This window comes from Winogradskyella undariae (assembly GCF_013285155.1).
Lineage (GTDB): Bacteria > Bacteroidota > Bacteroidia > Flavobacteriales > Flavobacteriaceae > Winogradskyella > Winogradskyella undariae.
In genome coordinates this window covers 1-55,111 of record NZ_JABTEL010000017.1, presented here as the reverse complement: position 1 = coordinate 55,111, position 55,111 = coordinate 1, and the positions used below count along the sequence as shown (strand labels likewise).

50 protein-coding genes, 3 tRNA genes and 1 pseudogene are annotated in these 55,111 nt (G+C 30.4%); 31 read left to right on the top strand and 23 right to left on the bottom strand.

The window, feature by feature from the left end; translation table 11 throughout:
* Positions 1 to 313 precede the first annotated feature (313 nt).
* The gene (locus HSX10_RS16955; protein ID WP_173589442.1) at positions 314 to 688 is read left to right on the top strand and encodes a cupin domain-containing protein; all 375 of its coding nucleotides are present in this window, start codon (positions 314 to 316) and stop codon (positions 686 to 688) included.
* Positions 689 to 1,133: 445 nt separating this feature from the next.
* Here HSX10_RS16955 and HSX10_RS16950 read toward each other — a convergent pair whose 3' ends face one another.
* Positions 1,134 to 2,015, bottom strand: coding sequence for an NAD(P)-dependent oxidoreductase (locus HSX10_RS16950; protein WP_173589441.1), 882 nt, complete (start codon positions 2,013 to 2,015; stop codon positions 1,134 to 1,136).
* A gap of 400 nt (positions 2,016 to 2,415) precedes the next feature.
* On the opposite strand from HSX10_RS16950, the gene HSX10_RS16945 reads away from it, so the two are divergent.
* The 3 genes from HSX10_RS16945 to HSX10_RS16935 all read left to right on the top strand — a co-directional run bounded on the left by HSX10_RS16945 (position 2,416) and on the right by HSX10_RS16935 (position 7,073).
* Positions 2,416 to 4,212: an AMP-dependent synthetase/ligase gene (locus tag HSX10_RS16945; RefSeq protein WP_173589440.1), complete on the top strand. Its 1,797-nt coding sequence runs from the start codon at positions 2,416 to 2,418 to the stop codon at positions 4,210 to 4,212.
* Between the two features lie 537 nt (positions 4,213 to 4,749).
* Positions 4,750 to 6,384: a glycoside hydrolase family 30 protein gene (locus HSX10_RS16940; protein ID WP_173589439.1), complete on the top strand. Its 1,635-nt coding sequence runs from the start codon at positions 4,750 to 4,752 to the stop codon at positions 6,382 to 6,384.
* Positions 6,385 to 6,788: 404 nt separating this feature from the next.
* A complete protein-coding gene (locus HSX10_RS16935; protein WP_173589438.1) occupies positions 6,789 to 7,073 on the top strand; it encodes a hypothetical protein in 285 nt (94 codons plus the stop codon).
* 93 nt (positions 7,074 to 7,166) lie between these two features.
* Here HSX10_RS16935 and HSX10_RS16930 read toward each other — a convergent pair whose 3' ends face one another.
* Positions 7,167 to 7,784: a trimeric intracellular cation channel family protein gene (locus HSX10_RS16930; RefSeq protein WP_173589437.1), complete on the bottom strand. Its 618-nt coding sequence runs from the start codon at positions 7,782 to 7,784 to the stop codon at positions 7,167 to 7,169.
* A 77-nt stretch (positions 7,785 to 7,861) separates the two neighbouring features.
* Positions 7,862 to 8,578, bottom strand: a complete 717-nt coding sequence (locus HSX10_RS16925) for an RDD family protein (protein ID WP_173589436.1) — start codon at positions 8,576 to 8,578, stop codon at positions 7,862 to 7,864.
* 35 nt (positions 8,579 to 8,613) lie between these two features.
* Between HSX10_RS16925 and HSX10_RS16920 the strand changes: the two genes are divergently transcribed.
* From HSX10_RS16920 to HSX10_RS16890, 7 genes are read left to right on the top strand one after another with little or no spacing between them, the layout of a single operon-like run.
* Positions 8,614 to 9,636 (top strand): stage II sporulation protein M, encoded by a 1,023-nt coding sequence (locus HSX10_RS16920; protein ID WP_173589435.1) that lies wholly within the window; start codon positions 8,614 to 8,616, stop codon positions 9,634 to 9,636.
* A 2-nt stretch (positions 9,637 to 9,638) separates the two neighbouring features.
* Positions 9,639 to 10,526 (top strand): hypothetical protein, encoded by an 888-nt coding sequence (locus HSX10_RS16915; RefSeq protein WP_173589434.1) that lies wholly within the window; start codon positions 9,639 to 9,641, stop codon positions 10,524 to 10,526.
* A 51-nt stretch (positions 10,527 to 10,577) separates the two neighbouring features.
* Positions 10,578 to 11,261: a DUF4129 domain-containing protein gene (locus HSX10_RS16910; RefSeq protein ID WP_254453263.1), complete on the top strand. Its 684-nt coding sequence runs from the start codon at positions 10,578 to 10,580 to the stop codon at positions 11,259 to 11,261.
* Entirely contained in the window at positions 11,258 to 12,484 is a 1,227-nt protein-coding gene (locus HSX10_RS16905) for a DUF4350 domain-containing protein (protein ID WP_173589432.1), read from the top strand. The genes HSX10_RS16910 and HSX10_RS16905 overlap by 4 nt, the downstream gene beginning before the upstream one ends.
* The gene (locus tag HSX10_RS16900) at positions 12,463 to 13,467 is read left to right on the top strand and encodes an AAA family ATPase (protein WP_173589431.1); all 1,005 of its coding nucleotides are present in this window, start codon (positions 12,463 to 12,465) and stop codon (positions 13,465 to 13,467) included. The genes HSX10_RS16905 and HSX10_RS16900 overlap by 22 nt, the downstream gene beginning before the upstream one ends.
* A gap of 30 nt (positions 13,468 to 13,497) precedes the next feature.
* Positions 13,498 to 13,851, top strand: a complete 354-nt coding sequence (locus tag HSX10_RS16895) for a four helix bundle protein (protein WP_173589430.1) — start codon at positions 13,498 to 13,500, stop codon at positions 13,849 to 13,851.
* A 53-nt stretch (positions 13,852 to 13,904) separates the two neighbouring features.
* Positions 13,905 to 15,236 (top strand): DUF58 domain-containing protein, encoded by a 1,332-nt coding sequence (locus HSX10_RS16890; protein ID WP_173589429.1) that lies wholly within the window; start codon positions 13,905 to 13,907, stop codon positions 15,234 to 15,236.
* A 97-nt stretch (positions 15,237 to 15,333) separates the two neighbouring features.
* Here the strand turns inward: HSX10_RS16890 and HSX10_RS16885 are convergent, their stop codons facing one another.
* From HSX10_RS16885 to HSX10_RS16850, 8 genes are all read right to left on the bottom strand, one after another.
* Positions 15,334 to 17,028: a hypothetical protein gene (locus HSX10_RS16885; protein ID WP_173589428.1), complete on the bottom strand. Its 1,695-nt coding sequence runs from the start codon at positions 17,026 to 17,028 to the stop codon at positions 15,334 to 15,336.
* Between the two features lie 102 nt (positions 17,029 to 17,130).
* Complete coding sequence (locus tag HSX10_RS16880; RefSeq protein WP_173589427.1) at positions 17,131 to 17,667, bottom strand: YtxH domain-containing protein; 537 nt, start codon at positions 17,665 to 17,667, stop codon at positions 17,131 to 17,133.
* A gap of 73 nt (positions 17,668 to 17,740) precedes the next feature.
* Positions 17,741 to 18,976: a DUF6638 family protein gene (locus HSX10_RS16875; RefSeq protein WP_173589426.1), complete on the bottom strand. Its 1,236-nt coding sequence runs from the start codon at positions 18,974 to 18,976 to the stop codon at positions 17,741 to 17,743.
* A gap of 63 nt (positions 18,977 to 19,039) precedes the next feature.
* On the bottom strand, positions 19,040 to 19,618 hold the full coding sequence (locus HSX10_RS16870; RefSeq protein WP_173589425.1) for an NUDIX domain-containing protein: 579 nt from the start codon (positions 19,616 to 19,618) through the stop codon (positions 19,040 to 19,042).
* Between the two features lie 70 nt (positions 19,619 to 19,688).
* Positions 19,689 to 21,647, bottom strand: coding sequence for an AAA family ATPase (locus HSX10_RS16865; protein ID WP_173589424.1), 1,959 nt, complete (start codon positions 21,645 to 21,647; stop codon positions 19,689 to 19,691).
* Between the two features lie 76 nt (positions 21,648 to 21,723).
* On the bottom strand, positions 21,724 to 22,086 hold the full coding sequence (locus tag HSX10_RS16860; protein WP_173589423.1) for a four helix bundle protein: 363 nt from the start codon (positions 22,084 to 22,086) through the stop codon (positions 21,724 to 21,726).
* Between the two features lie 8 nt (positions 22,087 to 22,094).
* On the bottom strand, positions 22,095 to 23,156 hold the full coding sequence (locus HSX10_RS16855; protein ID WP_173589422.1) for a hypothetical protein: 1,062 nt from the start codon (positions 23,154 to 23,156) through the stop codon (positions 22,095 to 22,097).
* 72 nt (positions 23,157 to 23,228) lie between these two features.
* On the bottom strand, positions 23,229 to 24,575 hold the full coding sequence (locus HSX10_RS16850) for a coiled-coil domain-containing protein (protein WP_173589421.1): 1,347 nt from the start codon (positions 24,573 to 24,575) through the stop codon (positions 23,229 to 23,231).
* A 164-nt stretch (positions 24,576 to 24,739) separates the two neighbouring features.
* Between HSX10_RS16850 and HSX10_RS16845 the strand changes: the two genes are divergently transcribed.
* On the top strand, positions 24,740 to 25,525 hold the full coding sequence (locus HSX10_RS16845; RefSeq protein ID WP_173589420.1) for an MBL fold metallo-hydrolase: 786 nt from the start codon (positions 24,740 to 24,742) through the stop codon (positions 25,523 to 25,525).
* A gap of 202 nt (positions 25,526 to 25,727) precedes the next feature.
* Positions 25,728 to 25,952, top strand: a complete 225-nt coding sequence (locus tag HSX10_RS16840) for a hypothetical protein (RefSeq protein ID WP_173589419.1) — start codon at positions 25,728 to 25,730, stop codon at positions 25,950 to 25,952.
* A 254-nt stretch (positions 25,953 to 26,206) separates the two neighbouring features.
* Here the strand turns inward: HSX10_RS16840 and ettA are convergent, their stop codons facing one another.
* The 3 genes from ettA to HSX10_RS16825 form a co-directional block, all read right to left on the bottom strand.
* Positions 26,207 to 27,898 carry an energy-dependent translational throttle protein EttA gene (gene ettA, locus HSX10_RS16835; protein WP_173589418.1) on the bottom strand — a complete coding sequence of 564 codons (1,692 nt, stop codon included), beginning with the start codon at positions 27,896 to 27,898 and terminating at the stop codon, positions 26,207 to 26,209.
* Between the two features lie 53 nt (positions 27,899 to 27,951).
* Positions 27,952 to 28,134, bottom strand: coding sequence for a CAL67264 family membrane protein (locus tag HSX10_RS16830; RefSeq protein WP_173589417.1), 183 nt, complete (start codon positions 28,132 to 28,134; stop codon positions 27,952 to 27,954).
* Positions 28,135 to 28,333: 199 nt separating this feature from the next.
* Positions 28,334 to 28,864 (bottom strand): NADPH-dependent FMN reductase, encoded by a 531-nt coding sequence (locus HSX10_RS16825; RefSeq protein ID WP_173589416.1) that lies wholly within the window; start codon positions 28,862 to 28,864, stop codon positions 28,334 to 28,336.
* Between the two features lie 133 nt (positions 28,865 to 28,997).
* On the opposite strand from HSX10_RS16825, the gene HSX10_RS16820 reads away from it, so the two are divergent.
* The 3 genes from HSX10_RS16820 to HSX10_RS16810 are packed head-to-tail and all read left to right on the top strand — an operon-like array spanning position 28,998 to position 32,398.
* Positions 28,998 to 30,626 carry an acyl-CoA carboxylase subunit beta gene (locus HSX10_RS16820; protein WP_173589415.1) on the top strand — a complete coding sequence of 543 codons (1,629 nt, stop codon included), beginning with the start codon at positions 28,998 to 29,000 and terminating at the stop codon, positions 30,624 to 30,626.
* Positions 30,627 to 30,629: 3 nt separating this feature from the next.
* A complete protein-coding gene (locus tag HSX10_RS16815) occupies positions 30,630 to 31,505 on the top strand; it encodes a DUF2927 domain-containing protein (protein ID WP_173589414.1) in 876 nt (291 codons plus the stop codon).
* Complete coding sequence (locus tag HSX10_RS16810; RefSeq protein WP_173589413.1) at positions 31,502 to 32,398, top strand: hypothetical protein; 897 nt, start codon at positions 31,502 to 31,504, stop codon at positions 32,396 to 32,398. The genes HSX10_RS16815 and HSX10_RS16810 overlap by 4 nt, the downstream gene beginning before the upstream one ends.
* Before the next feature lie 65 nt (positions 32,399 to 32,463).
* Here the strand turns inward: HSX10_RS16810 and HSX10_RS16805 are convergent, their stop codons facing one another.
* The 6 genes from HSX10_RS16805 to HSX10_RS16780 all read right to left on the bottom strand — a co-directional run bounded on the left by HSX10_RS16805 (position 32,464) and on the right by HSX10_RS16780 (position 40,638).
* The gene (locus tag HSX10_RS16805; RefSeq protein WP_173589412.1) at positions 32,464 to 32,649 is read right to left on the bottom strand and encodes a hypothetical protein; all 186 of its coding nucleotides are present in this window, start codon (positions 32,647 to 32,649) and stop codon (positions 32,464 to 32,466) included.
* A gap of 97 nt (positions 32,650 to 32,746) precedes the next feature.
* Entirely contained in the window at positions 32,747 to 33,109 is a 363-nt protein-coding gene (locus HSX10_RS16800) for a methylglyoxal synthase (RefSeq protein WP_173589411.1), read from the bottom strand.
* A 1-nt stretch (position 33,110) separates the two neighbouring features.
* Complete coding sequence (locus HSX10_RS16795; protein WP_173589410.1) at positions 33,111 to 33,974, bottom strand: N-acetylglucosamine kinase; 864 nt, start codon at positions 33,972 to 33,974, stop codon at positions 33,111 to 33,113.
* A gap of 78 nt (positions 33,975 to 34,052) precedes the next feature.
* Positions 34,053 to 35,054 (bottom strand): type I glyceraldehyde-3-phosphate dehydrogenase, encoded by a 1,002-nt coding sequence (gap, locus tag HSX10_RS16790; protein ID WP_173589409.1) that lies wholly within the window; start codon positions 35,052 to 35,054, stop codon positions 34,053 to 34,055.
* 32 nt (positions 35,055 to 35,086) lie between these two features.
* Positions 35,087 to 36,073, bottom strand: a complete 987-nt coding sequence (gene pfkA, locus HSX10_RS16785) for a 6-phosphofructokinase (protein ID WP_173589408.1) — start codon at positions 36,071 to 36,073, stop codon at positions 35,087 to 35,089.
* A gap of 137 nt (positions 36,074 to 36,210) precedes the next feature.
* Positions 36,211 to 40,638: a translocation/assembly module TamB domain-containing protein gene (locus HSX10_RS16780; protein WP_254453262.1), complete on the bottom strand. Its 4,428-nt coding sequence runs from the start codon at positions 40,636 to 40,638 to the stop codon at positions 36,211 to 36,213.
* Positions 40,639 to 40,785: 147 nt separating this feature from the next.
* Between HSX10_RS16780 and tsaD the strand changes: the two genes are divergently transcribed.
* The 10 genes from tsaD to HSX10_RS16730 all read left to right on the top strand — a co-directional run bounded on the left by tsaD (position 40,786) and on the right by HSX10_RS16730 (position 47,485).
* On the top strand, positions 40,786 to 41,808 hold the full coding sequence (tsaD, locus tag HSX10_RS16775) for a tRNA (adenosine(37)-N6)-threonylcarbamoyltransferase complex transferase subunit TsaD (RefSeq protein ID WP_173589407.1): 1,023 nt from the start codon (positions 40,786 to 40,788) through the stop codon (positions 41,806 to 41,808).
* A 162-nt stretch (positions 41,809 to 41,970) separates the two neighbouring features.
* The gene (locus HSX10_RS16770) at positions 41,971 to 42,603 is read left to right on the top strand and encodes a peptidylprolyl isomerase (RefSeq protein WP_173589406.1); all 633 of its coding nucleotides are present in this window, start codon (positions 41,971 to 41,973) and stop codon (positions 42,601 to 42,603) included.
* On the top strand, positions 42,603 to 43,307 hold the full coding sequence (locus HSX10_RS16765; protein WP_173589405.1) for a 16S rRNA (uracil(1498)-N(3))-methyltransferase: 705 nt from the start codon (positions 42,603 to 42,605) through the stop codon (positions 43,305 to 43,307). Before HSX10_RS16770 ends, HSX10_RS16765 begins: the two co-directional genes overlap by 1 nt.
* A gap of 4 nt (positions 43,308 to 43,311) precedes the next feature.
* The gene (locus HSX10_RS16760; protein WP_173589404.1) at positions 43,312 to 43,953 is read left to right on the top strand and encodes a DUF4159 domain-containing protein; all 642 of its coding nucleotides are present in this window, start codon (positions 43,312 to 43,314) and stop codon (positions 43,951 to 43,953) included.
* Positions 43,954 to 44,006: 53 nt separating this feature from the next.
* The gene (locus HSX10_RS16755; RefSeq protein WP_173589403.1) at positions 44,007 to 44,510 is read left to right on the top strand and encodes a TrmH family RNA methyltransferase; all 504 of its coding nucleotides are present in this window, start codon (positions 44,007 to 44,009) and stop codon (positions 44,508 to 44,510) included.
* 48 nt (positions 44,511 to 44,558) lie between these two features.
* The gene (locus HSX10_RS16750) at positions 44,559 to 45,647 is read left to right on the top strand and encodes an AI-2E family transporter (protein WP_173589402.1); all 1,089 of its coding nucleotides are present in this window, start codon (positions 44,559 to 44,561) and stop codon (positions 45,645 to 45,647) included.
* Positions 45,648 to 45,654: 7 nt separating this feature from the next.
* On the top strand, positions 45,655 to 46,833 hold the full coding sequence (locus tag HSX10_RS16745; protein WP_173589401.1) for a class I SAM-dependent methyltransferase: 1,179 nt from the start codon (positions 45,655 to 45,657) through the stop codon (positions 46,831 to 46,833).
* A gap of 330 nt (positions 46,834 to 47,163) precedes the next feature.
* A tRNA-Ser gene (locus HSX10_RS16740) sits at positions 47,164 to 47,252 on the top strand.
* Positions 47,253 to 47,303: 51 nt separating this feature from the next.
* Positions 47,304 to 47,378, top strand: a tRNA-Pro gene (locus HSX10_RS16735).
* 33 nt (positions 47,379 to 47,411) lie between these two features.
* A tRNA-Arg gene (locus tag HSX10_RS16730) sits at positions 47,412 to 47,485 on the top strand.
* Between the two features lie 1,162 nt (positions 47,486 to 48,647).
* Here HSX10_RS16730 and HSX10_RS16725 read toward each other — a convergent pair.
* Positions 48,648 to 49,178 carry an NAD(P)H-dependent oxidoreductase gene (locus tag HSX10_RS16725; RefSeq protein ID WP_173589400.1) on the bottom strand — a complete coding sequence of 177 codons (531 nt, stop codon included), beginning with the start codon at positions 49,176 to 49,178 and terminating at the stop codon, positions 48,648 to 48,650.
* Positions 49,179 to 49,274: 96 nt separating this feature from the next.
* Here HSX10_RS16725 and HSX10_RS16720 point away from each other — a divergent pair, with 96 nt between their 5' ends.
* The gene (locus HSX10_RS16720; protein ID WP_173589399.1) at positions 49,275 to 49,631 is read left to right on the top strand and encodes a winged helix-turn-helix transcriptional regulator; all 357 of its coding nucleotides are present in this window, start codon (positions 49,275 to 49,277) and stop codon (positions 49,629 to 49,631) included.
* A 50-nt stretch (positions 49,632 to 49,681) separates the two neighbouring features.
* Here the strand turns inward: HSX10_RS16720 and HSX10_RS16715 are convergent.
* Together HSX10_RS16715 and HSX10_RS16710 are read right to left on the bottom strand one after the other, a co-directional pair.
* Positions 49,682 to 50,626: pseudogene (locus tag HSX10_RS16715) on the bottom strand (IS110 family transposase).
* 449 nt (positions 50,627 to 51,075) lie between these two features.
* Positions 51,076 to 51,441: a MerR family transcriptional regulator gene (locus HSX10_RS16710; RefSeq protein ID WP_173589398.1), complete on the bottom strand. Its 366-nt coding sequence runs from the start codon at positions 51,439 to 51,441 to the stop codon at positions 51,076 to 51,078.
* Positions 51,442 to 51,648: 207 nt separating this feature from the next.
* Here HSX10_RS16710 and HSX10_RS16705 point away from each other — a divergent pair, with 207 nt between their 5' ends.
* From HSX10_RS16705 to HSX10_RS16690, 4 genes are all read left to right on the top strand, one after another.
* On the top strand, positions 51,649 to 52,536 hold the full coding sequence (locus HSX10_RS16705; protein WP_173589397.1) for an alpha/beta fold hydrolase: 888 nt from the start codon (positions 51,649 to 51,651) through the stop codon (positions 52,534 to 52,536).
* 306 nt (positions 52,537 to 52,842) lie between these two features.
* Positions 52,843 to 53,607, top strand: a complete 765-nt coding sequence (gene map / locus HSX10_RS16700) for a type I methionyl aminopeptidase (RefSeq protein WP_173589396.1) — start codon at positions 52,843 to 52,845, stop codon at positions 53,605 to 53,607.
* Positions 53,608 to 54,181: 574 nt separating this feature from the next.
* A complete protein-coding gene (locus tag HSX10_RS16695) occupies positions 54,182 to 54,436 on the top strand; it encodes a hypothetical protein (protein WP_173589395.1) in 255 nt (84 codons plus the stop codon).
* Positions 54,437 to 55,021: a super-infection exclusion protein B gene (locus HSX10_RS16690; RefSeq protein ID WP_173589394.1), complete on the top strand. Its 585-nt coding sequence runs from the start codon at positions 54,437 to 54,439 to the stop codon at positions 55,019 to 55,021. It begins immediately after the preceding gene.
* Positions 55,022 to 55,111 lie beyond the last annotated feature (90 nt).

Genomic DNA, 55,111 nt, shown 5'->3' with positions numbered 1-55,111 from the left:
CTGAAATAGGTTGACTAAAAATTAAACCATTAATTAGAGTCACTTATGAAAACAAAAAATGAACACTGGCGAAAAAACATAGTAAATCCACCTAAACTTACGATTTAAAAACAGACCCATTTCAAACTATTTTTTCGCCTGCTAAACGGCTAAAAAAATCTTTTGAATCTAAAAATATTAACTAAAAAAGAGTCAACCTATTTCAGTATAATACAGTCATAAAATTTCCAATTCTTACTTTCCTAATCATTAGAAATTAATTATCTTGCTTATAATATTTTTTATACAAATAATTAAACTAAATAATAAACAAATGAAAAGACTTAGCGACAAATACATCATCACAAAAGACATGGAATGGGAAGTTCTTGGAGGAGGAGTATCAAGAAAATTCTTAGGTTACGATAACCAAATTATGATGGTAAGCGTAAAATTTGATAAAGGCGCATTAGGTGCACCACATCAACATTTTCATACTCAGGCTACTTATTGTGTTTCAGGTAAATTTGAATTCGAAATTGACGGCGTAAAACAAATTGTAGAAGCTGGAGATGGTGTATATATTGAGCCTAATTTATTGCATAGTGCAGTTTGTTTAGAAGAAGGACAACTAATTGATACATTTAGTCCTGTAAGAGAAGATTTCTTAACTGGTGATGGACCTTCTTACTTTAGTGATAAAGACTAAGAATAATATCTAATAGCTTATTACAATGAGCTAAAACAGTTTTCTTTGATCTCTTAATCAAAGAAAACAAATAATAAACATCTATAATTTGATTTTCATTCTCTTTACAAGAAAATTAAATCATAGATGTTTTTTAATAGAATTAAAAGTTAATTAGCATTTTAACTTATCCCTAAAGATGTCTGACTTTAATAGTTCCCTTCTTCTACAAAGTATGTGTATTCACATTAAAAAAGAAACTCCCACTACTCTATTATATCTTTAATCTCTATATAATTACCATTATTTTATATCTGTACTTAACGACCGTAAAATTGAGAGAGTATATCCTTTTTTATATGAAAAATATGGCTACAAAATAAAATAGTATAAATCTATTTTAATCTGTAACCATATTGACTAGATATATTTTATAAGGTTAAAAATAAAATTTAACCAAAAAATATTATTTTTCTAATTTCAAGAAATAATCAAATATTTCAGGAACATTTCCATTACCCATATCTGCAGCTACAGCAGCATTAAGGTTAGAAGATGTTGCCTCTGCAATCGCAGATGTTGTTCCTAGATCATTCATCATTTGAACAAAATATCCAAGATCTTTATTCGCGTTATTAATAGAGAACCCTAAATCACTTACGTTATCTACAGCGTAATGCTTACAGAATTTCATAAATGGAGAGTTAGATGGACCAGCAGACATAATATCAAATAATTGTTGCGTATCTACACCTGCTAATTTAGCTGCAGCAAAAGCCTGAGACATGGCAACTACAGTTGTCATTCCCATAAAGTTATTAATAAGCTTAGTTGTATGACCCGCACCAAGAGCTCCTAAATAAAATACGTTTTCACCTTGTTCGTCTAAAACAGGTTTAACTTTTGCAAAAGTATCTTTATCACCGGCAGCCATAATGTTAAGCAATCCGTCTTTTGCATGGGCAGGAGTACGTCCTAATGGAGCATCAATCATACCAGCACCTTTTTCAGCAAGATCTTTACCAATTTTTTTAGTCGATGCAGGAATAGATGTTCCAAAATCAATCAAAACAGCATCTTTTTTAATACCCGCTAAGATACCTTCTTCTCCGTAAACAATCTTCTCTACAACAGCAGAAGTGGTAAGACAGAACATTATGATATCGCTTTTTTCAGCTAATTCTTTTGGTGTAGCGGCTTCAGTAGCATTACCACGAGCGATAACTTTTGCTACTTCATCTTTATTAAGATCCATTACTGTTAGCTTAAAACCTCTTTTTTGAAGGTTTTCAACCATGTTACCTCCCATAAGGCCAAGTCCTATAAATCCGATAGTGGGTTTGTTCATTTTTAATTTAATTTTAAATTATAATTCTTAATGCAAAGATATGCATCTCTAAGCAGATACAAAACCATTTAAAAGTACTCCTTTTAATTTCACAATTTAAAATAGAATAAAGCACTAAGAAACAGACTTTAACAAAACAAAATTACAAATAAATTACTACATTTTTTTAAACATAAAATAATTATCTCATTAGTTTATCCATCTAGTTAATTTCTTCACTAAAATTTAGTGTTCATAAAATATTCATAAGATTTACAGTTTTTCATATAAAAAAATCATAAATTAATAATCTAGTCACATCAAAAACTTTAATTCAATAAATAAGAATACAATTATTCGTAACTTTGTAAGCATTGATTTAGGCAAAGCCCTTTATTAATTAAGAACTAATAACTGCGTAATGGAGTATAAACACTTAATAGAAGAAATAAAAGAAAATAGTCAGCATTACAAAAATAAAAATGCAGTCTATTATAAAAATAATAAGCTTAATACATGGGAAGGAATTTCATGGTTAGATTTTGAATCTAAAATAGAAATACTCTCTAAAGCCCTCATAAATTATGGTATATCTGTACAGCAAAACATTGCTATATTTTCTGAAAACATGCCAAATTGGATTATTGCAGATATTGCTATTATGCGTGTTAGAGCTGTAACTATTCCTATTTACGCTACTAACTCTAAAAAAGAAGCAGAATATGTAATAAATGATGCTAATGTAAGTCTGCTTTTTGTTGGTGATCAAAATGAATATGATAAAGCTTACGAACTTCTAGAAACTACTAGTTGTTTAAAATTAATTGTAGCTTTAACAAAAACGATAAAGCTACAACCAAAAAATAATTCTATTTATTTAGAAGATTTTGTAGCATTTGAGCCGACAGAACAAATTGAAACAGAACTTCAAAAGCGATATTACGAATGTGATTTAGAAGATATAGCAAGTATTATTTACACTTCAGGAACGACAGGCGAACCCAAAGGTGTAATGCTAGATTACAATAATTTTGGGGGCTCTTTGGCTGCACATGATTATGAACTAACTCTTACTGAAAAAGATGCGTCACTAAGTTTCTTACCATTAAGTCATATATACGAACGCAGCTGGGTATTCTTTTGTCTGAAAAAAGGTATTGAAGTGTACTTTAATCAAGACCCTAAAAAAATTGTTGATGTTATAAAAGAAGTTAAGCCAACTGTAATGTGTACAGTTCCTCGAATATTTGAAAAAATATTTTCAGCAATACAAGATAAAAGAAAAGAAGCATCACCTACTAAAATGAAACTAGCTAGTTGGGCTTTAGGTGTTGGTAATAATTACTACAACAAGCATAAACGACTAGAGAAAAAAGTACCAGCAGTTTTAAAATTAAAATATAAAATTGCTGATAAATTAGTATTAAGCAAATTACGTGATGTATTTGGTGGTCGTATAAAATTTATGCCTTGTGGTGGCGCTCCTTTAGCTGCAGATATGGTGTCTTTTTTCCACTCTTTCGGATTAAATATTAAATGTGGATATGGATTAACAGAAACCACAGCAACGGCTACACTTTTTGGAGATACACATTTTGAATTTAATTCTGCAGGAAAACCTATTGAAGGAACTGAAATTAAAATTGGAAACAACAATGAGATTTTAATAAAAGGACCTGGCGTAATGAAAGGCTATTATAAAAAACCAGAAGCTACTGCTGAAGTTTTTGAAAATGGTTGGTTTAAAACCGGAGATGCAGGTAAAATTGACTCTAAAGGAAACCTAATAATTACAGATAGAATAAAGGATTTAATGAAAACTTCTGGTGGAAAATATATTGCACCTCAAAAATTAGAAAATGCTTTAATTACGGATTCATTTATTGAGCAAATTGCTGTTATTGGAGATCAACAAAAATATGTTACAGCATTGGCTGTGCCTAGTTTTGAAAATTTAAAAAAATACGCTTTAGAGCACAAAATTAGTTTTAAAGATATTGAAGATTTAATTGCAAATAGCCAGATTATAAACCTTTTTGAAAAACGATTTGAAGAGCTTCAAAAAGAATTTTCTAAATTTGAAAAAATCAAAAAATTCACTTTACTTCCTAAAGAATTTAGTATAGAAGCAGGGGAAATTACAGCCACCTTAAAATTAAAAAGGAAAGTAATTCAGAAAAAACACAAAGAACTTATTGATAAAATGTATAAAGAGTAAGTCTTTATTAGGCTTCGTTTGTATCTAATCTAATTCTATATTAAAAATTTATTACAGGCAGGGCAGATAATTACCTAAATACACTTCTTATATTGAGATAAAAAGATGCTATAAAACCTATAGCATCTTTTTATCTTTTATTCATTATTTAATCAAGCTTATTTTTAATTGATTAAAATCACTTAATTACGTATAAATATTAAAAAAATATTATTAATCTTCGTTTATTTTATTAAATCTCATACATAGCATTCTAAAATCAGCACCTATACAAGTTACGTATTTCCCAAAACTTAAAGCAATAATTTAATTTCACTAAACTGAATAAAAATCGATAATAAATAGAGACATAAAAACTATTAACACTTTAAGTTTAACAATGCCATTTTTACTTAAAAATATAGGGTTTCAAGCTTCAATAACATTTGAAAAATGATTAAATTAGCTATCAAATAATGACAGCTGTATTTTAACTAAAAAACTACATCTTTCTTTATATAAACAACAAACAAAACATAAGAAAAAAACACAACAAGAATGAGTTTATTTGGTATCGAAAAGAAACGGAAAAATTCTATTATTAAATCTAATTTTTCAAAAACAAAGGGATTGCAGTTACTAATATTATCAATTGTATTTGCTAGCTGCTCGCCTAAAAGTAAAAGTGCTTATCAAAATTATGAATCTGATGTTTATCAAACATCTTATGCTGGTGATAATTTAAAATTACTAACCAATGATGAAGTTAAAACAACATTTTCAGATGTGAAAAAAGTAAGTTTAGAACTTCTTCCTGATGAAGAATTTCAAAAATATTATGGTTTTGGAGCTTCATTCACAGAATCTTCAGCATGGAACCTAGCAACTATTCCCGTAGAATCTCGTAAAGAGGTTTTAACAAAACTCTTTAGCCCAACAGAAGGCGCTGGTTTTACACTTACTAGAACTCATATTAACAGTAGTGACTACTCTAACACTCACTATACTTATGTTGAAGAAGGTGACGAAGATCTTTCAACTTTTAGTATTAATGAAGATCTAAAAGGATTTAGTGGTGATGAAAACGAACAGGTAAACGGTATTGAACTAGTAGACCCTAAATATGACCTTATTCCAATGATTTTAGAAGCTTCTAGTATTCCTGGTGCTGACTTTAAAATTATTGCTTCGCCTTGGAGTCCTCCATCTTGGATGAAAACAGGAGAAACTGCTGAAATGACTAATGGAACTTTACTTCCTAAATATTATGGTCTTTGGGCAGAGTATATGTCAAAATATGTAACAGCATATAAAGAACAAGGAATTACGCTTTGGGGATTAACGCCACAAAATGAGCCTTTACACGCTAAAGATGCACAATGGGATAGCAATGGCTTTACTCCAGAACAAGGGAGAGACTTTTTAAGGGATCATCTTGGTCCTCAACTTGTAAAAGATGGTCATCTTAATCTTGATGATTTAGAGTCTGGATTACGTGTCCTTATTTACGATCATAACAAATCAACCATGAATGAATATGTAGCAGCAACTTACAATGATCCTGAAGCTTCTAAATACGCATGGGGAACTGCTTTTCATTGGTACACTAATTCTGAATTAAAAGAGAATAATTGGTATGCTTATGAATTATCTGAATTACAAAAAACATGGCCAAATAAAGGAATGATTCATTCGGAGTCTAGTATTGATATTGATGCTAAAGATCCTATAGGACAATATTGGAGAGCAAGCACAGATTACGCAGGTACTTTTGTTCCTTTTGAAACTTATGCTTACGATATAATCACAGATTTAAATCATGGAACTCAAGGCTATGTTGAATGGTGTAGTATTCTTAGCCATAAAGGACAACCGAATCCATATAATAACTTTAATAGTGCTCCTGTACTTATTAATCCTACTACTGACGAAGTAATTTACACACCATTATATTATTTATTAAGCCACTTTAGTAAATTTATTAGACCTGATGCTCATAGAATTGGTATAAATGGAGATAAAGTAAATGGAATTATTTATACTGCTGCAAAAAATACGGATGGCTCAATCGCTGTTGTTGTTTACAATAATAATGATGTTGCACATGAAATATCTTTAAAATTAGAAACAAAAAATTATACAGTACAAATTGCAGCTAAGGCTGTACAAACGATTTTATTAAGCAATAAATAAAATAGCTTTTACAAGTGCTAAAACAAATACAATTTAGCATGTATATAAAGTACATTAGGAATCATTGCTAATAACAAGATTCTAAATTTTAGGGAAGTTGTCAAGTTTTAAAACGGATAGCTTCCCTAAAATAATTAATAAGATTAAAACGAAACACCAATATTCTACATAACGTTTCGGGTTGCTAAGACAGATAGAAAAAAGCTACATAATACATTATTCTTAGCATATTAATTAAATTCAAACTTAATAAATAGCTACCATATTACTATTTTTAGTTAATACATAAAATCTATAGGAATTTTCTATTTAATTATTATTTATTACTTTAGGGTTTTAAAGCACAAAATAAATTACACAAATTTGTTCTACATTATTGATATAGAACATAAAAATCGATCCCTATGAAAACTAATTTATCAAGTGTCAAATCGGAAGTAGAAAACTATGCCAAAGAATCTAATTTGACAGAATTACAAGTTGTAGAAAAACTTAAAGACTTTTATTTTAATAAAAAAGTAAACGAAAATATAAAACTCTACAAAAGAGGAAAGAAAAAAGTTAGCGAAATAAACAAAGACTTAAAAATATCTTCTAGAAGGTTTTATGCTATATTAGAAAAGAAAAAAATACCACATAAAAAGTACAATAAGTCAACTCCTGAAACAACAGAAGAGAACGACAACTAAGTCTAAAAAAACGATTGGCTTGCATTCTAATAAGGATACAAGCCAATCGTTTTTAATAACACTTCTTTACCAATAACTGGTCGACTTAAAAAATCAAGAATCTTTTTCTTTTTTATACAAACTAGGTAAACTAATCTTAAATCTTGCTGCAACCAACCGGACAGTAATAACTACTAAACCTGCTATAATGAATAGGTAATTTCTATCTTCAAAAAATTGTAATAGCACAAAATAAGTAACACCACCCAGTATACAAGCTGTAGCATAAATTTCTTCTCTAAAAATTACAGGAATTTCATTACACAAAGTATCCCTTAATACACCACCAAAACACGCTGTCATTGTTCCCATAGCAATGCAAATTGTGGGATGTAAACCAGCTACAAGCCCTGTTTCAATCCCAACCACAGTATAAAGTCCAATGCCAATGGTATCGAATAAAAATAGAGACTTCATTAAAAAACTAATTCGGTTTCTAATAATCACAGCAAAAGTTGCAGAACCAATAATAACATATACAAAAGTTATATTTCGCATCCAAGAGACAGGTTCAACACCAATCATAAGATCTCGCAAGGTTCCTCCTCCAACGGCAGTTACAAACGAAATTATTAAGACCCCAAATGGATCCATTCGCTTGTTCATTGCTATTAACGCACCTGATATCGCAAAAGCTATTGTTCCTAATAAATCTACAATCTGAATAAACATTGAGTCTTAAATTAAGTATTAATATAACTAAGTAAATTAAGGGGATATCCCTTTTTATTAAAATTTTAATTTACCACTTACATATTCTGGGTATAATAATTATAATCCTTAATTACTTTAGCCACGAAATCTACAGGTTTATCTGCTGTTTCAATAGATAACACCTTTAATAAGCGGACGTGTAAATTCAGAATAATATTATGATTACCTTTTCTCAAAGCATCATCATACAAATTTTTAATTGTTTGCATATCCTGATCATTTAGCATGGTTACTTGACTGTAGGTTGGCACATAATCAAGAGGAATGTCCTTTATCAATGTATCTTCAATTGTTAAAAGCTGTTTTTCGCTAATAACAGTTGTACCCGCAGCAATATCACCTAAACGTTGTCCATTTCCTTTTATCAAAATAGTAAAAGCGGCAATACCTCCAGAAGTTAAAGCAACATCTATAATACGAAGAATCCAACGTACAAAATAATTAGAAAATCCAGGTTTAGAACCATCAATTTTCACAACCCTAGTATTCATTATTATTTTCCCAACGGTCTTTCCATTCAAAAAAGTCTCTAGTAGCACATAATATAAAAACGCAGGTAGGGTTACTAATAAATAAATAGGCCACATATCTCCCATATCTAAATTTAGAGTCGTCAAAAGAAGCATAACTCCAATTGTATACAGTAAAATAATTGCGCTATCTATAAGATAACCAAGCATTCTATCACTAATACTAGCAACATTTTGATTTATCCCCACATTTTGGGCAGTTTCTATTTGAAATTCATCCATATTTTCTTTACTTTGAAAGTCTAAAAGGGAATATAATGCGCGAAGCGGCTTTTGTAAAGCAAAATAAAGATAAATGGTTAGAATTTGAAAACATTCTTGCAAATAAAACGCAATTAGATCCCGATTTACTTTCGGATCTTTACATTGAAATCACCGACCATTTAAGTTATGCTAAAACATTTTATGCTAATAGCAATACAGAGCGCTATCTTAATCAACTAGCTTCCAAGACACACCAAATTATTTATAAAACAAAAAAAGAACCTAAAAACAGATTAATTTCTTTTTTTAAAACAGAATTCCCAACACTATTTTATCAACATCAACGCGAACTTCTCATCACCTTTTTAACTTTTGCATTTTTTGTTTTTATAGGCGCCTACTCTACTGCTACAGATGCAGATTTTGTAAGATCATTTGGTTTAAATGATGCTTATGTGAATGCAACTTTAGAGAATATAGAAAAAGGAGATCCTATGGCGGTATATAAAGAACAAGGAGAATTTAATATGTTTCTTGGTATTACGCTCAACAACATAAAAGTAGCGCTTATGGCCTTTGGTTACGGCATTTTACTAGGTGTCGGAACATTATATGTTATGATGCAAAACGGAATTATGTTAGGTGGTTTTCAATACTTTTTTTACGACCAAGGCTTATTATGGGAATCTGCACGTACCATTTGGATACATGGTACAATTGAAATATCTGTTATTATTATTGCAGGTTGTGCAGGTCTTGTTATGGGAAATGGTATGCTGTTTACAGGAACTCTTCCTCGACTTGAATCCTTTAAACGTGGCGTTATAAATGGACTAAAAATATTAATGAGTACAATTCCTTTCTTTATCATTGCAGGATTTTTAGAAGGCTTTGTGACTAGACATACTGAAATGCCAGATTGGCTAGCCATATTAATTATTACAAGTTCTCTAGCTTTAATCCTATTTTACTACGTAATTTACCCCATTCAATTACATAGAAAAACTAAACAACTTTTAACTGTAAAAAACACTATAAAACTAACCAATAAACTAACCAATAAACTAACCAATTAAGCATGAATAAACCCTATATCGAATTTAGAAAACAACGTGATTTTAGTGCTATCTTTAGCGATACGTTTGGCTTTATTAGAAATGAATTTAAGCTTTTTATAAAAACTATTTTTAATATTGCAGGTCCTGCTATTCTTGTTTTTATGCTTTCACTTGCCGCATATAATTATGTTGCTGGAGATCTTTTTAATTTCACAAATATCGAAGCAGCAAGTTTTAACTCTAGCAATATTGCTGTTACAATCTCTGTTCTTATAATATACCTTATTTCTGCTATTGTAGCTTATATCCTTACTGCAGCAACTACACTTTTCTATATTAAATCGTACATAGACAACAAAGGAACTATCGATCCTGTAGAAATTAAAAAGAATACACTTCAATCATTTTGGTCTTTTTTTGGACTTAGTTTTTTAAAGGGTATGACGATACTTATTGCTACTATGCTCTGTGTTCTTCCGGTGCTTTATGCTATGATTCCCATGGCAATTGTTTTTAGTATTTATGTTTTTGAACCTAAACGCTCTACAACAGATGCATTTAGTCAGAGTTTTAAATTGGCAAATTCAGATTTCTGGACCGCGTTTGGTGTTTTTATTGTATTAGGTATTATTTACTATATTCTTAGTATGGTATTTTCAATTCCATCAATTATTTATGCTTTAGTAAGTACAGGTATTTTTTCAGGTGAAATTGATCCTTCTAACATGAGTACTTTTACTGCAGATCCTGTAATGATTGTTCTTAATGTTCTTAATACATTTTTTCAATTTTTATTAAACATTATATTAATGGTTGCCGGAGCTGTTATTTATTTCCATCTACACGAAAAAGTAAACTTTACGGGAACTTACGATCGTATTAATGAAATTGGTAAAATAGACGAATAAATGCTGACATTTAGGTGGTTTCTTTTTTGTTTTTGTATTGGGCTATTTTCAATGGCGCAACAAAATCAGCAATCTGTAAAGTTCGATGATACTTCTGTTGAAAAACAAATTATCACCGAAGACCATTTAAAAACCTATAAAGCAGATAAAGAGTTTAATTATACAGAAGCTGTTGCTGAAGAAAATTTTATAGACAAAGCTTACCGATGGTTTCAAAATATACTGAGAAAATTTTGGGAAGCTATTTTCGGAGTTGGCACAGCTACAGGATTTCTGTACTTTGTTTTTAGAATTCTCCCCTATTTATTATTAGCTTTTTTAATCTTTTTATTAGTTCGGTTTTTCTTAAAAGTAAATTCTAATAATCTTACAGCTAAAGCAAGAAAACAGGGTTCTATACTATTTACTGAAGAAGAACAAATCATTAAAAATGAAGATATTCCTTCTTTAATACAAGAAGCTGTTAATCAAAATAATTACAGATTAGCAATTCGTTATTATTATTTATTGTCATTAAAACACCTTACGGAAAGTGACTGTATTTTGTGGAAACCTCAGAAAACGAATGAAGATTACATCAATGAAATTAGTATAGATCACTTAAAAACTGAGTTTAAAAATATCACTCGAATTTATGATTATGTGTGGTATGGCGAATTTAATATCGATGCCATCAAGTTTGAAACCTTAAGACTTCCTTTTGAACATCTTAATAATACCATTACAAAACGTTGAACAAAAAAGGTAAAATATATATCATTCTTGTCGCATTTACACTTTTAGCCATTGTTGTTCTGGAAATGAACAAACCGAAGGCTATAAATTGGTTTCCGTCTTATGCTACACATCACAAAATACCGTTTGGATCTTATGTATATAATGAGCAACTAAAACGCATTTCTAAAGATGTAAAAACTATAGATCGCCCACCTTTTGAGTATCTAAAAACTAATAATATTAATGGAACTTATGTTTTTTTTAACGGTGGAATTGCTTTTGGAGAAGATGAACTTAATAGTTTATTAAATTGGGTAAGTAAAGGGAATACACTTGTTGTATCTGCTGTGAATTTTGAAGAACAATTACTCGACACCTTAAATCTAGATACAAAAACGATTAATACCATAGAGAATTTTAATAACGAATATCAAGTCAATCTTGTAAATCCGGAGTTAGAAAACACTAAATCTTATAAGTACGACAGACCATATACGTTTCATTATTTTAATAAAATTGATACTTTAAAAACCTCTGTAATTGGATTAATCGACACCTATAGAGGCGAAAACAAACCTATAGAAGATTCCTTAATTAATAGTATTAAACAACCTTTTGGTAAAGGCGAAATTTTCCTCAGTACATTCCCACAAGCTTACAGCAATTATTTCATGCTGCAATCTAAAAATCAAAATTACACAGCAGGACTTTTATCGTATATAGATACAACAAAACCTATTTTTATAGATACCTATTACAAATCAGGTAAAACATTTTACACCTCTCCAATGTATTTGTTTTTAAATACACCTTCTTTAAAATGGGCATACTATATCATTTTAATAGGTGTTTTAATTTATATTATTTTTGAAGGTAAACGTAAGCAACGCGCAATACCAATTGTAAAACCTTTACAAAATCAGACAGTAGATTTTACAAGAACTATTGCTAATATGTATTATGAAAACGGAAAACACAAAGATATTTCCGAACATAAAATCCATCATTTTTTAGAATATATAAGAAATACCTTGCATCTTTTAACAGCTGAAATAAATGCAGATTTTATACAAAATCTGTCAGCAAGAAGTAATAATACAATTGAAGATACTAAAACCTTATTTGGGTTGATTCAAAGTATAAATCAAAAAACAGAAATCAATTCTACAGAATTAGAAAGGTTAAATACCTTGATAGAACAATTTAAATCCAATAATCAATGGAAGAAGAAAACAACATAGAACAAGATAACAACTTAAGTTTTAATAATAGAATTCAATTAGAAGACTTAAAAAATGCAGTAGAAAGCATTAAAGCTGAGTTGAGAAAAGTTATTATTGGTCAAGATAATTTTGTTGAATTGCTTATTGTAGCATTATTAGCAGATGGACATGTTTTAATAGAAGGGGTTCCCGGAATTGCAAAAACAGTAACCGCAAAACTCTTTGCAAAGGTTCTAAAAACAGATTTTAGTCGAATTCAATTTACACCAGATTTAATGCCTAGTGATGTTTTAGGAACTTCTATTTTAAATATGAAGTCTTCAGAATTCGAATTTAAAAAAGGGCCTATCTTTTCTAACATTGTATTAATAGATGAAATTAACAGAGCACCTGCAAAAACACAAGCTGCTTTGTTTGAAACTATGGAAGAACGCCAAGCGACTATTGATGGTACAACTTATAAGTTTGATAATCCGTTTATGGTTTTAGCAACCCAAAACCCTATTGAACAAGAAGGAACTTATGCCTTACCAGAAGCGCAATTAGACCGTTTTATCTTTAAAATAAAAGTCGATTATCCGACTTTAGAAGAAGAAATAAAAATCATAGCATCTCATCACGAACGTAAAGGTGAAAAGCCTCAAGCATTAATTAATGCAATACTCGATACGGCTTCACTTGAAGATTACAAAAACAAAACACAAGAAATTCTCGTTGAAGAAAAAATCATTAAATATATCGCTGAGATTGTTTCAAAAACGAGAAATCATCCTCATCTATACTTAGGAGGATCGCCAAGAGCATCAATTTCTATTTTAAATACAGCAAAAGCTTTTGCTGCAATTAATGGTCGTGATTTTGTAATTCCTGAGGATATAAAAAAATCATTAAATCCGGTATTAAATCACCGTATTATTTTAACCCCAGAACGCGAAATGGAAGGTATGACTACTGAAAATGTTATTGAAATGATTGTGCAATCCGTTGAAGTTCCTAGATAATTAAAAGTTAAAAACTAATAGTTAAGAGTTATGAGAGAATCAATTTTACGCAATAAAAGTTATGACTTTGCTTTAAAGATTGTTGAGCTCTATAAATCTTTAACTTCTGAAAAAAGAGAATTTATACTTTCAAAACAATTAATGAGAAGTGGAACATCTATTGGTGCAAATATAAGAGAAGCTGAATTTGCTCAGTCTAATAAAGATTTCATTCACAAAATGAGTATTGCCTTAAAAGAAGCAAACGAAACTGATTACTGGTTATCTATTCTTAAAGATTCAAATTATATACCAAATGATTCATTTGATACACTTTACAACAAAAATCAAGAATTAATAAGAATGCTAGTATCAACTATTAAAACCATGAAAAACAAAGCTTAAAGATGTTAAAGGTTTCTCACTATTAACTTATAACTATTAGCTCTTAACTAATTATGAAATTTTTAAAATCATTATACGTACACAAACAGCTCTATATTTATATAGCAATGGCTTCTGTATGTTTTCTTTTGTCTTATTGGTTTTCTATTTTTTATCCCGTTGCATGGATTATTACAATCTTAATTTCAGTTTTATTATTGATAGATTTAATGTTACTCTACAAACCTACAAGTGCTATAAATGCGAGACGAATATTACCGGATAAGTTTTCTAATAGTGATAATAACCCTGTACCAATAACCATCACAAACAAATACAGTTTTAAAACTTACATTGATGTTATAGATGAATTGCCTGTACAGTTTCAAAAGCGAGATTTTTTATATCAAACGACTCTAAACCCGAATGAAAATCATGATTTTGATTACCTAGTAAGACCCGTAGATCGTGGTGAATATTATTTTGGACATCTAAATATCTTTGTGTCTTCTGTTCTTAAAATTGTAAAACGAAAATATCAGTTTCAAAATCAGCAAATGGTCATGGTTTACCCATCGATTATTCAGATGCAGAAATATGATTTTTTAGCTATAAGCAATGCTTTAACTGAATTTGGCCTAAAAAAGATTAGAAAAATCGGGAATACTTCAGAATTCGAACAAATAAAAGAATACGTTAACGGCGATGATTTTAGAACTGTAAACTGGAAAGCCACAGCTAAACGAGGCCAATTGATGGTGAATCAGTTTCAAGATGAAAAATCCCAACCCATCTACTCTATCATTGATACAGGAAGAATAATGAAAATGCCATTTAACGGATTAAAACTGTTAGATTATGCCATTAATTCTACATTAGCATTTAGTAATGTTGCCTTAAAAAAACATGATAAAGTAGGAATGCTTTCGTTTTCAAAAAAGATAGAAGCTTTTTTACCTGCCATTCAGAAATTAACGTATCTCAATCGTATTTTAGAAACTTTATATAATATTGATACACAGTTTACAGATAGCGATTTCAGCCTACTCTACGCACAGTTAAAACGAAAAGTAACCCACAGAAGTCTTCTCTTATTATATACCAATTTTGAACATATTAGCGCTTTAAAACGACAATTACCGTACTTACAAGCCATTTCTAAAAAGCACATGTTAGTCGTTGTTTTATTTGAAAACACAGAATTAGATATTATAATTAATGAAAATGCTGAAGATTTACAATCCATCTATCACAAAACGATAGCAGAAAAATTTGCTTTCGAAAAACGTTTGATGGTTAAAGAACTTCAAAAACACGGCATTCAATCTATTTTAACTGCTCCAGAGAATTTAACAATAAACACCATTAATAAATATTTAGAGATTAAAGCACGTGGACTTTTATAGAACAAAAGATTCTTTACGAATAAGATACCTAAAAATTTTAAAAACAAAAAAGACTGCCGTTAAAGCAGTCTTTTTTAGTTCTTTATATAAAATTTTACTAACCTACAGCCTTCAACGAATCTAACTGACGTTGTAGCGCATTAATCTTATCCGAATTATCTTCTACCTTTGGAATGCTAATAATAGAATCTATCTGCTGTTCTATAATATCTTCATCTACTTTTGGTACTTCTTTATAAAAATACCCAATGCCTTCACTTGCTCTCCAAGCTTCATTTAACTGATTATAAACTTCCTCATCCCAAGAACTGGGATGCTTTACATCAATCCAAATAACATCTCTATATTCACTATCAATTAAAACTAAATCTGGCGTCGCAGAGCCATCAAATTGTTGTGCATCTGTTGAGCTGATAGAAGAAATTGTTCCTAAGAAAAACATACGTTTTCTTCCTGCAATATTCTTAATATAAGGTCTAAACTCTACAGGTGTACTTGCAGACCAATCGTATTCTTTTCGAGATTCCTTCACTTTTAAAGGCATTGCAGAGACACCTGCATAACCTTGTTTTTTTGAAGCGTGATCGTAATAATATAACTTACCTGATCCATCTGCTGGCACAAATACACTATAACTTAAACTAGTACGCTGATTTCCTACAGGCTCTAAACCAAACCAATGATATAATCCGCTGTAAGCATCAGAATTTGAATCTGAAAAATCAAAATCCGTAACATAAGGTTGTTGGTTTTGATCTTTTGGCATTAAAGGAATTTTTACTGCTGTTTCCATATTCCATGGTAATGGATCACTAAAACCACCTAAAAATTTTAAAGACTCTGCTTCTAACTGCGATACTTTTTCAGATAATGTATTCTGTTTCATCAAAAACGGATAATTTTTAATTTCTTCAGGACTCACATAAGTTCCTTTTCCTATAGTAATACGTTCTAAATAATCATTAAAATCATGTTCTCCATTTTCAATAATCATTACACCTCCAAAACTTGGATAAGGAAAAAAGAAGCCTTTCCATTTTATTAAACTCACGACTTGAACCCATTGCCCTGAATCATTTTTCATGTAAAATGTATCACTTGGCTCGTGATTAAATAACATCCAAGGATTAAAACGTTGCACTACTGCATTGTATGTATTTCTACTAAACTTTAAAGATTCACCTATAGAAAACGTAACATCAATACGGTTTTCGTTTGAAAATCTAGGAAATGGCGTGGTACTACTCACGGCAAATAATTCTTCCGTATTATCATTAATACGTTGCATCACGTACTTTTCGCTTGGTTGAATAGCCATTGTCCACTTATTCTGACCATCAACTCTTACTAAATGCGGTAACGAAACATCTTTGGTTTCTCCTACACTTTCATTAGCCATAGAAAATACATTTCTTAAGGGTTGAATACGTTCGTTTTGTGTTAATGGAAGTTCATTAATTTCAACTTTATCCATACTATTAAACACATTGTACGTTTTCATGTAATCGTACATTTTATAATGCCAACCCACAACATATAGAATTCCGAAGAAGACAATTAATAACGCCAATATTCCTAAACGAGAACCAACATTTGCAGACTTCCTAAATTTACGTAAGCCTAAAAAAAGCACTAAAGCACTCATTAAAATGATGAATATATACTTTCGTACAAATAATAAAACGGGCTGATAATCGTCCCTAAAAAAGAATAATAACACTATTAGTAGCAATACTACAAGAATGGTAATTCCTTTTTGCTTCCCTCCTTTTTTCCAATATGATTTTATCATGATATAATTTCCTGTAAGAACAAGAATCTCCTATTTTTATTAATAATTGTAATCCTTTTTGTTATTAAGCATCTTAGATATTCTTGATTTCTCAAGAATCTATTACATAAGACCCTTATCTTTTAAACGGTCACGTGCACTTTGCTTTTCGACCTTTGGTTCTGCATTAATATCTTCTTTCAATTCTTCAATTTCTTTTGAATCTCTAGTTGTTAAATCTTCTATAAAGTCTTTTCCTTTTTCCACAACATCGTCAAATTTATCTTCTAAAGAATCACTTTGTTCCTCTATAACTTCGGTTGTTTTAATCACAAAACTTGCTAAATAAGTTCCTATTAATGCTCCTACAGCAAAAGATGCAAAAGCAGATACGCCGTTATAACTGCTAAATACAGAAATTGGCGTTAAAAATTCAACAACCAAAGCAGCAACTAAAACTAAACTTACCACAAAAAGGATACGTGGCAAAAGGGTTTGCTTATAAATAAATCCTTTGGGATTATCGGGACTCATTTGCAACTCTTTACTATTGACAATTTTGTTTAAAAAACGGTATGCTCCATTACCGTTAGATTCTCTCCAATACAGAAAGATTCCGAATAAAATGGCTGCGATGAAGATAACAAGTTCTATTCCCATGATTGTTTGTTTTATATTTTAGATTCCGCGTTAATTACAGAATACTGGTACCTATTATATTAGTCTAAAAAACTTAGATATTGTTACTGATCCTTTCAATTACCCAATCTTTAAATGAATCTTCCCAAGTTTCGTAACTCTTATAAAATTGCTCTTTATCATACCAATACAAGAATAACATATCCTTTGGTGCAATATTAATCAGTAATTTATGAATTAAATCGCGATGTTCTGCTGATAATGATGAATGTGGTTGATGTAACGCAAAGTAAAAAGATTGTTCTACAATATCTTCAATCTTATACGCATTACTGCGTTCTAATTTTTCGAGATAAATTTCGACACTCATAACTTGCTTACGAGCATTAATATCTATTTTATTTAAATAACTTTTAAATAATCCTTTATCATCTAAAATAGCTTTAATTGGATGTTCTGTTTCTTTAAGAAACTGTGCCAATTCAAACTTTTTAACTCGATCGTAATTTGATGTGGTTACAACAGATTCTAAATCGCATTCAATAATAATGTGGTCTTTAAGCTTAGCGACTAACTCAGGTTGTGAAATGTGATAAATCAATACATCATGAATGGTATCTTTGATGGCTTCTTTATAATTTTTTTCATCTTTAAAAATAACGATTGGTTTTATAAAATCGCGAAGCAAATACACACCTCCAAAAGCTCTAGTAAAAAATGAACTGGTTGTAAAATGTAAAGGTTCTAGGTGTAAATCTCTAGCTCTTAAATCGCCATAAGTTTTAGCTGAATCTAATAACTGTTGCTGAATATCTTCATCAATAAAATTATTTCCATTTCTAAATTTATCAACGAGTTGTAACTGCTCTTTTTGCTTTTCTTCTAAATTATCAATAAGTCGAAATGTTATTGTAATGTCTTTATATTTTAAAACATCTAAAGGCTCATAAAACACATCTATATTTTGATCAAATTCTATACAAATTGCAGAGTCCCGGGTAATATCATTAATCTTTTCTCCATGTGTTTTAAACACTAATTTCATCATTTCTCTATCAAAAGAATGAAATGGTAAATAGACTGGTTTCCCTTTTTGTAATGGTGAAATTATAATTCCGTTTGGGTTAGCTTCACCTTGATTAAGGTATTGCATATTCTTCTTTTCTTCTGCAACTTCAGGACTCCAACCTACGCCGTCAATAGAAAATGACTTGAGATTGGTTTCTGTAAACCCTAAAGTTTTTAGGCATTTATTATAACGATCTACTAATTTTCCGCTAACAGGAATTAGTTCACTTCTAAATAAATTAGCTTGTTTTAATTTGTCCATCTTCATTTTCCACTAAAGTGGAATACTATTTTTGTTATTCCTGAGAAAGCAGGAATCTAATTATTATAACAACTTATTGATTTGCGCATACTGTACTAACATAATTGTTTTTGCATCAATAATTTCTTCGGTTTCAATCATACTGATAACTTTAGAAAACGGAAGTTCTAATACTTCAATCTCTTCATTTTCACTTTCCAATCCGCCTCCATCACTTATTTTTAAAGCATCGGTATATTCTGCTACATAAAGAAATAATTTTTCGGTTAATGCACCTGGTGAAGTGTAAGTTTTAAACACTTCTTTAGCCTCACTAATTTTATAACCAACTTCTTCTTCTGTTTCTCTAAGAATGGTTGCTAAGGGCTTATCACTATGTTCTATAGAACCAGCACAAACCTCAATAGACATGCCTTCACTTTTAGTGTTTTCATAAATTGGCATTCGGAATTGCTTGGTCAAAATAACAGTTCCCTTTTCTACATTATATAAAAATATTGCTGCTCCATCTCCACGATTGTAGCATTCTCTTGAAATCGATTTCCATTCTCCATTTTTAAATTGGTATTCATAATCAATTTTATCTAAAGTAGCCCAATCCTTAGAAAGGTTTGTTCTTTTTATATTTTTTAAATTTTTCATGAGATTCCTCTTCACTCATGCCTAGTTATGTTGGATTAACAATAACTGAGCACTTTTACTTTTTAATTTATTACTTATTCCCAAACAGCTCGCGAGCCTTACTATCAATATTCATTTGGTTTATTCTAGAATCTACTTGACGTTTAAAATCGGTATCTGCAATAGTAGCAACATTATCTAAATAACGAATCACTTCTTGTCGTCTTATATCTGAAAAGTTTAAACCTTTCATATTAGATTTCATCAACTCTTGAAGCATATTAAACTTAGTTTCGTAATTCTTTTTGAAATAGGTTTCAGGATGCTCAAACCAATCTTGTTCTAAATCAAAATCTGTAAGTCGTAATGAAATTGCCGATTGAATATTACGTACATCTCTTGAAGAGAAAAACGGAAATATTTTCTGAATTTCTTTATATAATGCGGCATAAAACATATGATCAGTCGTTTCATGAAGCTTTTCTACCTTATCAAAAGTTTCATGAACACGAGTTTCAGAAGGTACATCTATAGTATTTAAAATCTCACCCATACTATTAGCTAAGCCTTGTTCTGATAGATATTTATAGACTTCAGGATCCTTCATATTTACAAAATCTGGCATCGTATCTTGTAATTTTTTCCACCAAATATAATCTTGATCTACAAAATCGTGTTCAGAACGTGCTCCATCAATTTTAAAACGTCCTTGCACACGAGAAATCACCGCTTTATCTAACATTTCGGGCAAATTGGTAAATAAACCAATAGAACTGTTACCGTAATTTACAGCATAAGCCCCCTCTGTATATCTTAAAAATACACCAATAACTTCTTTTACCCCCGCAGAAACCCCTTGAGTGGTTCGTTCTTGTAAATTATTTTCGGCATCATCGATAGGTGCAAAAATTAATTTGGTTGGGTCTTGCAAAGGTTTCATCCACTCTACCATTTTTTCGGCAGACCCCCCTTGAAACGTACTAATTAAAGTATCTGGCATAGGGTGAAACAAAAACGGAATGTCTAAATTATCGGCATGTTCTTTTAATCGTGTTGCAATGGCAGCAATAAGCATACTTTTCCCTGTTCCTGGAATTCCGTACCCCATAAATACAGGCATAAATCCTCCTAATTCTTGAAACGGATTTTTCTTAGCTTCAATATCATAACTCAACAAACGCTCTGTTAAACGACGACCAAAATGCTTAGCATCTTTGTTCCCGACAATTTGTTCGAACTGAATTTTATTGAATTCAATACTCTTTGCGGTTCCTGAAAATGCATTGTCCCAACCCGAAATAGAAAATTCTGATTTTTCGAGCTTATAGGTTCTATCTACAATAGTTTCCGTGTATTCTAAACTACTTTTACGTAACTGAATCTCTTCAATTAAAGCTTCAAAATAAACCACTGTAAAATCTAAAACATCTTTATCTGATTTAATAATCTCTGGATGACCTAAATATTTATCATAATAAAACAACTGGCAAGAAATTCCTTTTAAAGGTGTTAAAAAGGACACTTCAGGAATTCCTGCAAATTTCTGCTTCATTACTGATAAATCTTCAGAAGCATGAGGTTTTAAATCGTGTAAAATTTTATAAGCCAAAGCAAATAACATAAATGCTGTTGACGTATGCATTTTACTTTCGTACTCACGTCTTCCTGAACTATCTAATGCTGATTTATTTTCACTTAAACTTGATAATCCTGAAGCATCGTAATAAGAATCCTTGATCCAAGTTCCTAGCACAATCCCTTCTTGAACGGCATATAAAGTTTGGTTTAAGAAAATAGGAAGTGCAACAGATTCTGGCAATAAACGTTTCTTTAGTGCCAAAATAGTTTTAGAAACGGAAGTTACATTAACATTACTTCCATTATTGGCTCGCGATAAATACAAAAGAATAGATTCGTCTTTAGCATCATTATCTTTGCTTTTTGCACGTTGACTCTGCTCCCACTGAATAGATTTTAAATAAGTGGTAGCTTCATCACGAAGCATATCGAGTTCATTTTGTTTTATAGGAAAAGTTGAGTTGTGTTCCATTTTTTTATAGTCTTCAGTCCTTAGTATGCAGTCTTCAGCGCTTACTGTTGAGGCTTATCTCGGACTTATTTATATTTTATAATCCGAATTTATTAGGGTTCTTGATCATATAATTGATAAGTTTTCCTATTTCTTCGCTTTTATATTGTAATTCTTGTTTCTTAATTTCTGTTATATATCCACATGCTAAAGCAAAATCTAACCATAATTGTGTTTCAGAATTTTCACTATCTGCATCCGATAATTTACTTTTAAAATGCTTTTCATATTGCCGTTTTCGATAACCTTCAGCAATATTTGAACATACAGATCTACTTGACCTAATCATTTGTGATGTTAAACCAAACATTTCAGACTTAGGAAAATCTTTAGTCAATTGGAATATTTCCATTGCTAATTCGAATCCTTTTTGATAAGCCAATAATGTTTTAAATGACATATTCTTTTTTACTTTTCATTACTAACAACTGAAGACTGGATACTGCTTACTTGAACTGGTGACATCGCCAACTTATTCATAATTTCAGGTGTTTTATTATATAGCATTTGAATGATACGATGTGGTGCAAAAATATAACGCTGCCTATACATAGCATCCCAGCGTTGAAAGGTTTGTTTACTAAAAAAGCTACCTTCTTTAAATTCGCTACTCGATTTTAATTCATCTATTTTAAGAGATATAGCATAAGATTCTAACGGAATCTCTTTATTTGCTATACTCTGTAAAATGGCATGCGTTAATTTATTTTCGTCCTTTGCAAATACATTGTGAATTGGGCCTAAATCGACACGTTTTATAAGTTTCGGAAATACTTTTGGTAAACGTTTATCAATTCCGTAAGCCATGGTATCGAAAGCCATTTCTCTATCCGCAACATTTTTTAGCGTTTCATAGATTTCATCTTTATAACTTTCTACATTTTTACCATCATAATTAAAATACATATAGCAAACAAATGGTCGGTTGTGGGATACATCATAAAAACTCCAACTTACTAAATGTTCTGCTACAGAACCTTCTGGTGCTGGTATAATTTTACCTTGTACAAAACGGTTAAAAATATATTCCTTTTTAGCTGAAGAATAATAGACTATAGATGCTGCTTGAAAGAGTTTTCGTTTTGGAATTGGCTCTTTTTTTCGCATTAACGTATCTAAGAATTCATCTTTTAGTGTTTCAATTCCTGTGAGTTTTTCTAAGTAATCTTCTCGTAAAGCTAAATCGTTAAAGAGATAACGGAATTCTAAATAATTTGGAAAACTAGAATCTGTTAAATCAACCTTCATATTTTCCTCATCATCATACATGTATTTTACACGCATGGCTTCTATTGAATACAATAATAAATCACTGTATTGCTTAAATAAGAGTAATTCTTGCTGATTTAATATTTGTTTTTCTTGTACTGCGACAATGAGTTCCTTGAGTGAGAAATCTATCATTTTATGATAGAACACGTATTGCTCTTTGGAATCTAATATGGCGGAATCTAAAGGTGTAGCGATCATTTTATATCAATTGGTTGGTTGTTGTTGGTTTGTAGAACATGAAGTACCATCAACCAACAACTAACAACTATTTTACCCTAACAAATCATCTTCAGTAGATGCTGGTTTTGGTGCACTCGCTGGTTTTCCTGCTGTATCTCCTGAAGGAGCATTTGCATCTGCTGCGTAGTAATCTTCAAAAATTTCTTTCATATCGATTCCGTAACGCTCTGCAAAATTCTTCTGAATAGATTTATCCTTCTCTCTAATTTCTTGTAACGCTTCAGCATAACTTCCGTAAACACCTTGCATAACTTTTTCGTGAACAGGAATATTGTCCATCATTTCTTGACGTGCACGAGCACTTGCGGTATGCATTGCTGCTAACGTTTCTCCAATATGCTCATCTGTTTTTACACCTAAATGTTCTAGTATTGCTGCAAATTCTTGATCTGTACGAGCTTTTAAAGCCACAACATAACCATCATAATACTTAAGACGCTCGTCTGTATCACTCTTTAATTTTGCGCGATGTGTTTGTAAATTACTACGTAACGACGTTAATACTTTAATCGTTAAATTATGCTTGTGTACAAAACTATCTTTTGAAGCTGCAAGCGTAGTGTAAGCATTTTTAAGCCCTTCTAACTCCTCTACTTTTTGCTCTAAAGTAGTCACTTTACTAAGTGCTGCTGAGTATTCTGTAGATTGCTTATCCGATACTTCTTCTAAAGCCTGACGTGCTTGTTTTAATAAAGCATATTCCGTTTCCAGCTTATCCTCTACTTCTTTTTTCTTTTGAAGTGCTTTTGTGTGATTATTAGAAGCGTCTACAATAGCTGTTTTAAGACTTTCTTCAACTTCTTTAATTTCTACTTCTCTATCTTTTAAACGTTTGATAGCAGCCTGACTTTTAAATGATAATTCATTTAATAAAGTCTGAATATCTGCAGTTTCAATACGCTGTTGAAACATTGCTTTTGCTTCATTATCTGCTGCATCACGTGTTTTTTGTGCATTTTTAAGTTCTGCTTCTGCATCACTAATTTTACTTTTTCTTCCCCAAAGATTATTCCACCAGGTATCTGGTTTATTATTAGCATCTTCAAGTTCTACTTTAGCACGCTCTAAACGTTTAATAGCATCGTCTATCACCTTTTGCTCTGAAGCATTTAATGCCGAAAAACCTTCGAACATAATTCCCACTTCATCTTGATAATCTGTTAAGTCTTTAATAGCATCTAATAAGGTAGAACGGTCTTTTTCTGCCATATCTACAACATTATCTAACGTTGCATTAAGTATTTTCTGACGACTTTCGGGATCATCTTCCTGAGCAAGCTTAGACTTCATTTGGTCTATGGCTTTTCCCCAGTTAACATCGACTTTCTCAGTTTTTTCTTGTGAGTTGGTTTCTAATAAATCAAAATCATCAGACATATTTTGGTAGTTTTAAGGTTGAATAGTTTTAGGTTAACAATTTCGGTAAATTTTATGATTATAAAAACTTTACTTACTAATTATATGTAGTTAATGTTATAAAAATGTTACACTCTGATCGTTTTTAATGCAGAATCAATATCTTTATAAAAACCAAAAATAACATGAAAACACTGACACACATCTTATTACTCGTTATTATCACAACTACTTTTAATTGTAAAAATGATACTAAAAAAGAAATTACAACTACCACTATAACAGAAACAAATGTAAAACCAACACCAACCAAATCTTCGTTAAAAATCATCCCTATCTCTCATGCAACAATGGTTTTAGAGACAGAAAATGAAACGATCTATGTTGACCCAACTGGTGGATCGGAAGCTTTTGAAGGACAAAAAACACCTACTTTAGTATTGGTAACAGATATTCATGGTGATCATTTAAACCTTGAAACTTTAGAAGGAATAGACATGTCTAAAGCAACACTTATTGCACCAGCTGCAGTTGTAGAAAAATTATCAAATAGTATTGCTTCTAAAATTATAACCTTAAAAAATGATGACTCTTTCAATATAGAAGGGATAAATATTAAAGCTATCCCCATGTATAACCTGAGAGAAGAAGCTTTAAAATTTCACACTAAAGGTAGAGGAAATGGCTATTTATTAACTGTAAATGATGAACGTATCTATATTTCTGGTGATACAGAAGACATCCCAGAAATGCGAAATCTAAAAAATATTGATATTGCTTTTGTTTGTATGAATTTACCATATACAATGCCTGTAGAAAGTGCAGCAAGTGCTGTGTTAGACTTTAAACCAAAAAAAGTATATCCTTATCATTATAGAGGAACCGAAGGCTTAAGTGATATTAATAAATTTAAAGCTTTGGTAAATGAAGGTGATAAATCTATAGAAGTTATCTTTTTAGATTGGTATTAACAAAAAAAAATAAATTTGTTAATAAGTTTACAAAAACGTTGAATTTAGCTTAAAAACAGTGTGTTTTATCGGATTAAACAGTTGGTTAATCGGTGTAATTTCACCTATTTTCCTCCAAATAATTTAATATTAAGCACTTAACATTCAGTTTTTATTTATATTAGCAGTATAATATAGACCCCAATATCTAAATACGAATTCGATGCTTAATATTTCACTCATCAAGCCTTTAGTTGTGACGACATCAGAACTGACTATGATCTTAATCATCGTTGCCTCTATATTTTTAGTTTTTATACTTGTAGCAATTATAAAAATGCATAAACTTAAGATTGAGAATAAAAAATTAATGGAATCGAATGCCTTTAAAGATATTGATGAAACTTATAAGGATTTTACAGGAGGCCACCTTTACGGAGATAACTAAACTCATCAATTAATTATGGTATTAAATTTTATACTTAGAACGAGAACTATATCTAATTCCTCTTATTCAGATAAGATGATTAGCGTATTATCAATAGGTTTAATAACAATACTTATTTTATGGTTATTGCTTTATCTTAAATCTCGAAAATTAAAAGCTAAAATAAAACGTTTAGAAAACAAGAAAGAAAATTTATAGAAACAAAAAAGTCAGCAAATTGCTGACTTTTTTGTTTCTATAATAAGTTGAAAATATTATCTCACTAATTTTTTATACTTAATTCGTTTTGGCATTAAATCTCCACCTAAACGTTTCTTCTTATTTTCTTCATATTCACTAAATCCACCTTCAAAGAAATAGACTTGAGAATCTCCTTCAAACGCTAAAATATGTGTACATATTCTATCTAAAAACCATCTATCATGACTAATTACTACAGCACAACCAGCAAAGTTTTCAAGCCCTTCTTCCAACGCTCTTAATGTGTTTACATCCAGGTCGTTAGTTGGCTCATCTAAAAGTAACACATTACCTTCTTCTTTAAGCGTCATAGCAAGATGTAAACGGTTACGTTCTCCACCAGAAAGCAATTTAACTTTCTTATTTTGCTCACCTCCTGAGAAATTAAATCGACTTAAATAAGCACGAGAATTTACTTCTTTTCCGCCCATCATTACCAACTCTTGCTCATCACTAAAGTTTTGCCAAATTGTTTTTTCAGGATCTATATTAGAATGCTTCTGATCAACGTAAGCAATCTTAGCGGTTTCACCTACTTTGAATTCACCTTTATCAGGAGTTTCCTCACCCATTATCATTCTGAAGATTGTAGTTTTACCAGCACCATTGGGACCAATAACACCTACAATACCTGCTTGAGGAAGATTAAATTTTAAATCATCGTACAACAATTTATCTTCATAACCCTTAGCAACACCAACAGCTTCAATAACATTTGTTCCTAAACGTGGACCATTTGGAATATAGATTTCAAGTTTTTCATCAAGTTGTTTTTGATCTTGACTCATTAACTTATCATAATTCTTTAAACGTGCTTTTTGTTTTGTTTGACGTCCTTTTGCTCCTTGACGTACCCAGTCTAGCTCGCGTTCTAATGTTTTTTGACGCTTAGAAGCGGTTTTACTTTCTTGAGCCATACGTGTAGATTTTTGATCTAACCAAGAAGAATAGTTTCCTTTCCAAGGAATCCCTTCACCTCTATCTAACTCTAAAATCCAACCAGCAACATTATCTAAGAAATATCTATCGTGTGTTACAGCGATTACGGTTCCTTTATATTGTGCTAAATGATGCTCTAACCAATGTACAGATTCTGCATCCAAGTGGTTAGTAGGTTCATCTAATAATAAAACATCTGGTTCTTGTAGTAATAAGCGACATAAAGCAACACGACGACGCTCACCACCTGAAAGCACACCAATTTTCTTATCACCATCTGGAGTTCTTAAAGCATCCATAGCGATTTCTAATTTGGTATCTAATTCCCAAGCATTAGATGCGTCAATTTGATCTTGAAGTTCCGCTTGACGATTCATAAGCTTTTCCATTTTATCTGGATTGCTATAAACCTCCTCTAAACCAAACTGATCATTAATACTATTATATTCATCAAGAATTGCAACGGTTTCAGCTGCACCTTCTCTAACAATTTCCATTACAGTTTTATCATCATCTAATTTAGGTTCTTGTTCTAAGTACCCAACAGAGTAACCAGGTTGAAAAACCACATCACCTTGATAATTTTTATCTACTCCAGCAATAATTTTTAATAATGTAGATTTACCAGATCCATTAAGTCCTAGAATACCAATTTTGGCACCATAAAAGAAGCTTAAGTATATATTTTTTAAAACAGGTGTATTCGCTCCAGGAAAAGTCTTAGTTAGACCAGACATAGCGAAAATCACTTTTTTATCATCACTCATAATTCTTTGTAATTTTTTGTAAAGTTAAACATTACTATAATATTCAATACGGCTTACATACGACCTTTTAGAGCATTAAAAACCCATGCTATACAATAGAATCCTCCTCCAACAGCTGCAAATCCCCAACCTGCAACATCATCGTATCTAAATGCACCTAAGGCAATCAATCCGCATCCTACAAATACCATTATCCATGTAGCCCAAGCCAATACTGTGTTTTTATTCATTGCCATAGTCAATCCTTATTTAATATTTAGTTAGTTTACAAATATCGTGAAATAAACCAAAATTAACCTAAAAAGAATGATGCTTTTACTAAGTTTTTAAATTCATCCACTCTCTAAAAATAAGTGATATAGCCTATATAACAATCTTATGAGTATAATAAACTTGATTTTTGTTTTTATAATTTAGGCATTAAATTCATATCATTTAAAGACTATTACTAAACGTTTTAATTTGTTCTAATAGTTCATTATTTAGCTTTTCATTTGTAATCTTTCCTTCAGAAAAATTATCATAAAATAGAGGAAAAGAAAATTTAGAAACAATATTAGCACTATGTCTAGGAAAACGCTCTAAAGCCATTTCTAATACAGTAGCTCCTCCCCTTGCTCCAGGAGATGAAGCCATTAACAACATTGGTTTATCTAAAAAGGTTTTTTGTTCAACTCTAGAAGCCCAATCAAACACATTTTTAAATGCTGTAGAATATGCACCATTATGTTCTGCTAAAGACGCAATAATACCGTCTGCATTTTTAATGTAATTAACAAAGTTTATAGCCTGTTCTGGAAAACCAGATTTTTCTTCTCTATCAGTACTAAATATGGGCATTTCAAAATCATTTAAATCGAGCACAGAAACCTTTACTTCATCAACGAGCTGAGAAGCGTAAATTGCTAATTGTTTATTAATCGAAGTCGTACTATTGCTTCCTGCAAAGACTATAATATGTTTCATTTTACTTATTTTATTTAATGTTAAAAATACAAAACCACTATTTGTGTTCCAAATCATAAATTTTCAGGTATTAAAAATCACTTTCGAAACATCAAAACGTTTTTTGTAAATTCGTGCAAAACAATTTTGCTCAATGGACATTAAATTCAACATAAACGAAGATCATAATAAACTTTTACTTTCCGATTTAAAAAAACGATTGGTAAAAGTAAAATTAGGTGGTGGCGAAAAAAGTATTGAAAAGCATAAGGCTAAAGGTAAGATGACTGCACGCGAACGTGTGAACTACCTTTTAGATACTAATGCAAAATCTATAGAAATAGGTGCTTTTGCAGGAGAAGGAATGTATGAACAATACGGTGGTTGTCCATCTGGTGGTGTTGTGGTAAAAATGGGTTACATAAAAGGAAAGCAATGTATAGTAGTTGCTAATGATGCTACAGTAAAAGCAGGTGCTTGGTTTCCTATTACAGGAAAAAAGAATTTACGCGCACAAGAAATTGCTATTGAAAACCGCCTACCAATTATATATTTGGTAGATAGCGCTGGTGTTTTTCTGCCTATGCAAGATGAAATTTTCCCTGATAAAGAGCATTTTGGACGCATATTTAGAAACAACGCTGTCATGAGCAGTATGGGAATTACACAAATTGCTGCTATTATGGGAAGTTGTGTTGCAGGAGGCGCTTATTTACCAATAATGAGTGACGAAGCCATAATTGTTGATAAAACTGCTAGTATTTTCTTAGCCGGAAGTTACCTCGTTAAAGCGGCTATTGGAGAGTCTATTGATAATGAAACTTTAGGTGGAGCGACCACACATTGCGAAATTTCTGGTGTTACGGATTATAAAGCTAAAGATGATAAAGATGCGTTAGATAAAATAAAGTCTATCGTTGATAAAATTGGAGATTTTGACAAAGCGGGTTACAATAGAGCTGAATCTAAAAAACCAAAAGAAAATCCTGATGACATATTTGGTATTCTTCCCAAAAGTAGAGCTGACCAATATGACATGAAAGAGATCATAAAACGTTTGGTTGATGATTCTGAATTTGATGAATATAAACAAGATTACGGAAAAACTATTATTACAGCTTACGCTAGAATTGAAGGTTGGGCTGTTGGTATTATAGCTAATCAAAGAAAGTTAGTTAAAAATAAGCAAGGTGAAATGCAATTTGGAGGTGTTATTTATAACGATTCAGCTGATAAAGCCACGCGATTTATAGCGAATTGTAATCAGAAAAAAATTCCATTAGTTTTTCTTCAAGATGTTACAGGGTTTATGGTAGGGAGTAAATCTGAACATTCTGGAATTATAAAAGATGGTGCTAAAATGGTAAATGCAGTAAGTAATTCTGTAGTTCCAAAATTTACTGTTATATTAGGAAACAGTTATGGTGCAGGTAATTACGCCATGTGCGGAAAAGCTTATGACCCAAGATTGATTGCTGCTTGGCCTAGTGCAGAACTCGCTGTAATGAGTGGTAATTCTGCTGCTAAAGTTTTATTACAAATTGAAACCGCTTCCCTTAAGAAAAAAGGAGAAAAGATTACTAAAGAGAAAGAAGATGAATTATTTAATAAAATAAAATCGAGATACGATGACCAAGTATCACCTTATTATGCCGCTTCTAGAATTTGGACTGATGGTGTTATTGATCCATTAGATACTAGAACATGGATTTCTATGGGAATTGAAGCCGCTAACCACGCTCCTATTGAAAAACCTTTTAATATGGGAGTTTTACAAGTGTAAATTATGAAGAAAATTATTTTATGTTGCATTCTTAGTACTATTTCAATATCTAGTTTTTCTCAAGAGACAGACTTAGAAATTTTAAGAAACTATCAGAGCGTCAACTTATATAAAGGCAATATTCAAAAAGATTCTTTAAAAACGAAAAATACAATCATTTTAAAGAATGATACTTTAGTTGTAGTTAGTAGTAAAAATAAAGATGTTTTTAACTTAAGCTATGGAGAAATTAATGACAATCTATTAAAAGAATACAAAAATATTGTTTTTGGTAACGAAGAAAAAAGGAATAATTATTCTTATAAAAAGTATGAAATTAAACTATGGAATTCGCCCATAAATTTATTTTTTCATAAAAAAGTACCGAAATACTTAAAGCAAGAATTAACAAGTCTTATAAATGAGATAAATACAAATATAGATTCTGTTCAAATTAATATTGTAAATAAAAAAGAAGCATCTAATTATTTTATTTATATCACTAATTCTAAAAATAAGGAAGAACTTCACCCTAATATCAACACCAAAAGATCTATTAGTTATAATTTACAGTCAAATGGACTAAATCATATATATAGTGGTGTTTTAAGAATAAACCTTGAAAGTATCTACAATAAAGAAGAGCAGATTATTAAATTAAAAAGACTTTTCATTGGCTCTTTAGGTATATTTCATTTAAGTGATTCTTTAAAGTGTAATAATTTTTTATCCAGTTGTTATACTGTAAATAAAAATCTGACTAAAATGGATATAGATTTAATAAACTTTCATTACAAAAACAAGTTTGACCAAAAAGTAAATCTGAATAAATTCGAAAAAATAATTTCTGCTTACATTGAAAAGAATGAATTTACAGATAACGTAATCATTAAATTATGATACATAAAACTGACATCAAAATATCAATTATAATATTATTTTGCTTAATCTGTAAGTTATCTTTTTCTCAAGATTCTACAAATATATCAGTTAGAATGATGCATTATATGAAGCTAAATGAATATAAAAAATTGCATGGTAATTTAACAAAAGAAGATTCTTTATCTTTAAAATTCCAAGACTCAGACACCTTAGTATTATTAACTAAAGATAAACTACCAAACTCTATTAAAGTTCCATACGAGCAAAGAGATTCCATTTTTTTAGATCTCTATACAGATGTTGTATTTAACAAAAATAAGAGTACAGAAAATATCAAAATGAAATATTGGAAAGAAGATATTAAACTTTTTTTTGATAAATCAGTTGATAAGGATTTAAAAAAAGAATTATTAGAATTTGCAAAAAGCATAAGCTCTAAAATAGATTCTTTAACAATTTATGAAGTAAAAGAAAGAACTGCTTCTAACTTTTTTATTTATGAAATAAATGAAAACTCAGACTATAAATTTGAGCCCAGAATAAAAAAATGGAATGGAAGCGGATATTATATCAATTGGGATGGAAGACAGCGCTTATATCAATGTAATTTAGAAATAAACCGAATGCAATTATTTAATAAAAAACTATTACATAATAAGGTAAAACAAACATTTTTTAAAGCATTAGGGCAATTTTATGTTATTGAAAAATTAGATTGCACAAGTCTATTTTCTAATTGCTATAAGGGTTCTGACCAAATATCTTCAATAGATATAGAGTTATTAAAATACCATTACTCCTATGGTATCTGTAAAGGTACAGATTTAGAAACCTTTGAAGAACAGCATAAAATTGCTAAAGAGTTATTAGAAAAAGCTAATCATCATCTTGAATATTATTATAATGATTAGAAAAAAGGTATAAAAAAAAGAGCGCAAAATGCGCTCTTTTTTTATGCTTAATATATAATGAAAGCTTATTCTAGTGTAATACCTTGACGTTTCGCTTTCTTTTCTTCTTTAATTTCTTTTAAACGTTCCATTGATGCACCTACAAGCCAGTAAGGTACTACAAATGTTAAAAGGAAAATCAATAACCAAAATCCAATAGTTAATATGGTTAAAAATGCTAAAAATCCTAAGTATTGATCAAATTCGAACATAATTCTTGTTTCGTTTACGTTTTACAGCTACAAAGATATAACCAATATCTAAGTTTTACAACAGCTTTCACTAGTTTTATTAACAGGTTATTAAAAATTAAAGTGCTTTCACTAATAAATCTGCTGATGCAGGATTTGTAGCAAGTGGTACATTATGTACATCACACAATCTCATTAGCATAAGTATATCTGGTTCGTGAGGATGACGATCTAATGGATCTCTAAAAAATAAAACCATATTACATTTACCCTCAGCTACTCTAGCTGCAATCTGAGCATCACCACCTAAAGGACCTGACATTAATGCATGAACACTAAAACCAGCTTTAATTACTTTTTCTCCAGTTGTACCTGTTGAAATTAAATTAATTCCTTTTTTATGTAAAATCTCATTGTGTTGGTTTAAAAACTGAACCATTTCAGCTTTTTTACCATCGTGTGCTATAATTGCTATTTCCATATTAAAGATTATTTATATGATAATTGACTAATCCTTCAATTGGTCGTCTTACAAAATTACCGATTTTAAATCCTAATTCTTCTGCAACTGCCTTAATTTCTTCTTGAGCAAAATAAGCAATAGAACCAGCAAAATGTACAGGAATTCCTGTTTCTAATTCTTCTTTATATTGAAGAATCATATTTTCAGCAAATAGACGAATACCCTTAGCTATAAGATTACTTATATACTCTGAATCTTTATTTATAAACATAAATTCAGCATGATCTGCCAAGTATGCACTAGGATTCGTTTGCTTATATAAATTATATTTAATGTAATCTGCGTCTAAACTATGTTTGTGAGCAAAGGCAACACTTATAGTATCGGGCATTTTATTAAAGTAATAATCTCTTATTAATTGTTTACCAAAATAATTCCCACTGGCATCATCCATTAAAATAAAGCCAAGACTAGCTACACGTTGATTTAAATTAGCACCATCAAAATAACTACAATTTGAACCTGTACCTAATATACAAACTACGGCAGCTTCATCATTAGAATTTATACACGCTCTAACAGCTGCATAAGTATCTTCTCTAACTTCTACTTTTGCGTTTACAAAATAATTTTCTAATATAAATTTTAATAAGAGTCTCGGTTTTTCAGTACCACAACCTGCGCCATAAAAATAAACATGAGTTACATCTTTGGCAATAGCCATTAACTCATCACTCTTTTTTATAATTTTATTGATTTTTTTCTCTGCAACTATTGCAGGGTTTAAACCCTTGGTTCTTATTTTATCAACGGCTTGCTTACCATTTTTATCTATTGCAATCCAATCGCATTTTGTAGAACCACCATCTGTTATTAAAATCATGATAATGTATATAAATAAAAATTCCGTAGTTTATGACAAATCATAATTCTACGGAATTTTCAGAATTAATAATATGTCTTAAAGGTTATTTACCTTTTGAGCTAAATCAACTAATTTATTAGAATAACCAAATTCGTTATCATACCAAGAGATTAACTTGAAGAATGTAGAATTTAATTCAATTGAAGCATCTGCATCAAAAACACTAGTTCTTTCTTCACTTACAAAATCTTGAGAAACTACAGCGTCTTCAGTATAACCTAAAACACCTGCCATAGATCCTTCTGAAGCTTTTTTCATAGCAGCTTTAATTTCTGCTAAAGTTGTTTCTTTTTTAGTTTTCACTGTTAAATCTACTACAGAAACATCTACAGTTGGTACTCTAAAAGCCATACCTGTAAGTTTTCCGTCTAATTCTGGAATTACTTTACCTACTGCTTTTGCAGCACCTGTAGAACTTGGAATAATGTTGTTAAGAGCTGAACGACCTAAACGGTAGTTTTTACGAGATGGTGCATCTACAGTAAATTGTGTAGAAGTTGCAGCATGAATCGTTGTCATTAAAGCTTCTTCAATACCAAAGTTATCTTCAATTACTTTAGAAATTGGAGCTAAACAGTTAGTTGTACAAGATGCGTTAGAAACAATTACGTCACTAGCAGTTAATTTATCATCGTTTACTCCCATTACAAACATTGGAGCATCTTTACTTGGTGCAGAAATAACTACTTTTTTAGCACCACCATCAATATGATATTGAGCCGTTTCTAAAGTTGTAAAAATACCTGTACATTCTGCTACAACAGTTGCACCAGCTTCGTCCCATTTAAGACTTTTTGGATCTTTTTCTGCAGTAACACGAATTGTTTTTCCGTCTACAACTAAATGCCCATCTTTTACTTCAACAGTTCCGTCAAATCTTCCATGAACAGAATCATACTTTAATAAGTATGCTAAATGCTCAACGTCTAATAAATCGTTGATCGCTACAACATCTACATCGCTACGTTTTACTGTTGCTCTAAATACTATTCTTCCAATTCTACCGAATCCGTTGATTCCTAATTTCAAATTTGCCATTACTTTATTTTTATATTAATTTTTATTTGTTCTTAAATTGACATGATATCAGAAACTCTTAAAAGTTCCTTGTTTATTTTTGATTTTCCTTTTACTGCTTGGTCAAATGGAGTTAATTCCATGATATCATTTTTTAGACCAACCATATAATTACTTTTTCCTGTAATTAAACTTTCTACGGCTTTAACTCCCATTCTACTTGCTAATACACGATCAAAACAAGATGGAGAACCACCACGTTGCATATGTCCTAAAACAGATACACGTACTTCGTATTCAGACATGTTTTCATCAACATAATCCTTAAGTTCAAAAACATTTTTACCGATTTTATCACCTTCAGCAACAATAACGATACTAGAAGATTTACCAGATGCTTTACTACGACGTAAAGATTCTAATAACCTATCTAAACCTAAATCTTCTTCAGGAATTAAGATTTCTTCAGCACCAGCACCTACGCCTACATTTACAGCAATATGCCCTACATCACGCCCCATTACTTCAATAAAGAATAATCTGTTATGTGAACTTGCAGTATCTCTAATTTTATCTACAACTTCTACAACTGTATTTAGAGCTGTATCATAACCTAGTGTATGTGTTGTACCGAAAATATCATTATCGATAGTTCCAGGAATTCCCATAACAGGAAAATTAAATTCTTTATTAAAAACCATTGCACCAGTAAAACTACCATCTCCACCAATAACAACAAAAGCGTCGATACCTGCTTTTCTTAATTGTTCATATGCTTTTTTTCTACCTTCAACAGTTCTGAAAGCTTTAGATCTTGCAGATTTTAAAACGGTACCACCTTTGTTAATAATCCCTTTTACACTTCTTGCATCCATTTCAATAAAATCCCCATCTATCATACCTTCATAACCTCTATAAATGCCGTAGCATTTTTTGTTATGAAATGCACAAGTTCTTACTACTGATCTAATAGCAGCATTCATGCCTGGTGCATCTCCTCCCGAAGTTAAAACACCTATTTTTTTAATTGTTTGTAGCATTGTCTAATTTATTTACAGTAAAATTAAGAAAGAATCTATAGATAAAACTGACTAATATCATAAAAAACTCAGCCGAAAATCAATTCAATCGTTTTCGTTAATAAGTATTCAAAAAAAAAGTAACTTATTTAGATATTTCATTCTTTAGTTTCCTTTTTTTCTTCTTTTATTGTCATGTAAGCAGGTAAAAAGTCATTATCTTCTGGCTCCTTTTTTTCTTTTTCTTGAGTTCCAGTTTTAACTTTTTTATTTTTTCCTGAAAAGATAATTTGAAGCAATTCCTTAAATGAATCGAATTCTACATTATATGATAGTCCTACACCTTGTGTATAGCCTATTTCTTCACCAAAATTTCTAATACTATTTTCTCTATTAAATACTTTGGCTCTTAATGTTCCGTCTTCGTTCAACAACAAATCTATTTGAACATCACCACTTATAACTGTCTGACTTGCACTGCCAAAAGGTACACCAACTTTACCGTTAACCAAAATCTTATCACTAATTTTTGTTTGAAGTGTAACACCTACTTTATTATCCGTTTGTAATTCTGGTGTATCTTGACCTATTTCAAAATCAAAACCAACATCTAAATTCCCATTACTGGTTCCGAAGAGGCTATTAACGATTCCTGTGAGTCGTTCTGAAATGGTACCTGTAAAATTAGCTCCCGTAACTCCACTTGAAAATCCACCAGACATTAAAAATATTAAGGCTTGATTGTCTCGTTCCTCTTTTGAAGAAAGCCTATATTCTAACTCGGATTTCACAGTAGAACTTACGTTTGGAAATCTAAATGCAAATTGAGGGTCTGGTTGTTCTAATTTACCTGTTAAATGAATTTCTACTTCAACATCAATACTTTGATTAATAGGGTTATCTAAAAGAACTGAAGGGTTTGCATTACCTGCATAAAGTGCTTTTAAATTAATTTCAGCCCCCAAAGGATCACCTTCCCAAACAATACTACCTCCTTGTTCAACTTTAAATTTCTTCTCTACAAAACCACCATATTTAAAATTATAAAAACCTTCTAAGACTACAAAATCCCCCCACATATTAAAGGTTCCATTAGTGTTAATTAAAAAGTTTAATCCACCTACACCTTTTCCCTTAATGGTACTTCCAGCTTCTTTATCTATTACAATTTCTATGGTTGCATTTTCATTAACATTTAAATCGAAATCTAACACTAACCCTTTAATTTCTATCTGCTCTGTAATTTCACCTTTTAATCTCGTTGCTTTCTCTTCTGGGCTTAAAAAATGGATAAAAGAGTTATCACCAAAGCTTTCTGAATCATTTAAAGGTATAAAAAACTCGGTTCCAGATTCTGTCCTTCCATTTATAACTTTAATGATTAACTGTTGAGTTGGCCCCTTTATTTCTGCTTTACCAGAAATAAATCCGGTACCATAATATAATTCATCTTCCGACTCTTCTGTATCTAAAACTAAAAGTCGGTCCGTAGTTAATTCTAATCCTAGTTTCCAATCTGAAAAATTATCGTGGGCAATAAAACCATTTAAGTTTCCTTTAGAAAAGTACTTAGAATCTGTCATAGCAACATTATTAAAAATGAATTGCTGACCTCTAAGCGATACTTTAGAATCAAAATCAAAACCATAATCTACATTTAGATACGGAATAGACAAACCTGCACGATCGAGCATTAACTCTCCATAAATAGCGGGTTTGTTTAAGCTTCCTCTAACATTTGCAAAACCAGAAACTAAACCTCTAATATTATTAATAACACCTTCTCCTAATGGGTTTAATGGATCTAGCATAAACTCCTCGAATGTTACATCTAAATCTATTGTTGGATTTTGATTAGAGACATCAATCATTCCCTTAGCTTCAAATGATTTTAGATTATCATTAATTAAAGAGACATCTACATCATAATTAGTAATGGAATTATTTCCTTCAATTTTAGCACTAAGATTTCCTAAATCATAATCATTAACAAATAATCCACTTATTTCTATATTAGATTTTGGTAAATAAACACCATCGGTTTCTACGACATCTAATTTACCATTTACAATACCTTTTAATGCTAAACTATCTATACGAGGTGTTATTTTAACCAATTCAACATCCTTAAAATCGACATTAAAGTTTTTATTTAAAGAATCTTTTACCGTTCCTGAAACTAATATTTCTTCATCATCGTGAACTATACTAATCGGAAAAACATTAAAAGTTTTAAAATCTCTATCAAATTGTACTTTGTTTAAACTGTCTCTTTTCGAATTTAAAAACCATCTATACCCTTTAAATTTGACATTCGATCTGTTAATCCCTACAACGGATTTGTTCGTTTTATCTATCGTATAAAATAGATTTAAATCAAATTTATCAGTGTTATTTTCACCTCCTTTAAATTCAGACTTAATAAACAAAGTATCTCGTTTTGTAACATTAATAAGACTAAATTGAGATGCATTATAAATACCTGTACTAATACTATCCATCTCGATATAAGTATTATACAATGGATTACTATTATCTATTTCTACATTAATATTATTAGCGAAATAATCTTTAAATTTTATTTCTGGCGAGTTAAAAGTAAGTTCGAATCCTTTTTCGTCTGTTTCAATCCGACCTTCTATAAAGGTGTTTTTTCCAAGTGTTAAATCCTTAAAAAATACAGCTGCAATTTTAGAATATATGTTGAATCTAAAACTAAGATATTGACCTTCATCAACCACATTTGGTACATAATTAGTATAAATACTCCCAACAGAATTTTCAACTAAGCCAAGAATATCTTTGGTTTTAAACTGACCTGTTATTTCACCATCTATAATATCTGGTGAGTTTATAGAAATTGTACGTTCCTTATTTTCAAAAGAAGATACAATATCAAAATCTTCAAATGTGTAATCATTATCTTGATTTTTATACGTTGTATTTTTAATATTAATTGCTCCAACAGCATTATCTAGAGTTATACCAGTTGCAGTCATTGTAACTAATCCTCTAAATTCTGCAATACTATCTCTCGTTACAAAATTTAAATTAGTAAGATTAGCATAACCAACGTTAGCTTTAAAATCGAATTTTTTTAGATCTTCAGAAAAATCAGCTAATCCATTAAAATCGAGTTGAAGGTTTAAATCTTCAACTTGTAAAACTCCATTAAAAATACTATTACCTAGATCACCTGAAAGTACAATGTCTCTATAAGTATAGTTGTTGTAATTTAAAACAGAAACTCTACCTTTCACCTTGGTATTTAAGTTTTCTATGGTAAATCCTTTCCCATTAACATCGAGATCTAATGTTGTGTTTTTAACTAAAGGATCATTGATTAATTCACCGATATTAAATTCGTCTAAAATAACATTACCAACATAACTAGCATTATCTATATTATCTATATCAGTCAGTTTTAAATTAGATTTTATAAAACCTAAATCAGTATCTATCTCTAAATCTGCTTCAACACTTTTAGCGGTAATAAATGATGTTCCATTGATTTTAAAATTTCCAACTTTAGAAATTACTGTTGGAATAGAATTCCCCAAAAGGCGTGGTAATAACGCCGTTAAATCTCTATAATTAGAGGCTAAATTTTGAAAATCACCATATAAAGCAAAACTATTTTTTTCACTACTAAATAAATTTTTAAATGTAATATCTCCTAAAATCCTAGTATTACTACTTGTGCTTACATTAAGGTTTTTAGCTTCAAGATTATTTAATGTCCCTGATAAATCCGCATTAAAATTAGCATGCTGATCTGTACCAAACTCATCAAAAAAGGCATTTAACTCTGTTAAAGAAATATTTGAATCTCTAAAACTAGCTTCTACATTAACCTTGTCTGTAAAATGTTTAAAATCTTCTCTATTGTAATTAAACCTTAAATCACCTTTTAATTCTGAAGCATCTGTTTTTATATTCAGATTTCCAAAATTCATATGATTTAAAGTATATTCAAAATTTGCCATTAAATTATTAACAGCAATACCTCTACTATCTTTAAAACTAAATTTATTAATACGAGCTCTGACTTCAGGTCCGTTAATTAAAAAATTGGTTGTATTGGCATTTAATTCCGTGAATTGAAAAATTTGTGGAGTTTCTAAATTCTCATCAATCAATCTAAACACACCATCTTGTATAGAAACATCACTAGAAGAAAACAAAAACTCACTTGGTCCGACTCTTGGATTATCTGAATCGAATTTTGCGACAAACACATCTAAATTTGTGTCTTTTTCTCCTTTATAAGTTTTTAAATTAAAAGCTACATTTTTAAGATCAATATCTCCAAAATTAAGCTTACTGTTATATAAATTTCTAAAACTAACAATTGAACTATTAAGCTCTCCTACACTAATTAAGGTATCTTTCTTGTAATCTTTAATTAAAATTTCTTTTAATTCAATATCTCCATTGAGCTGAAGACCTACACTCCCGATATTTATATTTGTCTTAAAATCATTATTAACTCGATCTGTAATATACCTACCTAGCTTAGTTTGTACAGCAGGAATTGAAAGTATCAAAAACAAAATAAACAAAAGGAGGAGTATTATCCCTGCCAATTTACCTATTATTTTGAGTATCCGTTTGATAGATTTTATGAGTTTTAATGTGTGAATTCTTATTACCTTTGCCTTTACAATACGTTGTTAAATATAGTAATGGACTATAAACGGTAAAATTAACAATTATTGTGCCTAATATCTACTATGAAAAAAGAAAATATTTATATCCTTGGAATTGAATCATCTTGCGATGACACCTCTGCTGCAGTGCTATGTAACGACAAAATTTTAAGTAATGTTGTGGCTGATCAAAAAATACACGCAGAGTACGGAGGCGTTGTACCAGAATTGGCTTCACGCGCACACCAACAAAACATTGTTCCTGTTGTACACCAAGCCATTGAAAAAGCAGGGATTAAAAAAGAACAATTACATGCAATTGCATTTACAAAAGGCCCAGGATTAATGGGATCTTTACTTGTGGGGACTTCTTTTGCTAAATCTTTAGCCTACGGATTAGATATTCCTCTTATAGACATCAACCACATGCAAGCTCATATTCTGGCGCATTTTATTGATGAAGAAGATCACAAAAAACCACCTTTTCCATTTTTAGCTATGACAATTTCTGGCGGACATACCCAGATTGTTAAAGTAACGAGCTATTTTGATATGGAAGTTTTAGGCGAAACTATTGACGATGCCGTTGGTGAAGCTTATGATAAAAGCGGAAAAGTTTTAGGCCTAGGTTATCCTGCAGGACCAGAAATAGACAGACGTGCACAATTAGGAAACCCAAAGGCTTACAAGTTTACAAAACCGAAAGTAGATGGATTAAAATTTAGCTTTTCTGGACTAAAAACAGCTATTCTTTACTTTGTTCAGCGCGAAGTAAAAGCTAATCCTAATTTTATTGAAGAAAATCTTAACGATATCTGTGCCTCTATACAATACACCATTATTGGTATTTTAATGGATAAATTAAAATTAGCCGTAAAACAAACCGGTATTAATCATATTGCTATTGGTGGTGGAGTGTCTGCTAATTCAGGAATAAGAAAAGCATTAAAAGATGCTGAACAAAAATTTGGATGGACAAGCTACGTACCTAAATTTGAATACACTACAGATAATGCTGCAATGATTGCTATTGTTGGCTATTTAAAATATTTAGAAAAAGATTTCTCTGATTTTGATGTTATGGCTACAGCGCGTTTAAAATTGTAATTACTTTAATTTATTAAAAAATAAAAAAATATAATAACGGCCTTTAACTCTCTATTTTTTAAATTGTTAAAACATCTGTTAATATCTTATTAGCTTTACTTCTATATTAGTTTAAAATTTAGTTGTTTTGTACTCAACCCAAATTAAATAAAAAAATTAAGCATGAAACATCTTTTTACACTACTATTTTTACTACCATTAATCGGTTTTTCGCAATCTGAATTAGAAAAACAATTAGATTCTATTTCTACACCAGAACAAGCCCAAATCTTTTTAAAAAAGAACAAACCTAAAAAAGGAAAACTATTCACTTTTAATAAAGCAAAACATAAAACCAGATTAGCTGACGAGTTATTTAGCATGGCTAAAGGTGGAAAAAAAGTAATTAAAACAGACTTTAAAAAAACGTTTTACAAAGTTATTGACAAGGCCGATGTTGATTATGCAAAATTTAGAATTATTGAATTTAAAGCCGCTAGCACATCAGATGAAGAAGCAATATCTAGACGAAAAAAGGTATTATCACAATACATGCAAGGGTACCGTTTTAAAGACTTAGCAAAACACAACTCTGAAGGATCAACGGCTAAAATGGGTGGTGATACCGGATGGATTAAAGAAGGTGAAATGCCAAAAGCTTTTGATGCTGTTGCTTTTAAAGAAAACCACCCTCTTGATGAAGCTTTTATGGCAGATGACACAGAGCATAAAATCTATTACCTGATTGTAAAAACCGAACCTATAACATTAATAGAAGAGGTTACTGTTTTAAAATTTACTGAAGCTATTGAATAATGCAATTGTTCTACAACCAACATATCACAGAAAACGATTCCGACTTTAATTTCGATAAAGATGAAAGTCGGCATATTGTAAAAGTTTTAAGAAAAACCATTGGTGATACCTTACAGATCACCAATGGTAAAGGTTGGCTTTTTGAAGCAGAATTAACTTTAGCAGACCAAAAAAAATGTTCTGTAAAAATTCTTTCTAAAAGCTTACAACCAAAACGAAATTACAATCTTCATTTAGCTGTTGCACCAACAAAAATGAATGATAGATATGAATGGTTTTTAGAAAAAGCAACCGAAATAGGAATTGAAACTATTACACCTATCATTTGTGACCACAGCGAAAGAAAAGTAGTAAAATTAGAACGGTTTGAAAAAATTCTTCAATCTGCAACCAAACAATCTTTGCAATATTATTTACCTAAGCTTAATGAACCAATGAGCTTCAAGGATTTTATTAGTCAAGATTTCACGGATCAAATCTTTATTGCACATTGTGAAGAAACAGATAAAAAATCTTTAAAATCTCAATTAAAACCAGCAAGCAACTGCACTATCTTAATTGGTCCTGAAGGAGACTTTAGCATTAAAGAAATTGAAATGGCGTTGCAACACAATTTTATTCCTGTAACTTTGGGTGAAACACGTTTACGTACAGAAACAGCAGCCATTGCCGCTTGTCATTCTGTCGCTTTTTTAAATGAATAAACACATGAGAATCATATTCACGCTATATTTTACCTTTTTTACTGCTTTATTGTTTTCTCAAGATGTTGCCATTGTAAAATACAAAGGCGGAGGAGATTGGTATAGTAACCCAACAGCATTACCTAATTTAGTAAAATACTGTAATGACAATATAGATACTAATATTAATGAAAATGTTCAAACGGTAGAAGCAGGAAGTATTGATATATTTCAATTTCCTTTTTTACATATGACAGGGCATGGAAATGTATTTTTTAGTGATGATGATGCCGAAAATCTAAGAAATTATCTTATTTCTGGAGGATTTCTTCATATTGATGATAATTACGGAATGGCTCCTTACATCACTAAAGAGTTGAAAAAGGTATTTCCTAATAGTGAATTAATCGAAATTCCTAAAGATCATAAAATATTTAGTTCTGCTTTTAACTTCCCAAATGGCTTACCAAAAATCCACGAACACGATGGAAAAGCACCACAAGCATTCGGTATTTTTAAAGACAATAGATTGGTTTTATTATTCACTTTTGAAAGTGATTTAGGAGACGGATGGGAAGACCCTGAAGTACATAATGACCCTGAAGACGTCAGAGAAAAAGCACTTAAAATGGGTGCTAATATTGTAAAATATGTTTTTGAAAATTGAATTCACCTTTAGAAAAAAGATAATCATATTACAATTATTCACCACGGACTAAAATGCAACTTAACCACTATAATACCAACTTCAAAAAACACAAACACCCCATAAAGGTTATTTGCGATAATGTAAGCAATGCTCCAAATATTGGAAGTTTATTTAGAATTTCAGATGCTTTTGGTATTGAAGAACTAATATTTTGTGGTGAAGATATTCAACTTGGAAAACGCATGAATAAAACATCGCGTTCTACAGAAAAATACGTTACACACTCTATAAAAGAGAATATTGAGAACATTATTGAAGATTTAAAAAATAATAACTATTATCTTATTGCTCTAGAAATTTCAGAAAATAGCCAAGCTTTAAATGAATTTAAACTTACAACCAATCAACCAATTGCTTTAATTTTAGGTGATGAAAACTTTGGAGTATCTGAAACTATTTTAAAACAAGTAAATGCAACTGTACATATTAATATGTTTGGAAATAATAGTAGTATGAATGTTGTACAAGCCACAAGTATTGCACTTTACGAACTAACAAAACAACTAAATTTCTAAATTTGCCTTGCTAAATTTAATTCAGCATCTTTGAGTAAATAAAAACAGATGGAATCTAAAACAATATCTAAAGGAATTTTAAGAGCATTAGGAGTTGTTATTGCTACTCTTGCTGTTTTATATTTCCTTTTCAAAATTCAATCGGTAATTGTTTACATTGTTATTGCTGTCGTGATCTCTTTAATCGGACGACCAATAATACTATTTTTAAGAAATAAACTAAAATTCAATAATACTATTGCTGTTGTAACAACAATGCTTTTACTCATCGGACTTTTAGTTGGTCTTGTAGGACTTTTTATTCCTTTAATTATTGAACAAGGTCAGAATTTAGCATTACTAAATATTGATCAACTTCAAAGTAATTTTGAAGATTTATACGATCAAATTATTACTTATTTTCAATTTAACCATATTGATTTAGAACAATCCATAAAAGATTCTAGCCTATTCTCTAATTTAGATTTTGCAATTATACCAAATTTTCTAAATAGCTTTATCAGTGGATTAGGTAGCTTTAGCATTGGTTTATTTTCTGTTCTTTTTATCTCTTTTTTCTTCTTAAAAGACAGTAAATTGTTTGAAGATGGTATGATGACTTTTATTCCAAAAGGAAATGAAGAACGTTCAAAACGTTCATTTACAATAATTAAAGATTTATTATCACGCTATTTTGTTGGACTTATATTTCAAATTTTAATTCTATTTATAATCTATACTATTGTTTTACTCCTTTTCGGAATTGACAATGCTATTGTTATTGCTTTTCTTTGTGCCCTTTTAAATTTAGTACCTTATATAGGACCATTAGTTAGTGGTTTTTTAATAATGCTTTTAAGTATGTCTAGCAACTTAGGGGAAAGCTTTAGTGATGTTATTTTACCAAAAACAACTTACGTAATGATTGGTTTTATCTTTGCTCAGTTAATTGATAATTTCTTTAGCCAACCATTTATATTTTCTAAAAGTGTAAAATCTCACCCTTTAGAAATTTTCTTAATTATTATTATTTCAGGCATCTTGTTTGGAGTTGTAGGAATGATTGTTGCCATACCAACTTATACAGCACTAAAAGTTGTTTTAAAGGAATTTTTATCAGATTACAACATCGTTAAAAAACTTACTAAAGGTTTATAATTTAAGTTTGAACAGATCCATATTAAATATTGAAATTCAAGAATTTATAAACAAACATATAGATTCTAATCCTTCAGAATTATTATTGAAAGGTTTACCATTTGAAAACGTAGATCCTAAATTAATAATAGAACAGATTGAGGCTAAAAAACGTTGTCAAAAAAAACTAAGTACTTGGTTTCACTCTGAAAATATATATTACCCTAACAAATTAAATATAGAACAAACATCTTCTGAAGTTACAGCAAAATACAAATCGTCTTTAACCACAGGAGACACTATAATTGATCTTACAGGCGGATTTGGAGTAGATGCTTATTACTTTTCAAAACAAGCAAAAGAAGTCACCCATTGCGAAATTAATACCGAACTCTCAGAACTCGTAGCGCATAACTTTAAAGCGTTAAATGTTTCAAATATTAATTGTGTAAGCGATAACGGTATTGAAACTCTAAAACGTATTAACAAGCCATTTGATTGGATTTATATAGATCCATCTCGAAGAGATCATTCTAAACAAAAGGTCTTTTTACTTTCAGATTGTGAACCCAACATTAAAACCTATAAAAATGTATTTCTAAAATACTCTAAAAACGTGATGATTAAAACATCACCTCTATTAGATTTAACAGCGACATTGTTAGACTTAGATAATGTAAAAGAGATTCATATTGTAGCTGTAAACAATGAGGTTAAAGAATTACTTTGGATTTTAGAACGCGACTTTAATGATAATACCATCGTTAAAACAATAAATTTAACAAAAACAGGTAATCAGCATTTCGATTTTAAATTTAAGGACGAACCATTTTCTAAAGAAACTTACAGCTCACCACTTACCTATTTATTTGAACCTAATGCTGCTATTTTGAAATCTGGTGGTTTTAATTCTATAAGTGAAATATTAAGCATAGATAAACTACACAAACATTCTCACCTCTATACTTCTGATACATTGGTAGATTTCCCTGGTAGACAATTTAAAATTGAAAAAATACTACCTTATAATAAAAAAATCATTTCTAAAGAACGTATTACAAAAGCTAATATAACTACACGAAATTTCCCAATGCCAGTAAGTGATATTAGAAAAAAATTAAAAATTAAAGACGGAGGATATATATATATGTTTTTCACAACGGATTATGAAGACACTAAAATAGTTTTAGTATGCTCTAAAATTTAAGGCTTGTTACAAACAATCTTATTGAATTACTCAACCATTATTCTTCATAGCTTTACTAATGCCTATTTTTTTAAGTTCTTTTTAAAATCAATAATCGCATATTAAAAAAAACGTTGATGATTTATATTTCATAAATTGGGTTTACTTAAATCAAAAAAATATTTTACATAAAAAAACATGCAAAACTATACACCTGATAAATAAATAGTTAAAAACACAATTTAAAATAATGTTCTTTTTTCAATAAAAAAGTTGTAAAAAAGTTGTGTTATTTTAAATGTTAATGTATATTTGCACCCGCAATTAAAGACATATGTTCTTTTAAATACTGGAGAGGTGCCTGAGTGGCCGAAAGGAACGGTTTGCTAAATCGTCGTAGGTGGAAACACTTACCCAGGGTTCGAATCCCTGTCTCTCCGCAAAATTTACTACAGTAATTGCACTGTAAGTATTTTTTAAGATAACCAATTCGGGGTGTAGCGTAGCCCGGTTATCGCGCCACGTTTGGGACGTGGAGGCCGCAGGTTCGAATCCTGCCACCCCGACTTTTATTGAATTTTTAGAGTTTTACTCTAAATGGTCGCATAGCTCAGCTGGATAGAGCACCTGCCTTCTAAGCAGGCGGTCGAAGGTTCGAATCCTTCTGCGATCACAAAAAGCCTTAACATTTATGTTGAGGCTTTTTTGTATCTAAAAAACACTCACATCATCCTGTAAATCAAAACCATACACCTTTTTATTATTAACAATAACAAGTCTGAATTGAACAACAATTATGATTAAATATTAATTATTAAGTGAAATTATTTTTATAAGATTTCTCGATTACGCACACTTTACGCACACAAATTGATTTTTAACACTATTTTAATAAAATATGGTGGCAAATACCACGAATATAATTTCGATTACAATTTAGAGTCTATTTAAAACTCTCATTCTATCCGAGAATTGAGAAAATTAAATCCTAGTAATTTTGTTTTATTTAAACGAATAGGCCATCACTAAGCTAATTACTTAGATAATTAGTCACTTTAACTTTATATAAATCTCCAATAAAAGGCACTCCACCACTCTACTTTAAATTTATTAGGCTATACCCTATTTCAACCCTCATATATACACGTCCTTGTTTGTGTATTTAATTACAATATGACTACAACCTTTTACAAACACACTTAAACCTTATCTTTACTAGGGTAAAACACAATATAATCGTGCTACAACGACGCTATAAGCATTACATAACCACGCTATAACCTGTTACTTTATATTTCTGCTTTTTGGACCTAGATACAGACTAATGTTTGAATAGAAATCCTTAATTAATGGTTGACTTGACAATAGGATTTGCAGTAAATAAATTTTCTATAGATAATATTTATAAAAGTTTACCACATTCTACCAGTAATTTTTCTAGATGAACCGACCACAAGCTTAAAGTCCATAAAATAAAAAAAAGGACGTCCTGTAATTAAACACCTATGGTCATTTATAGCAGACAAAGACTATAACACTGAAGCTATTAATACCATGTTCCATGAACAAAGTTGGTTTGATCTGTATAGGGTTTTGGTTATTATAAATTGGCTATTACGGTTTACCGTAAGTTATTTAGAATAGAAGGTATTAACTTGGCTTTTAATGAAGCGCAGCTGTACGTAACTTTACGAATAGTTTTTATTAGAAATAGAATTAACTTCGTAGCTCGTAATTTTAAATATTTAAAACACTGGCTATTACCTACCTAATTAGTGGATATGAGTGATAAAAGTTATGATATAATACATTGTGCTTCATACTTAAAATGAAACCTAGAAAGCGTTGACGAAAAAGAAATATTTACGAGTACTTTCTTCAATAACTTCACTCTGTGTATCTGAATCAGCTCCGTAATTTACAAAATATGGATGATAATTAGCTTTTACATATTTAAACGTAAGTTCAAAGGGAACTAATATTTCTTTTAAAGTATGTTTGTATTCACCTTTTAATGAATAATTATCCTCAGTTGCTCCTGCGCTAATAGCTAGACCAATTTTCTTATTTTCTAATTTATAGCCACTTTTACTGCCAAAAGCCCACCCATAAATTAAAACTTCATCAAACCATTTTTTTAAAAGTGGTGGTGAGCTAAACCAATATAAAGGAAACTGAAAAATAATTTTATTATATTTTTCCATTAATTTTTGCTCTGCTATTACTTTAATTTTTTCATCTGGATAAACTTTGTATAATTGATGAATGTCAAAATTATTTGGATATTTCTCTAATTCCTCAATCCACCTTTTATTTGTCACTGAATTTTCTATATTTGGATGAGTTAGAATTATTAAGGTCTTCATATTTTAAATCGTTAAATTTCCGATACAAAAATAAACTCCTATATTTAATTATTTAAATGAACAACCAATTGTACGATACTAACAAAAATGTATGTAATGTCTAAAATCAAGGAAACATCCACAAACTTTGCCAATAAACAAGCTTTAGCTAATGAATGTCTTGAAGTTTATTCTACAAATATCATTGGTGGCCAATGGTCACTACCTATTTGCTATGCTTTGTTAAGTGGTAAATTACGGTTTGGAGAAATAAAAAAGGTTTTACCGAACATAACGGAAAGAATGCTTACGTTAGAACTCAAAAAATTAGAGAAAAATAAAGTTTTGACTCGGAAAATTTATCCAGAAGTTCCACCCCGTGTTGAATATGAATTAACGACCATTGGTTATGAGTTAAAACCAATAATTAAAGAACTTGAAAATTGGGCTATAAAACATAAAACAATATTGTAAAAGTACTAACGCACAACAAAGTACTATGGCAAAAAACAAATAAAAACTCATTAATTTTTAACTAATGTACTTTTATAGTTTCCATCATATATTAATCCTGATTTAGCAACTGTAAAAGCCTGTTTTAGCAGTTTATTACACACTGCAATTAATGCTCACTTTTTGCTCTTTCCTTTAGATACAATTTGTTCATAATGATCTCGGCAAGCCTTGTTTTGTTTACAAGCATTAAAACTGCACATAAATAATAAATTTCTCAGTTTCTGATTTCCTATTTTACTGATTCGTGGCTGTCCACTTACCCTACTCCCACTTTGTCTTATTACTGGTGTTAATCCAGCGTAACTACAAAGTTCACTTGCTCTTGTAAAACGATCAAAACCGCCTGTAAAAACAACTAACATAATGGCTGTTTTAGGTCCTATTCCTGGTATAGTTTTTAAGCGCGTTAATAAATTTTGATATTCTATTTTTATTAAAATCAATAGCTTATCTTCTAAATCTGCCATCTCATTTTGTAGTTGCTTTAAACTATGTATTAAAGATCTCACAACCACTTTACTTGGATTACCTAATACATCTTCACCGTGTAGTTTGTTTTTTAGTATAGTACTTTCTTTTGTATACACAGAAAGAGTTCTAACAATTTGAAGACATTCTATCTCATTCTTAAAATTACCTTGCCAAAGCTTTAATTCTAACTGCTGAGCATAATCGCAGATAAGTTTAGAATCACTTTTATCGGTCTTAATTTTAGATAATTTCATCTGTATAAAACGTTTAACGGCTAATGGGTTTTCTACAGAAATTTTAATCCCAGATTCTAACAAATGGTAAGCCAATTGATAGTGATAATAACCTGTGCCTTCCATGACGCAATGTCTATTAGAATCTAAGAGTTTCGAGTACTTTTTAAAACCAAACTCATTGTTTTTAAACTGGTAGTAATTACCATTTGAATCCGTGACATCGAAAACTAAACGACTAATGTCAATTTATTCATCTTTTATTATTTTATTTTAGGAATTCATGATGTGCTTCGCAGTTCAAAATATTTAATATATTTATTCATAAGAAAATGTTTTTTTTTGATAGGACGACTACCCGAGTTTCAACGACTTAAAATCGAGGTCTAAAAGTCTCATAGAACTGTACGAAATCTGTGTAGTAAAAGAGAAGGGATTTTCAATGTTGACGAAGTCGAAAGCTTCTGCGTATATATCAACCTTTCTCTCTTTTGTTCTTTCTAATTTATCCCTAAATTTAATGAATTGTAAACTTAAGCCTTGTATAATTCATTGCTAGTTATAGTATATTTACGAAAGCCCTCGTGGCCTTTCTATCTATGTTTTATTTGCTAAATCTAATACTGAAACACGCAACAAAATCATACACAAATACTTTATATGCAAGTTGAAAAAAAATCTAAATGTTCGAAAAGACTTTAATCAATTTCATTCTCAATTTGTGATTTACAAATTGCTATTTGCTTTTTAATTGCTTTTAATTCTTTCATTTTCTCTTCTATTTGCAGTAATTTTTTATTTAAAACATTAATTTTTGCTGTTTTACTTAATTGCTTCTTATACCAAGCATCAACAACCTCTTTTATTTCGGCTAGAGTAAAACCAACAGCTTTTGCCATTTGAATAAATCTAAGTTTTTCGATGGTTTCTTCATTATAATAGACATAATTATTGGTGGTTACTTCTTTCTTAGTTTGACCACTAATAAGTCCGCTTTTTTCGTAAAAACGAATTGTTCCTATTGGAATTCCTGTTTCTTTAGAGAGTTGATTTATTAACCTCATTTTCAAACGCTTAAAAAAAATAATAAACTATACAGTATACTACATACTTGTAGGTTGCAAACATACTCCTTAATTTTGCACGTTACAAGTTGAGAACTAAAATAAATTTGATTATGAACAGACGGGAAATCATAAAACATGGAGGAATTGCATTAACAGCATTAGCAATGCCTTTTCCATTAACAACATTTACAAAAACTTAATAGTATGACAGATAACAAAAATTTTAACTCCGAAGAATTAATCAAATCCTTACCAGATTTCACCAATCATTATACTGAAGTAAATGGAACTAAACTACACTATGTTATTGGCGGACAAGGCAAACCATTGATTTTAATTCCGGGATATCCTGAAACTTGGTGGGCTTATCATAAAGTAATGCCAATACTTGCCAAAAAACATCGTGTTATAGTTGTCGAAATGCGAGGAATGGGAAATTCAGACAAGCCGATTGCTGGATATGAGAAAAAGAATATGGCTAAGGATATTTTTGAACTTGTAAAAAAGTTAGGGTTTGATAAAGTGAATATTGGTGGACACGATATCGGTGCACACGTAGCATTTAGTTTTACAGTAAACCATTCAGAGACAGCATCCAAATTAATTATGATGGATACACCACACCCCGATGCAGGAATGTATCATTTGCCAATGTTACCTGTTTTGGGAGCAAATTATCTTTATCCTTGGTGGCTTGCATTCAATCAGGTAAAAGAACTTCCCGAACAACTTCTTGAGGGACGTATGAATATCGTTATAGAATGGTTGTTTAAAAACTTATTGAAAGACCAAAAAAGTATGAATGATTTCGACAAATCCGCGTATGCTTCTGCTTATAATAGCAAAGATGCAATTCGGGCTTCAAATGCTTGGTATCAATCTTTTCCTCAAGACATTGAAGACAGCAAAACGTACGAAAAAATAAACATACCAGTATTGGGCATTGGTGGAAGTGGATATGAAATGTTACAAATGTCATTAACAAACTCTACAACTGACTTACAACTCAAAAAAATAGAAGATTGTGGACACTTTATTCTTGCTGAAAAGCCAAATGAAACGGCAAAGCTTATCTGTGACTTTTTGGAATAAATAACGTCCAAGGACAGAAAGTTAAAATAAACAAATAGCCAGGCGAAAAACTTTGAGTCCAAATAAATGAAATTTTAGGCTTATCTATTTTCAGAAGAATTATAATCAATAATTTTGTAAATTGTAATAAAATAAAATATTAAGACTGAGGAAAAAGTCTGCATATAACAAGGTATAAAAGCAATAGCGGTTCGGGTGTAAACTCGAATCACTATTAATTTTAATAAGTATCTTGTAACACGAAAAGCAAGAGTATTTAAACCGCTACTGATCTTATACTAACCGTAGCCAATTAAAAAAAACAGAATGTCAATAACAAAAGAATCAGAATTAATCGGAATGAAAAAAATTAGTGAAGTTGTTGGAACTACACTGAAATTAATGAGAGAATATGCTAAAATAGGAATGTCGACTAAAGAACTGGATGAATATGGAGGTGAAATTCTAAAGAGTTATGGTGCTAAATCAGCACCTTATGAAACTTATGGATTTCCTGGTTATTCTTGTATAAGTATAAATAATGAAGCGGCACACGGAATACCATCAGAGAAAAAAATATTGAAAGAAGGAGATTTAATTAATATTGATGTTTCTGCGGAACTAAACGGTTTTTGGTCTGACAATGGTGGCTCTTTTGTTCTTGGAAAAGACATTCATAATCACCAACCTCTTGTAGATGCTTCTAAAAATATTTTACGCAAAGCAATAAACAATACCAAAGGCGGAGTAAAAATTTCTGAAATTGGATACTTAATAGAAACCGAAGCAAAAAAATCAGGATTTAAAGTCATTAAGAACTTGGCTGGTCACGGAGTCGGTAGAAGTTTACACGAAGAGCCTGAAAATATTTTAAACTACAGAGTTAAAAGTAACGGAGAACGATTCAAGAAAAATACAACAGTAGCAATAGAAACTTTTATTTCAACAAATTCAACTGTTGCTATTGAATTGAATGACGGTTGGACTTTAGTCGGAAATAAAGGTGGATATGTAACCCAACACGAACAAACAATACTTGTAACTGATAAATATCCTGTCATTTTAACAGCATCGAATGAAATTTGGAATTAAATAACTGGCTACAACAAAGTATAAAATTAATGGCTAGTTCTCGCCTACTTACGAAAATCCTCGCAGATTTTTGCTACGCACAGTTCGCTACGCTTTTGTCTATTTGGTTGGTATTTGCTAAATTCGTTGCTTAACCACGTAACTAATCTTATTCAAAACCCTTGTGCGGCATGCAACTCCCCCTCTGAAAAACATGAACGAAGAAAAAAATATCCAATCCCTTCTCAATTTTATAGAAATATAATGTAGACTTCCCCTTTTTGTAGGCTTCACTAAAAAAGGACGTCCTGTAATTAAACACCTAACCCCATTTATAGCAAACCAAAACTATAGCATTGAAACTATTAATACCACGGTGCATAATCAAAGCGGGTTTGATCTGTATAGGGTTTTGGTTATTATGCATTGGCTATTACGGTTTACCGTAAGTAATTTAGAATAGAAGGTTTTATCTTGGCTTTTAATGAAGCGTACGTAACTTTACGTATAGGTTTTATTAGAAATATAATTAACTTCGTGGCACATGACTGTAAATAATTAAAACACTTGCTATTACCCACTTAATTTGTGGGATATGAGCGATAAAAGTTATGATATAACAAGTTACCATAAATACAAAAAAACTATGATAGAAATCGGAACAAGATGTAAAATTAATTTAAGCGAAACTGAATATATAATTACAGATGTTAGGAGAAAAAGCATTACTGTGAAATTAAATGAAGATACGACTCATCAGATGATTGATTATCTAGTCGACTTGAAAGAAATAGAAAACCCTGAAATTATAGTTAAAGATATATCAATAACGAATATTAGTACTTTTTAAATGAGTTTTTCTTTTAGTGATTTAATTGATTTTAGCAAAATTCCAGTAAAAATTTTTATTTTATTTGGTATAGTAAGTGGTATATTATTATTTGGATCTGAAAATTTTATTGAACAATTGAAACTTTCAGAATTTGAGAAAGAATATGGAAAATATTTTGGAATTATATTTATAGTTTGTATTGCTTTTATAATTCTCTCAATCATTTATTTTATAATTTCAAAAATAAACAACAAGTCTTTTAAAAGAAAACTAAATAAAGAAGTTACTGAAAGTATAAAAACATTAGACCTTTATGAACAAAGTGTTTTAAGAGAATTTTTTATAACAGGAAGAACAACAATATCAATGCCAATGGATAATCCAGTTGTTTCTGGACTTATGGACAAATATATATTAACAAGAAAATCTGATATAGGAAGAGGATTATATTTTGCAATGTCTTTAACTAAAATAGCAAAGAAAAATTTAACAGAATTTGATTTAGGAGCAAGAAAAAATATGTCTGAATCGGAAAAACAACAATTAATTAAGAATAGACCTGAATGGACATCAGATTATTTATACAATAATTCGAACAAGTAAGAAGTACTTATGGTAACAAAGTACTGTGGTAAAAAACAAGTAAAAACTTATTAATTTATTGCTAAAGTACTTCTGTAATTATTATCATAG

Coding starts and splice junctions, on each gene's coding strand:
- HSX10_RS16955 (WP_173589442.1), top strand. CDS start 314: ATGAAAAGACTTAGCGACAAATACATCATCACAAAAGACATGGAATGG.
- HSX10_RS16950 (WP_173589441.1), bottom strand. CDS start 2,015: ATGAACAAACCCACTATCGGATTTATAGGACTTGGCCTTATGGGAGGT.
- HSX10_RS16945 (WP_173589440.1), top strand. CDS start 2,416: ATGGAGTATAAACACTTAATAGAAGAAATAAAAGAAAATAGTCAGCAT.
- HSX10_RS16940 (WP_173589439.1), top strand. CDS start 4,750: ATGAGTTTATTTGGTATCGAAAAGAAACGGAAAAATTCTATTATTAAA.
- HSX10_RS16935 (WP_173589438.1), top strand. CDS start 6,789: ATGAAAACTAATTTATCAAGTGTCAAATCGGAAGTAGAAAACTATGCC.
- HSX10_RS16930 (WP_173589437.1), bottom strand. CDS start 7,784: ATGTTTATTCAGATTGTAGATTTATTAGGAACAATAGCTTTTGCGATA.
- HSX10_RS16925 (WP_173589436.1), bottom strand. CDS start 8,578: ATGGATGAATTTCAAATAGAAACTGCCCAAAATGTGGGGATAAATCAA.
- HSX10_RS16920 (WP_173589435.1), top strand. CDS start 8,614: ATGCGCGAAGCGGCTTTTGTAAAGCAAAATAAAGATAAATGGTTAGAA.
- HSX10_RS16915 (WP_173589434.1), top strand. CDS start 9,639: ATGAATAAACCCTATATCGAATTTAGAAAACAACGTGATTTTAGTGCT.
- HSX10_RS16910 (WP_254453263.1), top strand. CDS start 10,578: ATGGCGCAACAAAATCAGCAATCTGTAAAGTTCGATGATACTTCTGTT.
- HSX10_RS16900 (WP_173589431.1), top strand. CDS start 12,463: ATGGAAGAAGAAAACAACATAGAACAAGATAACAACTTAAGTTTTAAT.
- HSX10_RS16895 (WP_173589430.1), top strand. CDS start 13,498: ATGAGAGAATCAATTTTACGCAATAAAAGTTATGACTTTGCTTTAAAG.
- HSX10_RS16890 (WP_173589429.1), top strand. CDS start 13,905: ATGAAATTTTTAAAATCATTATACGTACACAAACAGCTCTATATTTAT.
- HSX10_RS16885 (WP_173589428.1), bottom strand. CDS start 17,028: ATGATAAAATCATATTGGAAAAAAGGAGGGAAGCAAAAAGGAATTACC.
- HSX10_RS16880 (WP_173589427.1), bottom strand. CDS start 17,667: ATGGGAATAGAACTTGTTATCTTCATCGCAGCCATTTTATTCGGAATC.
- HSX10_RS16875 (WP_173589426.1), bottom strand. CDS start 18,976: ATGGACAAATTAAAACAAGCTAATTTATTTAGAAGTGAACTAATTCCT.
- HSX10_RS16870 (WP_173589425.1), bottom strand. CDS start 19,618: ATGAAAAATTTAAAAAATATAAAAAGAACAAACCTTTCTAAGGATTGG.
- HSX10_RS16865 (WP_173589424.1), bottom strand. CDS start 21,647: ATGGAACACAACTCAACTTTTCCTATAAAACAAAATGAACTCGATATG.
- HSX10_RS16860 (WP_173589423.1), bottom strand. CDS start 22,086: ATGTCATTTAAAACATTATTGGCTTATCAAAAAGGATTCGAATTAGCA.
- HSX10_RS16855 (WP_173589422.1), bottom strand. CDS start 23,156: ATGATCGCTACACCTTTAGATTCCGCCATATTAGATTCCAAAGAGCAA.
- HSX10_RS16850 (WP_173589421.1), bottom strand. CDS start 24,575: ATGTCTGATGATTTTGATTTATTAGAAACCAACTCACAAGAAAAAACT.
- HSX10_RS16845 (WP_173589420.1), top strand. CDS start 24,740: ATGAAAACACTGACACACATCTTATTACTCGTTATTATCACAACTACT.
- HSX10_RS16840 (WP_173589419.1), top strand. CDS start 25,728: ATGCTTAATATTTCACTCATCAAGCCTTTAGTTGTGACGACATCAGAA.
- ettA (WP_173589418.1), bottom strand. CDS start 27,898: ATGAGTGATGATAAAAAAGTGATTTTCGCTATGTCTGGTCTAACTAAG.
- HSX10_RS16830 (WP_173589417.1), bottom strand. CDS start 28,134: ATGGCAATGAATAAAAACACAGTATTGGCTTGGGCTACATGGATAATG.
- HSX10_RS16825 (WP_173589416.1), bottom strand. CDS start 28,864: ATGAAACATATTATAGTCTTTGCAGGAAGCAATAGTACGACTTCGATT.
- HSX10_RS16820 (WP_173589415.1), top strand. CDS start 28,998: ATGGACATTAAATTCAACATAAACGAAGATCATAATAAACTTTTACTT.
- HSX10_RS16815 (WP_173589414.1), top strand. CDS start 30,630: ATGAAGAAAATTATTTTATGTTGCATTCTTAGTACTATTTCAATATCT.
- HSX10_RS16810 (WP_173589413.1), top strand. CDS start 31,502: ATGATACATAAAACTGACATCAAAATATCAATTATAATATTATTTTGC.
- HSX10_RS16805 (WP_173589412.1), bottom strand. CDS start 32,649: ATGTTCGAATTTGATCAATACTTAGGATTTTTAGCATTTTTAACCATA.
- HSX10_RS16800 (WP_173589411.1), bottom strand. CDS start 33,109: ATGGAAATAGCAATTATAGCACACGATGGTAAAAAAGCTGAAATGGTT.
- HSX10_RS16795 (WP_173589410.1), bottom strand. CDS start 33,974: ATGATTTTAATAACAGATGGTGGTTCTACAAAATGCGATTGGATTGCA.
- gap (WP_173589409.1), bottom strand. CDS start 35,054: ATGGCAAATTTGAAATTAGGAATCAACGGATTCGGTAGAATTGGAAGA.
- pfkA (WP_173589408.1), bottom strand. CDS start 36,073: ATGCTACAAACAATTAAAAAAATAGGTGTTTTAACTTCGGGAGGAGAT.
- tsaD (WP_173589407.1), top strand. CDS start 40,786: ATGAAAAAAGAAAATATTTATATCCTTGGAATTGAATCATCTTGCGAT.
- HSX10_RS16770 (WP_173589406.1), top strand. CDS start 41,971: ATGAAACATCTTTTTACACTACTATTTTTACTACCATTAATCGGTTTT.
- HSX10_RS16765 (WP_173589405.1), top strand. CDS start 42,603: ATGCAATTGTTCTACAACCAACATATCACAGAAAACGATTCCGACTTT.
- HSX10_RS16760 (WP_173589404.1), top strand. CDS start 43,312: ATGAGAATCATATTCACGCTATATTTTACCTTTTTTACTGCTTTATTG.
- HSX10_RS16755 (WP_173589403.1), top strand. CDS start 44,007: ATGCAACTTAACCACTATAATACCAACTTCAAAAAACACAAACACCCC.
- HSX10_RS16750 (WP_173589402.1), top strand. CDS start 44,559: ATGGAATCTAAAACAATATCTAAAGGAATTTTAAGAGCATTAGGAGTT.
- HSX10_RS16725 (WP_173589400.1), bottom strand. CDS start 49,178: ATGAAGACCTTAATAATTCTAACTCATCCAAATATAGAAAATTCAGTG.
- HSX10_RS16720 (WP_173589399.1), top strand. CDS start 49,275: ATGTCTAAAATCAAGGAAACATCCACAAACTTTGCCAATAAACAAGCT.
- HSX10_RS16710 (WP_173589398.1), bottom strand. CDS start 51,441: ATGAGGTTAATAAATCAACTCTCTAAAGAAACAGGAATTCCAATAGGA.
- HSX10_RS16705 (WP_173589397.1), top strand. CDS start 51,649: ATGACAGATAACAAAAATTTTAACTCCGAAGAATTAATCAAATCCTTA.
- map (WP_173589396.1), top strand. CDS start 52,843: ATGTCAATAACAAAAGAATCAGAATTAATCGGAATGAAAAAAATTAGT.
- HSX10_RS16695 (WP_173589395.1), top strand. CDS start 54,182: ATGAGCGATAAAAGTTATGATATAACAAGTTACCATAAATACAAAAAA.
- HSX10_RS16690 (WP_173589394.1), top strand. CDS start 54,437: ATGAGTTTTTCTTTTAGTGATTTAATTGATTTTAGCAAAATTCCAGTA.